30 protein-coding genes and 1 riboswitch are annotated in these 41137 nt (G+C 71.5%); of the genes, 12 read left to right on the top strand and 18 right to left on the bottom strand.

Annotation, left to right across the window (positions count from 1 at the left end):
* Positions 1-739 precede the first annotated feature (739 nt).
* Both AB0H83_RS33340 and AB0H83_RS33335 read left to right on the top strand, forming a co-directional pair.
* Positions 740-955, top strand: coding sequence for an AbrB/MazE/SpoVT family DNA-binding domain-containing protein (locus tag AB0H83_RS33340; protein ID WP_360102011.1), 216 nt, complete (start codon positions 740-742; stop codon positions 953-955).
* Between the two features lie 52 nt (positions 956-1007).
* Positions 1008-1208 (top strand): hypothetical protein, encoded by a 201-nt coding sequence (locus AB0H83_RS33335; protein WP_360102009.1) that lies wholly within the window; start codon positions 1008-1010, stop codon positions 1206-1208.
* Positions 1209-1436: 228 nt separating this feature from the next.
* Here the strand turns inward: AB0H83_RS33335 and AB0H83_RS33330 are convergent, their stop codons facing one another.
* Both AB0H83_RS33330 and AB0H83_RS33325 read right to left on the bottom strand, forming a co-directional pair.
* Positions 1437-2000 (bottom strand): hypothetical protein, encoded by a 564-nt coding sequence (locus AB0H83_RS33330; RefSeq protein ID WP_360102007.1) that lies wholly within the window; start codon positions 1998-2000, stop codon positions 1437-1439.
* Positions 2001-2089: 89 nt separating this feature from the next.
* A complete protein-coding gene (locus AB0H83_RS33325; protein ID WP_360102005.1) occupies positions 2090-2935 on the bottom strand; it encodes an FCD domain-containing protein in 846 nt (281 codons plus the stop codon).
* Between the two features lie 234 nt (positions 2936-3169).
* Between AB0H83_RS33325 and AB0H83_RS33320 the strand changes: the two genes are divergently transcribed.
* Entirely contained in the window at positions 3170-3340 is a 171-nt protein-coding gene (locus tag AB0H83_RS33320; protein WP_360102003.1) for a hypothetical protein, read from the top strand.
* A 46-nt stretch (positions 3341-3386) separates the two neighbouring features.
* Here the strand turns inward: AB0H83_RS33320 and AB0H83_RS33315 are convergent, their stop codons facing one another.
* Positions 3387-4301, bottom strand: a complete 915-nt coding sequence (locus AB0H83_RS33315) for a TIGR03619 family F420-dependent LLM class oxidoreductase (protein WP_360102001.1) — start codon at positions 4299-4301, stop codon at positions 3387-3389.
* Positions 4302-4469: 168 nt separating this feature from the next.
* Here AB0H83_RS33315 and AB0H83_RS33310 point away from each other — a divergent pair, with 168 nt between their 5' ends.
* Entirely contained in the window at positions 4470-4976 is a 507-nt protein-coding gene (locus AB0H83_RS33310) for a nuclear transport factor 2 family protein (protein ID WP_360101999.1), read from the top strand.
* A 709-nt stretch (positions 4977-5685) separates the two neighbouring features.
* On the opposite strand, the gene AB0H83_RS33305 is transcribed toward AB0H83_RS33310, so the two are convergent.
* The 6 genes from AB0H83_RS33305 to AB0H83_RS33280 form a co-directional block, all read right to left on the bottom strand.
* Positions 5686-7707, bottom strand: coding sequence for an amino acid transporter (locus AB0H83_RS33305; protein ID WP_360102027.1), 2022 nt, complete (start codon positions 7705-7707; stop codon positions 5686-5688).
* A 200-nt stretch (positions 7708-7907) separates the two neighbouring features.
* Positions 7908-8294, bottom strand: a complete 387-nt coding sequence (locus AB0H83_RS33300) for a hypothetical protein (protein ID WP_360101997.1) — start codon at positions 8292-8294, stop codon at positions 7908-7910.
* 235 nt (positions 8295-8529) lie between these two features.
* Complete coding sequence (locus AB0H83_RS33295) at positions 8530-9075, bottom strand: hypothetical protein (protein WP_360101995.1); 546 nt, start codon at positions 9073-9075, stop codon at positions 8530-8532.
* Between the two features lie 144 nt (positions 9076-9219).
* Entirely contained in the window at positions 9220-10500 is a 1281-nt protein-coding gene (locus tag AB0H83_RS33290; protein ID WP_360102025.1) for an IS701 family transposase, read from the bottom strand.
* A 183-nt stretch (positions 10501-10683) separates the two neighbouring features.
* Positions 10684-11136, bottom strand: a complete 453-nt coding sequence (locus AB0H83_RS33285; RefSeq protein ID WP_360101993.1) for a hypothetical protein — start codon at positions 11134-11136, stop codon at positions 10684-10686.
* Between the two features lie 10 nt (positions 11137-11146).
* Entirely contained in the window at positions 11147-17479 is a 6333-nt protein-coding gene (locus tag AB0H83_RS33280; protein ID WP_360101991.1) for an RHS repeat-associated core domain-containing protein, read from the bottom strand.
* A 469-nt stretch (positions 17480-17948) separates the two neighbouring features.
* Here AB0H83_RS33280 and AB0H83_RS33275 point away from each other — a divergent pair, with 469 nt between their 5' ends.
* Positions 17949-21560, top strand: a complete 3612-nt coding sequence (locus tag AB0H83_RS33275) for a LamG domain-containing protein (protein WP_360101989.1) — start codon at positions 17949-17951, stop codon at positions 21558-21560.
* 480 nt (positions 21561-22040) lie between these two features.
* On the opposite strand, the gene AB0H83_RS33270 is transcribed toward AB0H83_RS33275, so the two are convergent.
* Positions 22041-22331, bottom strand: coding sequence for a TraR/DksA C4-type zinc finger protein (locus AB0H83_RS33270; RefSeq protein WP_360101987.1), 291 nt, complete (start codon positions 22329-22331; stop codon positions 22041-22043).
* Between the two features lie 328 nt (positions 22332-22659).
* Here AB0H83_RS33270 and AB0H83_RS33265 point away from each other — a divergent pair, with 328 nt between their 5' ends.
* The 7 genes from AB0H83_RS33265 (at position 22660) to AB0H83_RS33235 (ending at position 33432) form a co-directional block, all read left to right on the top strand.
* Entirely contained in the window at positions 22660-23598 is a 939-nt protein-coding gene (locus AB0H83_RS33265) for an ABC transporter ATP-binding protein (protein ID WP_360101985.1), read from the top strand.
* 86 nt (positions 23599-23684) lie between these two features.
* A complete protein-coding gene (locus tag AB0H83_RS33260; RefSeq protein ID WP_360102023.1) occupies positions 23685-24347 on the top strand; it encodes an ABC transporter ATP-binding protein in 663 nt (220 codons plus the stop codon).
* Entirely contained in the window at positions 24347-27502 is a 3156-nt protein-coding gene (locus AB0H83_RS33255) for an FtsX-like permease family protein (protein WP_360101983.1), read from the top strand. The genes AB0H83_RS33260 and AB0H83_RS33255 overlap by 1 nt, the downstream gene beginning before the upstream one ends.
* Entirely contained in the window at positions 27499-30255 is a 2757-nt protein-coding gene (locus AB0H83_RS33250; protein ID WP_360101981.1) for an FtsX-like permease family protein, read from the top strand. The genes AB0H83_RS33255 and AB0H83_RS33250 overlap by 4 nt, the downstream gene beginning before the upstream one ends.
* 94 nt (positions 30256-30349) lie before the next feature.
* Positions 30350-30488: riboswitch (cobalamin riboswitch) on the top strand.
* Between the two features lie 88 nt (positions 30489-30576).
* Complete coding sequence (locus tag AB0H83_RS33245) at positions 30577-31509, top strand: ABC transporter substrate-binding protein (protein WP_360101979.1); 933 nt, start codon at positions 30577-30579, stop codon at positions 31507-31509.
* A 62-nt stretch (positions 31510-31571) separates the two neighbouring features.
* On the top strand, positions 31572-32570 hold the full coding sequence (locus AB0H83_RS33240) for an iron ABC transporter permease (RefSeq protein ID WP_360102021.1): 999 nt from the start codon (positions 31572-31574) through the stop codon (positions 32568-32570).
* An 82-nt stretch (positions 32571-32652) separates the two neighbouring features.
* Complete coding sequence (locus tag AB0H83_RS33235) at positions 32653-33432, top strand: ABC transporter ATP-binding protein (protein WP_360101977.1); 780 nt, start codon at positions 32653-32655, stop codon at positions 33430-33432.
* An 86-nt stretch (positions 33433-33518) separates the two neighbouring features.
* Here the strand turns inward: AB0H83_RS33235 and AB0H83_RS33230 are convergent, their stop codons facing one another.
* The 8 genes from AB0H83_RS33230 to epsC all read right to left on the bottom strand — a co-directional run bounded on the left by AB0H83_RS33230 (position 33519) and on the right by epsC (position 40434).
* Positions 33519-33815, bottom strand: coding sequence for a DUF1540 domain-containing protein (locus tag AB0H83_RS33230; RefSeq protein WP_360101975.1), 297 nt, complete (start codon positions 33813-33815; stop codon positions 33519-33521).
* A gap of 229 nt (positions 33816-34044) precedes the next feature.
* Positions 34045-34458 carry an MscL family protein gene (locus AB0H83_RS33225; protein WP_360101973.1) on the bottom strand — a complete coding sequence of 138 codons (414 nt, stop codon included), beginning with the start codon at positions 34456-34458 and terminating at the stop codon, positions 34045-34047.
* Between the two features lie 131 nt (positions 34459-34589).
* On the bottom strand, positions 34590-34874 hold the full coding sequence (locus AB0H83_RS33220) for a hypothetical protein (protein ID WP_360101971.1): 285 nt from the start codon (positions 34872-34874) through the stop codon (positions 34590-34592).
* Positions 34864-35682, bottom strand: a complete 819-nt coding sequence (locus AB0H83_RS33215; RefSeq protein ID WP_360101969.1) for a slipin family protein — start codon at positions 35680-35682, stop codon at positions 34864-34866. The genes AB0H83_RS33220 and AB0H83_RS33215 overlap by 11 nt, the downstream gene beginning before the upstream one ends.
* On the bottom strand, positions 35679-36332 hold the full coding sequence (locus AB0H83_RS33210) for a hypothetical protein (RefSeq protein WP_360101967.1): 654 nt from the start codon (positions 36330-36332) through the stop codon (positions 35679-35681). Before AB0H83_RS33210 ends, AB0H83_RS33215 begins: the two co-directional genes overlap by 4 nt.
* Positions 36329-38734, bottom strand: coding sequence for a cbb3-type cytochrome c oxidase subunit I (locus tag AB0H83_RS33205; protein WP_360101965.1), 2406 nt, complete (start codon positions 38732-38734; stop codon positions 36329-36331). Before AB0H83_RS33205 ends, AB0H83_RS33210 begins: the two co-directional genes overlap by 4 nt.
* A 198-nt stretch (positions 38735-38932) precedes the next feature.
* Positions 38933-39874, bottom strand: coding sequence for a cysteine synthase A (gene cysK, locus AB0H83_RS33200; protein ID WP_360101963.1), 942 nt, complete (start codon positions 39872-39874; stop codon positions 38933-38935).
* Positions 39871-40434 carry a serine O-acetyltransferase EpsC gene (epsC, locus tag AB0H83_RS33195; RefSeq protein ID WP_360101961.1) on the bottom strand — a complete coding sequence of 188 codons (564 nt, stop codon included), beginning with the start codon at positions 40432-40434 and terminating at the stop codon, positions 39871-39873. Before epsC ends, cysK begins: the two co-directional genes overlap by 4 nt.
* Positions 40435-41137: the final 703 nt, after the last annotated feature.

Genomic DNA, 41137 nt, shown 5'->3' with positions numbered 1-41137 from the left:
TGGAAGGTGCTCATCTCGAAGATGCGCTTGAATCCCGCCACCATCGGCGTGGTCAGGTCCTGCGCTATGCCCCAAGCGGTGAAACAGCCGATCAGGGCAATGAAGAGCAGTCGCATCCCACGGCCGAGCAGCGGCTGCCGCCGTCCTCGCTCGTCTTCATCCGCTAGTGGCAGCGTCATGCTGGCCCTCGGTACTCCTTCCGTGCGCCACGCGTACCGGTGGGTGGTCGGCGACCTGGCGCCGCGGACTATCAGGAGCGGATCGATGGAGCAACTCGTGATCGAATCGGGCGCTGTCGGGAACGTCGTCGCCGACCGCCATCAACTGGGGCGGACCGCGCCACGCCTTGGGCGGATACGGGACAGAAGCAATGCAGCGTTACCGATTACCAGTCATTACTGGCAAGCTTCAATGTCCTGCCGCCGAACGCCCGACCATGACACCCTCCGCCGCAGGTCGTGCCGCCCGCACTACCTTCTGCGGCCAGAACAACCCATCGGTCGCTACCCACCCCGACGTCCCATAAACCGGTCATCACGTGGGTGTCGCGCGGCGCGTCGACGATGCGCCGCTCAGCCGCTGCAGCAACGTGTCCAGCACGTCCGGTGGCTAGGCCAGCCGCGCCGCGAACATGCCGTCAATCCGCCTGCAGGACCACCAACCAGGCCGATGGCAGTTCAACACGTTGGGAAATGGTGCTGCTACCCGGCTGGGCATTCGGGAGCAGGGCGGACTGATCGTGGCCAGCATCAACGATCAGGGCATCTTCCAGCTCGGCTCGACCGGCCACCTGGTGATCCCCGCAGCTGTACGCCGGTGGTGTGAGCTACGGCCGGGGAACCGGATCCTGCTCGCCGGCGACCCGGTCCGGAACGTGATCGTCGTTCACCCGTCGGCGGCGATCGACGCGATGGTCGAGCAATTGCACTCGATCCGTCTCGGGGACTCCTCGTGACCACCGGAGTCGGGGCCGCGGAGTTGGAGGCGGCCGGCTGCTGCTGGCGCGATTGGGCGTCTCCCCCGCCGACCTCCTCGGCACCGGGCGGCCTGCAGCGCCGACGTTCGCCGAGTACATCCCGGTCGTGCGGGAGGCGGTCAGCGACGGCAGTCGCCAGGCGTACGGCACGTACTGGAACCGGGTCCTGGAGCACTGGTCGGAGCGGCGCATCGACCGGCGCCGCCACTGCGGGCAGCGTCGGCAGCCCTGAGGCCAGCAACGTGCAGCATCAACCGCGCCACGGCGTCCTCCCGTATCGGCAACCGTATCCCCGCCCTTCAATGGACGGATGGCAGACGAGTCATGCAGGTAGACACATAACCGAGCAAGGGAATGGCTCCACGCCCGGAAGACTTGCCGAAATTTTGGGAAAGTGCAGAGAAAACGACGGGCGGATATGCGTCATCGCATTCCCGCCCGCCGTGGGGGCAGCAACGAATCAATCACCCATCGAGGAGAGCCACCTGCGGGCTGTCGCCCTTTCATGAGGAGACAGCCTGGGATCTTCGGCCTTCCAGTTCGCAAGCTTTCGCATGCCGTCGAAAACTGCTGAACCTGGGACCAGCACGGCACTGATCGAGTGCGGGTCCGAGGTACAGAAGACAATGATGTCACCGGCGACCGACAGCATCCCGAATTCCGGCCTGCCGAACCCCGTGCCGAGCGCTCCAGCGGCACCCACGCCAGCGATGTCCCAGGCGTCGGCGAGCCGCACCCGCGCCCACCACCAGTCCTGCAACTCGGCATCGATCTCGACGGCGACCAGGAACTCACGATCGTCGCCGAAAAGCCCACCCGCGCGACAGAGGTCGAACCAGCCCCGGTTCGCTCTGTCGACGAGGTCCGGATCTTCATCTGTGCACACGAACCTCGGGTAAATGCCCTCCGCCAGCGGACGGCCGCAGGCGAGCGTCGCAAGTTCCGGCGGAACGAGCGGACGCTCCAGCTCCACCAATCCCAGGAAGATCAGCCCAGCGGCGGCAAGACGGTAAGGATCATCCATGTGTGGCGCCCTTTCTCCGGTGACCGCGGCATGGGCCTTCGTCCGTTGTCGGCGCTGCTGCCAATGGCGCACATCGACTGCACCCAGGGTCAGTAGTCTGGCGGGCGGATCAGCTGGGCGTTGACCACCGCTGACGGTTGGCCGCCGAGGTTGGCCTGGGGTTGGGTGTCCTCCTGGTGGCGGCGGGCCAGGATGGCGGCGCCTGGGCCGTCGCCCTGTTCGATGGCCTGGATCAGCTCAGCGTGGCTGTTGAGACTGCGGCGGGTGGCGGCGTCGCCGGGGATGCCGCCCTCGATGACCGTGCGGGCGGCCCATTCCTCCTCGTGGGCGTACCAGAGCCCTTCCAGCATGCCGGCCAGCAGCTCGAAGGTCTGGTTGCCGCAGTTGCGCACCAGGGCCTCGTGGAACTCCTTCATGCAGGCCACGAACTTGGCGAAGTCGCCGATGCTCTCCTCGGTGCGGTGCTGGATCTCGCGCAGGGCGGGCACGACCGTCTCCATGCGGTCAGGTCTGGTCGCGCACATCTCGGCGCAGACCGGGTCGAGGCGGCGCACGGCCAGGCCGAGGTCCTGCACGCTGACGTCGCGGGACTGCAGGACCAGGCCGAAGACGTAGCCGGCGCGTTCGAGCTGGGGCGGGTGCACCTCGGCGCCGCCGCGGTTGCCGCGGCGGATGGTGATGAGACCCTCGGTCTCCAGGGTGCGCATGGCCTCACGGACCGACGGCATGCTGACCCGGTACTCCTCGAACAGGTCGTCCTGCTTCAGCAGCCCGTTGTCCGTGGTGAGCTCGCCACGCAGGATCCGGTCGCGCAGCTCGTCGGCGAGGCGCTCACCGACCCGGCGCCGCGCGAGCAGCGGGCCCTTCGTGCCGCCTTCACGCTGCTGCACGGCCCGGCCGGGGGCGGAATCCGCCATGATCTTCGCCTTTCTCATCCGTCCACCTGGGAGGGTCGCGCCAGAACCGCCCGGAACCGGGTCACATTGGCGAGTTTGATGGTCTCATATCCGCGGACCAGATCCGGTGCCCGCGCCACCGTCAGGCAACGGTCTAGGTCGTCGGCATCGAGCGCGGCGAGCACCGCAGGCGCGGTCGCCGAGCGCCGCCTTGGCCGCCGGTTCGGGGGGGTACCTCGCCCGCAGTGCGGGACCGCGGCTCGGGCAGCCGTGGTGCCCGACGACCTGGTCTACCCGGTGCCGATGCACACGTTCTTCCGCAAGGACCTGACCCTGCGGGCCGGCACCACCAAGGACCGCGGGCGGGTGCTGCGGCTGGCCCAGCGGTACCTGCGGGAGCACCCGTCGATCCTGGACGCCTACGTCACGACCGGTTGCCGATGACCCGCGTCCAGGACGCCTACGACCGGGCCGCCGCACCCCGGGCCGGTCAGCTCAAGGTGGTCGTCGAGGCGTGAACCGCGACCGCGTCCCGGGCGTCGAGCAGGGGCTGCAGGAACGCCGGCAGCTCCTGCGGTGTCCGCACGAACGCCAGGGGATGCACGATGACGCAGTCGGCACCAGCCTCCCACAGCGCCCGCGCCTCCTGCAGCACCGGCGCGGCACCGGCCTCCTCGGCCGTCCTGCCGTGCGCGACCAGCGTGGTGGCCGCGGTGACCGGGATCGTGGCCGGGTCCCGGCCGACCCGCACGCATTCGGCGCGGATGGCGGCGACCGCGGCCCGGACCTCCTCGACCGGCATCGGCGCCGCCCACCACCCCAGGCCGTGGCGCACCACCCGCTCGATCGCCCGCGGGGTGGGGTGGAAGCCGAACGACAGTCGCAGGTCCGCGCCCTGCACCGGCACCGGCACCGGCATGCTGTACAGGTCGGTGAAGTCCACCCGCTGTCCCGCGTGGGCCGCCGGTCCCCCGGCCCACAGTGCCCGGCAGACGGCGACCTGCTCCTCCAGATAGCCGAAGCGGCGCTCGAACGGCCGCTCGGTGGCCCGGTACTCCTCCTCCTGCCAGCCCGCCCCGAGGCCCACGTCGAGCCGCCCGCCGCAGATGACGTCGAGCGTGGCGAGCTGCTTGGCCAGCAGCACGGCCGGGCGGATCGGCGCGATGAGGACGTTGGTGCCGAGCCGGGCCCGGGCGGTGACCCCGGCGACCGCGGCGAGGGCGGTCAGCGGCTCGAACCAGTTGGTGTCGATGGGGTACGGGAAGCCGACGGCCACCCGGTCGCGGTGGGCCTGTTCGCTGATCGTCACGTGGTCGGGCAGCACCAGCAGGTCCACGCCCATCCGGTCGGCCAGTCCGGCCGCTTCCAGGATGCCGGTGAAGCGGCCGCCGTACAGCTCGTCCACACCCATCAGATTGAAGCCCAGCCGAGCCATCGCATCCCCACTTCCACCCACGGAACCGTTGGCAGCCAACAGGTTCCCGAACCAAGCAAGTGCTTGGTAGCTTACCTGTGCGGCTCGGGAAAACACCAGGCCACGCGGGTCCACAGCAGACAGTTGCGGGAGGTTCCAGTGACGAACGAGGACGCCGACCGGGCAGCCATCCGGGAGCTGGTGTGCCGGTACTGCCGGGGCGTCGACCGCCTCGACATGGACCTGGTCCGGTCGTGCTACCACCCCGGCGCGATCGACCACCACACCGGCTTCGACGGCCCCGTCGAGGAGTACGTCGCCTGGGTCGAGCCGAAGCTGCGCGGCTTCGACGGCACGATGCACCTGGTCGCCAACCACCTGGTCGAGTTCGCCGGAACCCGGGCCCTGTCGGAGACCTACGGCACCGCCGTGCACTGGGGCACCCCGTCGGACTCCGCGCAGCTGAACTTCACCAGCGGCTTCCGCTACATCGACCTGCTCGAGCAGCGCGACGGCGAATGGCGCATCCTGGAACGCTACGCGTCGCGGGAATGGACCCGCTCGGAGGCCAACATGTTCGTCCCGCGCGAAGGCCCCGGCCCGGCCGGCCGCCGCGACCGGGACGACTACGTGTACCGACTCCGCGCCGACCTGCTCGCCCCGTGAGCACGACGGCGGCACGCTGCTCGCCGGGGTAGGCGAGGCCGATCTGGCGACAACGACCCCCGCACCCACAATCCCGACGACGGGTACCCGCCGGATCACCCGTGCCACAACCCGTTCGGCACCTGGCATCTGGGTCCTGAGGGAGGTACGGCGGATCCGCGGGTGAGCTGCGGCCCGTGTTCGTCCCCCCGCTGGTCGCCCTCCTCACCGCCGTCGAGGATCGCGCCGGCCGGCCGCTGCGCCGCGACGAGGTGGAACGCGTCACCAATGGAGGGTGCCTACCGGGCCGTCCAGCAGAAGGTCGGCTTCCGCCCGCCGGGCGGCCGGTAACCGCGCCTCAGCAGGCGTCGTAGGCGCTGCGGATCTCCTTTCAGACGCCATGGCGTAGCTCCCCCGGTACGCGATCCTGGACGCGCGCCTTGAGGGTACGGCGGGCCGGCAAGCCGCCCGGGTCAGGCGGGCTGTGCATCTGCCGGAGCCGGTTTACACCTGGGTCTGAGTTCTTGGGCTTCGACCTGACCGAGGTCACGTTGATCGACTCCGCCGGTGAGGGCGTGTTGGCGGCCGCGTTGCGGGTCGGCGGGCAGGTGGGGTACCGGCTGGTCGTCGCCGCCGTCAGCATGACTCTGCGCACGAGCGCCTGCGGCGCAGCGGCCTGGCCGGCTCCTTGGACGTCGCCGGACAGCACCGTCTGTGAGCCGGGCTTCGCCTATCCGACGTGGACGTGCGGCCGGTGGGCACGGTCGGGCTCCTGCCGGCGTAGCACCTCGCGGGTGACGGGTGCGACCTCGCCCTGACCGAAGATCAGGAAGCGGAGGAAGTTGACGGCCGGGTTGCCCTCGGTCCACTCGAAGTAGATGTGCGGGCGCCGGCCCGTGCGGTCCCGGATGCCGAGCAGCAGCGCCGCGATCGCAGCCGCGACGGCCGGACTCTCCAGGGAGAGGACGCGGTACCGGCCGTGCATGACCTCGCCCCGCACGACGACGGCGGATGCGAAGTCGGAGGCGTCGGTGATGGACACCTCGACGAAGATCACGTCGGCGGTGTCGGGGATGTCGTTGTCGGCCCGGATCTGTTGGAGCTTTTCCCGGTAGTCGGAGGCCGTGCGATGCGCGGGTTCCTTGGCGATCAGCCGGATCGTACGCCGGGCGCAGTCGTGGATGAAGGTGCTGGCGGTTGCGTCGAACTGCAGGTCGGTCACCCGGAGCTCGAAGGACCGGTTGATCCGGGACAGCAGCGACACCAGCACGATGCCGGCGATGAAGCATGCGGCGATCCTCACCCCGTCCGGGCGCTCCACGATGTTGGCGGTCGTGGTGTACACCAGGACGGTGGCGATGACCGCGAACGTCGTGAACTTGCGGTGCTCACGGCGCCGGCGGGCCGACAGCGCGGCGGCGACCGCGGCCGAGGTGATCAGGACGAGAACGCCGGTGGCGTAGGCACCGCCCTGGGCGTTGACGTCGGCGCGGAAGTACAGGGTGATCACGACCGCGATGGCGAGGAACACCAGGACCAGCGGTCGCACCGCCCCGGCCCAGTCGGGTGCCATGCCGTAGCGGGGCAGGTACCGCGGCACCAGGTTCAGCAGGCCGGCCATCGCCGAGGCGCCGGCGAACCAGAGGATGGCGATGGTGGACAGGTCGTACGCGGTGCCGAAGGCCGGCCCGAGGTGCTCGTGCGCCAGGTACGCCAATGCCCGGCCGTCGGCCTTCCCACCCGCCTTGAACTCCGCCGGCGGAATCAGGACCGTGGTGACGACGCTGCTGGTGAGCAGGAACCCGCTCATGAGCAGGGCCGCCACGGTGAGCAGCTTCCTGGTGTCGCGGATCCGCCCGGCCGGTGCTTCCTCGCTGTCGCCCGGATCGCCGCGTACGTGCGGCATCACCGCCACCCCGGTCTCGAACCCGGACAGGCCCAGCGCCAGCTTTGGGAACACGACCAGCGCGATCGCCACGACCAGCAGCGGATTGCCGTGCCGGGCCGTCAACGCCGCCGCCCAGTCCCTGGCCGCCGACGGGCGGGTCACGATCAGCCACAGGCCGTCCACGATGACGACCACGTTCAGCGTCAGGTACAGCCCGACGATCGCGACCGCGATGCCGACCGCTTCGGTGAACCCGATGAGGAACACCCCGCCGAGCAACACCAGCAGCACCAGGGTCACGAGGATCTCGTGGTCGTGCAGCGCCGCCGGCCAGAACGGGTTCTCGTCCAGGTGCGCGGTCGCATCCGCCGCGGACAGCGTCATCGTGATGATGAAGTCGGTGGCGGCGAACCCCAGCAGGACCAGCACGAACAGCTTGCCCTGCCAGAACGGCAGCAACCGCACCAGCATCGCGATGGACCCTTCACCGTGCGGGCTCTCCTGAGCGACCCGCCGGTACACCGGCAACGCGCCGAACAGCGTGACCAGCACCAGCACCACCGTCGCCACCGGCGACAGCAGCCCGGCGGCGAGCGCGGCGATCCCCGGCTGGTACCCCAGGGTGGAGAAGTAGTCCACACCCGTCAGGCACATCACCTTCCACCACGAGTGCCGACGGTCCGCAGCCGGCCTGGCGCCCGGCCCCGCGTGCTGCAACGATCGGTCGTTGATCCCCGACAGCAGCCAGGCGCGGACCCTGTCCATCACCCGGTCGGACCCGCCGGCGTCGCTGACCGTGCCGCCGCCGGCCGGGGCGGTCCGCCATACCCGTCCACCGTGACCGCCTCGCGGAGCGTCGGACATGTCCTGCACGGCGGGCACCTACCCGACAGGCCCGGAAGTAGTAGCCGAGGGTGGATGACTCGTCGGGACGGCGAGACACCAGAACCCCGCCGGGCAGCGCGTCGTGAAAACGTTCCGGCGATGACCGTCCTCATACGCCGCCCGGGCCCCTGACCCCGGTGACCCGTGTGGACGGCGGTGCGCCGCTGAGGCGTCGCGTGTCACCCTCCCGGCAACGTGCCGGGCGGCCGCGGCTCAGGGGCGTCGGTCGGGGCGTACGGACTCCACCCGTCCAGGAACGGCCGGAGGTCCTCCGGCTCCGGGCCTGACGGTGGTTCGGGTGCCGCGGGCATGGGCAGCAGCGGATCGAGGTGGTCGGCGTACAGCTGCATCCAGGCGATCCAGGTCGGCAGGTCGTGCACCAGCGTCGGGTGGCCGTCCGCCGTCGCCAGTAGCTCCGCCGGCGACGCCGTGCCGGGCTGGGCGGCGGCGAGCGCGGCGGCGTAGGCGCGGATCTTGGGGTCGTGCACGAACTGCTCGTACCGCATGAACTCGACCCCGTTCGCGGTGAGCTCGTCAACGGTCCCGGCCTCACCCGGTTCCTTCACCTCCGCAGAGGCCAATCACGCTCCAGAACCACTGGTCAAAGGCTTCCCGTCCGACTACGCAACGGCCCTGCGGGGGTGGGTTGGCGCTGGGCGCCGTTACCTGGCCCGCAGCCCCTCAAGACGGGTATTGTGCTGCGCTACGGCAGGGTGGCGCGGCCGCTCGGTGCCTTCGCCGTCCACCGTCGGGCCCTAACTCGCCCCCGTGCCAGAGCCGCTGCCCGTGCTGCCCTTTCGATTACGGCGTGGCGGCGGCGGACGCCGTGACGGTGGGGCCGGTCGGTGACGGGGTGGCGGTTCCGTAGGCGTTGGAGATCCGCGTGGCGTAGGCCTCCACGTCCCAGGAGGTGACGGTGGGCTCCGCGTCGAAGGACACGGTGTAGGGGCCGAGGTCGCGGGTGCCGTCGTCGACGAAGGGTGGAAACGCTGTCCCGTCGAGCTGCCATTTGCCGGTGCATTGCGCCGCCTTGTACGTGTTGCGGAAGCTCTTCCCGCGCACGCTGAACGACAGTGCGCCGGTGCCGGCGCACCGCGCCCGGAAGCGGAAAGTCCATCCGGCGGACCACGGAACTTCGGGCATCGGGTGCTCCGGCAGGATGCCTTCGAGGTGCAGGGAGTCGGTCATCGTCGAGTGCCACTCGCCGGCCAGCAACTCATAGGATGCGGGTGTCTGATCCGGCACCGGCGGCTGCACCGTCCTGGCGCAGGCCGTCAGCGCGGCGAGTGCGAGAAACATCGCCAGGTTCCCCGACACGACACGTTGCGCGATCCCCCGGACATGCACAACACGAGATCGTACTAGTAGGGCTTTGTTAGGTCTGTCGGTGGTTGTTGCGGTGTAACGGTTTCACGGTTTGGTGGCAGGTGGGGCATGCGCCGGTCCAGGTTGCGAGCAGTAGTTGCAGCTCGTGGATGACCTTGTAGAGGGTCAGGCCGGCGCATCCGCTTTTGGGTCGAGCCGCAGCATGGTGATGAACAGGTGCGCGGCGGTGACGAGGGTGACGTGGCGGTGCCAGCCGGTCCAGGAGCGGCCTTCGAAGTGGTCCAGACCGAGGCCGGTTTTGAGTTCGCGGTAGTCGTGTTCGATCCGCCACCGGATCTTCGCGGTGCGGATCAGGTCGGCCGGGTCGGTGTCGGCGGGCTGGCTGGACAGCCAGTAGGTGATCGGTTCTGGTTCGGTGTCGGGCCATTGGGCGATCAGCCACCGTTCGGGCAGGCTGCCGTCCGGCGCGGGGGTGATGCGGTGCCCGGCCGGCCGGACCCGCAGGAACACGAGCTGGGAGGTGAGGGTGCCTTTGCTGCCTTCGCGCCAGGAGACGCGGACCGTCGCGGCGCGTCCGGCGTTGCGGACGTGCTGGGTCACGCTGATCGCATCGTCGGGGTAGTCCGGGCGGGTCGGTGGGCGGCCGTGCCCGGGCCAGGCGCGTAGCGTGGGTGTCGCGTCGGCGGGGTGAGTGAGGGTTTCGCCCTTGACCTGGACGCTGTAGGCGATGTCGCGTTCGTCGAGGGCGGCTCGGAACGGGCCGCTGTCGCCGTATCCGGAGTCCGCGGCGATCAGCGGTGGTCGTAACCCGTGCCTGGCGAGCCCGTCGAGCATCTCGACCGCCAGCATCCACTTCGGACGGTGACCCTCACCGTCCGGGACCGCGGACTTGCGCCGCCGCTGCCGCGCAGCCTCGGTCACCGCCTCCACATCGACCTCGACAGCAGCGGGTGCAGCCGGCGCGGCGGCCCGCGCAGCGTTGGTCAACGTCTTGCGTTGCTTGGCCTTGGCCGCCTTCACCGCCGCCGGGCCGGCCTTGACGGCGTCCCATAACTCCGGCAGGAACAACCGCCAATCGAGGGGGCACGACGCCGTGTCGGTGACCGCGTGGACACTCACCCCGATCTGACAGTTCGCGACCTTGCCCAGGGTGCCGGAGTACTGCCGGGCCACCCCGGGCGAGCCGGCGCCGTCCTTCGGGAACCCGGTGTCATCGATCGCCCACGCCACCGGCCCGACCACATCGACCGCCCGGACGGCCAGCCGCGCCCGCACCGCCGCCGTGTCCCACGTGGAGGTGGTCACGAACTGCCGCAACCCTTGATGATCCACGCCAAGCCGTTCCGCCATCGGCTGCATCGACTTACGCCGTCCGTCCAGCAGCAGCCCACGCAGATACGTCACGCCCTTCGCCCGCTGATCCGAACGGGCCATGGACACGAACATCTCCGCCGCGAACGCCTCAAGACGTTGCCGCACAACCGAAAGCTCGTCAGGGGTCACCGAAGCATGAAACTACCCGGACAGCCCCAGCAACCCCACGACACGCCGACCTAACAAAGCCCTACTAGGCGGTCGCCAAGTCGCCGCCCAGAAGGCACCTTGCGGTGCCCCTGGGCGGCGACTGACTCATGTCGACGGCGGCGCGGAAGGATCGGTCTCGTACGCCTCCAGATCCCAGGACGTGATGGTGTCCGACCCGCTGACGGCCGCCCGATACGGTCCGGGATCCGGGGGGTCCGCACCGGGGGGAATGCTGCCCTGCAGGAACTGCCATCTTCCGTCGCACACGATCCGGTAGTCGTCCGCGAAGGTCTCCCCGCTCACGCGCACCGCGAAGTCGCCGGAGCCTGCGCATCGCAGCCTCAGGTGGATCCGCCGGCCACCGGGGACGGTGACCTCGGCGTGCCGGGAGCCGGACGTGGCCGAGTTCCAAGCGCCGGTCCGCTGCCAGCCGGGGGCGGCGCTCGGCTCCGGCGCCGGGCTGGTGGGCGGCCCGGGCCGACTCGTCGGGCCGGTGCAAGCGGCCGACCCGACGAGCACGACCAGGACCGTCAGCGCCATCAGCACGGATCTCGTCACGACTGCCTGCCTACGGTTTGTACGGGAAGCGGGCATCGAAGTGGCCCTGAAGGGAGTTCGCGAGGTCTTGCGCGGCGGTTGCCGTGTTCGCCACGGTCGGGACCTTCGCTCCGGGCTTTACGAACTTGACCTTCGTGGCGGTGAGACTCACGTCCATCCGCATATAGCTGCCGACGAAGACGCGGTTGCCCTGCTCGTCGCGCTTGTAGCGACTCACCTGTTCCCATTTCACGGTGACTTCGGGTGCGAGGTAGGCGTGCTCCCCCGGCTGCACGCTTACCTGCCGGGCAAGCATCTGTGTCTCCGTCAACGCGTAGTTCCAGGTGTAGGTGTACTGGACCTCCGCGCCCAACTTTGCATGATCGCCGAGGTCCATGGTCACCGAAGCCTTGGTCGCTATCGCCTTCGACCAGCCCGTCGTGACGGCAGTGGCATCGGTGATCGTCACCGATCCGGACCTGTCGTCAATGCTCGTCGGCAGCGTCAACGCGATGTCCTCGAGGGTGTAGACCTGCACATCGCCGATGGCGACGTCCTCCTCCCAGTTCGTCTCAGTCGTCGTTGGACGGCAATCTGCCCAGCCCTTTCCGGCACTAGCGCAACCACCCGGGTGCTTGGTGTACTGCGGGCCCATCTGCTTCTGCAGCTTGGCTGCCCGAAGGCTGCGCTGCCGGGCGCAGTAGCCGTTGCACTTCGCGGTGGGGTCGTTGACAGCCCGTTCGGCGTCGTTCTTCCCATCCGTCCACCCCGTCATGCAGCCGCTGTCGCCGTCGCAGGCGGGACGCTGCCCGGACGGGTCGGACAGAGTGACGGGCGAGTTGTTCGAGTACGCGTAGCCGTTCATGCTGGCCGGGTCCGTCGGCGCGAAGATCGGATCGACGGAGATGAACCGGCCGGTAGCTGGGTCGTACTCGCGGGCGCCGAGGTGGGTCAGGCCGGTGGCGTCCCGGTCGCCGCTGACGAAGCCCTTGGTGTTCGGCCAGGTGGTCACGGCGCCGCGCGGCGCACCGTAGGGGTTCTGCCGCCGGATCGTGACGGCCTGGGTGCCGGCGGCGACGGCGACGTTCTGGGTGTTCTGGTTGTCGGCGGCGAGCCAGGTGACGGCACCGCCGCTGGTCATCATGGCCACGGACTGTCCACTCCAGATGTAGTAACGGGTGGCGGTGACCGTGCCGGTGCCCTTGGTCCGCTTGAGCTCCATGTTGGGCAGGTACAGGGTCGTGGCGGCCGGGTCGTCCGCGACGAGCCGGACCCCGTCGGCGGTGTAGATGTAGCTGTTGGCGCCGGAGCCGCCCGTCGCGGTGGCGAGGTGGCCCTCGGCGTCCCAGGTCAGCGCCTGGCTACCGGTGCCGCCCGGGCAGGTGTTGGCGCCGCTACCGGCCGGACGGCAGGTGGTGTTGCCAGTGCTGTCGTACTGGTAGTTGAGCGTCGTCGACCCGGTCGTGACCGAGGAGACCGCGTGCGGCCGGGCGCCGCCGGCTGCCGGGTAGTTGTAGGTGCTGGTCGTCGTGGCCGTGGCCGTGTGCACCGTCTCCGTCTTGCGGTCACCGGCGCTGTCGAACGTCCAGGACTGCCAGTACGGTGCTGGGCCGCCGAGCGCGGTCGCGGACCGGGCCTGGTTGCAGTCGCCGCTGGTGGGCGTCCATGCCTCGGTGAGGCGCTGGGCGTAGTCGTAGACGAAGCACTGCTTGTCGGTGCCGGAGGTGATCGCGGTGACGCCGCCGACCTTGTTGTAGTCGTAGTGGGTGGCGTCGACGGCCTGCGGCGCGGTCTGCCGGATGGTGACGGCGTCCTTCAGCTTACGCGTGACGTCGTCGTAGGTGAACGAGCGCTGCACGAAGTTGCCAGCGGTCTGCTTGTACTCCAGGAACGTCATCTCGCCGTACTCGGTGAAGTCGGTATTGGTGACGTACGTGCCCTGGCCGGTATTGGTCTGCAACTGCTCGGGCTGGCCGGTGTTGGCGTCGTAAGTGTAGGTGACAGTCTCGCCGGCCAGGCCGCCTCCGGCCGGGTAGGTGATGGTGGCCGGGGAACCGTCGGCCCGGAACGTACGGCTGACGGTGTAGGTGGTCGCCAGGCCGGTCAGCGACGGCGGGACGATGTAGTCCTCGCCGGTGGACTGGTAGGTCGGCGTGTAGGAGCGAACCTTGACTTTGTACTCCTCGCCGTTGCTGAGCCAGCGGCTGGAGGAGGCGAGCTGCCCCTTGAAGCCGGCCGGGTCGTACGCCCAACTCGCCAGCTTGTTGGCCGGGGCCACCGACCCGGAGTACAGGCCGGTCTTACGGCCGAGCGTGTCGTACTCGTAAGCCATGGCCCCGCGGGCGTCGGTGCTCGTGTCGAGGTCGCCGTAGGCGTTGAACGTGTTGGTGACGTCACCCTTGTCGGGGTCGTGGCTGCTCTTCAGTCGGCCGAGCAGGTCGAAGCCGTAGATCCAGGCGTTGCCGGCGTTGTCCGTGACGGAGTCCTGACGGCCCTTACGGTCGAAGTGGTACTGGGTCAGGTCGTAGAGGCTGCGGGTGTTGGAGCCGACGTCAGCGGCGTTGTGGTACTGCCGCAGCTCCACCGTCCGGCCACGGCCGTCGGTCACGGTGGTGGTGGCGGTGCCGCCGGTCGGCGGGGTGACACTGACCCGGTCGCCACCGTAGATGTTCGTGGTGCGCCACAGCTCCGAACCCTCAGATCGGAACACCGACGCGGTGACCCGGCCGGCCCGGTCGTAGAGGCTGACGGTCTGCGATTTCGGCTGCCAGTCGGCGATGGTGTACAGGGTCGTGCCGGGCTGGACGGCGTCGTCGAAGTGCTTGGACTGGCTGACCGCGCGGCCCTTGTCGTCGTACTTGGTCTCGGTGAACACGGTGCCGGCGCTGCCGGTGGCCATCGACCCGGACTGGGTCTGCCGGGCACGCAGTTGGCCGTCGTACAGCGCGTACGTGGTGGTGTAGTGGGCGTCTGTGGCGGTGCCGGCGTTGAGCGCGGCGGTGGTGACCGCGTTGACGCCGCCGCTGTTACGGACAATGTACGTGAAGGCGGTGCTGGGCGTGGTCGGGTATGCGGACTTCAGCCGGTTGGCCGCCCACACCTGCTTCGTCCGGCCGAGCGCGTCGAACGTCGCCTCGGCCCGTTTGCCGTTCGGGTCCACGACCGCGGTCTGCGTCCCCCACGACGGCTCCATGGTGGACGTCGTGGTGCCGAGCGGTGACGTGGTCGCGATCGCGGTGACCGGCCCGCCGGTGGTAGGCGTGAACACGGTCGTGGTGTGGTTGCCGCGGATGTCGGTAGCATCCTTGGTCCGGCCGTAGTCGTCGAACAGCGACGTCGACTGGACCTGCCAGACCGAGCCGCCGGGCGCGACCCAGTCGTTGGCAGCCTCGGTGGTAGTGGCGTCGCCCTTGGTGGGCGTGGCCCCGTAGGCGAGCCCGTCGAAACTGGTCCGGCTGTCGGAGAGGACGTCGGCGGCGCCGGCGGGGTTCGCCGAGCAGCGCAGCGCGTAGGTCTCGGTCCGGCCGACCAGGTTCAGCAGGTTGATCCCGGTGTTGCGGTTGTAGGTGGTCTTCACGCACACCTCGTCGCCGGTGACCGCGATGTCGCCCTGGTCGTCGCTCTGAGTCGTCATGCCGTAGGCGTCGAGGGTGGTGTCGGTCCGGGTGACCCGCCAGCCGCCCGCGGCCAGCTTGGTGCCCGCCCAGGTCGTCTTCTCCCCCGTGTGGCGGGCGTAGGCGACGGTCTCGCCCATGTTGCGGGAGGCGGTCGCCGCCGACTGCCAAGGCTCGCTGAAGGTCCGCGACAGCGGCGCCGTCTCGACGCCGTCGAACGTGGCGGTCTGGCGCGGCTGGCCGGAGTACGCGTCCTCGTCGGTGACGGCCGGGGCGTCGGCGGTATCGGCCGTATCGCCGTCGCCGTTGCCGTCGATCGCCGGGAGGGTGACGCTGCGGGTGCCGCCCGCGCCGTTGAGATCGCCGTGCATGCCACGGAAGTACATCGCCTCGCTCAGCGTCTGCGAGCCGGATCCCGGGTCGCCGACGCGGGTGTTGACCTGCGCGTAGCCGCGGTAGTCCGACCAGGTGCGCAGGTTGTCCTTGGTGAGGCCGTCGTCGTCGGTGTGCCGCCACGCCGGGTCTCCGACGTACTCGTAGGAGGTGACGACGTCCGGGCCGCCGCCGGTCCAGTCGGCCGCCGTGACGCTGCTGACGAGGTACTTGTGGAAGTACTCGGTCTTGATGGACTTGTTGGCCTGCTGTTCCAGGACCGGATAGCAGCGCAGCGTGTTGGTCTGCGGCGAGGCGGGCATGCGGCTGCCGGCGGCGCAGTCCGGACCGGTGTAGTCGACGCTGATCTTTCCGCCGGTGTCGGTCCAGATGGTCGACATCCGCATCCAGTTCATGGGGAACTTGCCATCGGTGACGCTGTCGACGCGGTTGGGCATCTGCACCCAGTCGAAGTTTGTCTCGGGCATCACCACCGCCGGTCCGGTGACGGCGGGCCCGGTCGCCTTGCCGGTGTGCACGATGGACTCCAGCCACAGCCCGGCCCGGGTCCCATCGCCGGGGTCGGGAAAGTTGTGAGTGAGCGTCCACACGTCGACGTCCTTGTAGGCGGTCGCGTTCCACACCTGCGTCGTCACCGACGCCAGCCGCTTGGTCGTCCAGAACGTCGGTGAGAGCTTGTCCGTGCACGGCGCCGCGGCGCAGCTCTGATCCCACGGCGTGTCAGGCCAGTGCGCGGCGTCGTGGGTCCCGCACGCCGACAGGCATCGGTCCTGGGCGTTGAACGTGACCCGCATCGGGGCGGCCGTCGAGGTGTTCTCCGTATCGGTCCCCGAGCGTAGATCCGTGCCGTAGTCGACGTGGTCCAGCCACCCACCGCGCACATAGGACTGGGCGTCGGAGGCGGTGTTGTTACGGCCGTAGAGGTTGGTCTCGGTGCCGTAGAACAGCGACATCGTGTTGCCGTGCACGTCCACGACGTAGTCGAGGTTCCAGCGCCAGGCCTGGTTGCAGAACGAGCCGGTGAACGTGGCGGCGTGGCAGGCCTCGTTGGTGTTGTTGCCGGCCACCGGCATCGTCCACGTCGAGTTGGTGGTCTTGTTCGCCGGTGCGGTTCCCGTGTACCCCGGCAGCCGGTTGCGGCCGAAGAAGTACTGCGTGCCGTTGGCGGTGGTGACCTTCCAGTACTCGTTGTCGTTGTCGCCGTTGACGGTGTCCGTCAGCCGCTGCACCGTCGTGTTGTCGTCGTCCTTCAGCCGCCACACGCCCGTGGCGTCGTCCTTGATGAGCTCCCCGCCCTTGCCGTTGAGCGAGAAGGTCGCGTTGTCCGTGCCGTAGCACATGTCGCCAGTGTCGGTCGTGTTGTTGGCCCCGTTGCCCTTGTCGTCTGCGCACGGCTTGTATCGCCGCTCGACGTACCCGGGCCACCAGTCGAAGCCCTCACCCACCCACGACGGCTGGTTGTTCGTGACCTCGCTGCGCCCGTCGACCGCCGCCGACGAGTAGGACAGCGCCACCTGCGGCACCGGGCCGCCCAACGACGGCGGGACCGCCAGCGGGTAGTTCCACGAGAACCCGCCCGAGTTGCCGCCCGCGGTCCACGTCGAGGATGCCTGCAGCGACGTCGCCTTGAAGTCGCCCGCGTTGCCCGACGCCCCGGCCGTCAGCGCCATCAGCGTCGACGCGCCGTGTACGGTCACGTCGGCGGTGACCTGCTGCTGCGCCAGGTCGTTGTGCGAGGCGACCGGGACCGCGCGGCAGGCAGCCTCGCCGGGCGTGGTCAGCGCGCACGCCGGCAGCTCGACCAGGCGCAGGCGCGACGCCCAGTCACCGCCGTACGCCGTTGCGAACCCGCCGTAGTCCACGGTGATGGCGGCGTCGCCGGCCGCCGACTCGCCGTCGGCCCGGGCCACGTCGAAGACGACGCCGTCGCGCAGGGCCGCCGGCACCGCGGCGCGGTCGCGCACCGACACCCGCACCCGCGACGCGCGGCCGGCCTTGCCGCCGGACTTGGCGGCCGGCGCGCCGACCCACACCGGCAGCGCGCCGGCCCGGGTCCGCGTGGCCGTCTTCGACGTCTGCGCATCGAGGCTCGAGGCGGACACCGGCACCGAGGCCTCGCCCGTCCCCGACGGCCACACCACCGAGCCGGGCTTCGCCGTCCCGGCGCCCTGGGTGAGGTCCTTCGGCCGGGCCTGCGGCGTCACCCGCATCCCGTGGATCGGGGTCACCCGTTGACCCGACAGCGTCTCCGGCTTGACCGGCGCCGCCGACGCGGCCCCCACGACCTGGAGACCGGCTATCACGAACAAGGCCGCGGCCAGGGCCATCGCCCTCACCCGACCACGCAGACCAGACATGTGCACTCCCCGTAAAAGTGGTCATCAATGACCACATGTGCCTGTCGCGTCCCATGGACATGCGATTCGTACGGGAAGTGACACAACGCCGTGACCCCCATCAATGAATCGACACGCCGCCAAACGGTAAGGCCGATTCAGCCGCAACGCAACAGCGTCGCAGAAATCCCCGAGCCCCGATTCGCCAGCATTTCTTTGTCACGAAACAAGCAGTTGGAGCCGTGATAGCCGGCGAGTAGTCAACGAAGAGGCCGCTGGTCTACAAGGTGCCGGCCGCGCTTCTGCCGCAATTGACCCGGAAGCTGCCGCGATACGCTCATATCCGCCGTCGTGGTTGGTTAATGGTCCGGGTATTGCCGCCCGACAATCATCTGCCCTACGCTCAGCGGCATTTGACTTCTGCGAACGGGGGTTCACCGTGGCCGCGTCCCTATTTGGGCGTCATGCCCGCGTGCACATAATTGCCGTATTGACGCTTCTGGCGAGCCTGCTGGTTGCGGCCGGTTCGCCGCCGGCCCCGGCGTCGGCGGCGCCGGTGCCGTGCGTGGCCGAGCGGCCCGACGAGCGGGCCGCCGCGGCGGCGGCGAAGGCCTGCGGCGGCCGGGTGGAGGTGATGGCCGGGCGCAGCGAGTACACGCAGGTCTTCGCCAACCCCGACGGCTCGTCCACGTTCACGTCGTCGGCGGTGCCGGCCCGCGTGCACCGCGCGGACGGGTCGTGGGCGCCGATCGACACGAGCCTGCGCGCCCGGGCGGACGGCTCGCTGGCGCCCCTCGCGGCGGTGGCCGACGTGGTGTTCTCAGCCGGCGGCAAGGGCCCGTTCGTCACCTATCGCGGAGGCGGGTCGTCGCTGCAGCTGTCGCTGCCGGTCGTGCTGCCGAAACCGGTGATCGACGGGTCGTCGGCGGTCTACCGCAACGTCCTGCCCGACATCGACCTGCGCGCGACAGCCACGGCGACCGGGTTCACGCACGTCCTCGTCGTGAAGACCGCGGCGGCCGCGGCGAACCCGGCCCTCGCAGCCATCCGGTACGACGTCGGCGGCGACACGGTGGCCCGGCCGGCCGCCGGCGGGCGGGTGGCGTTCCGGGACAAGACGGGCCGGACGATCGCGGTCACGTCGGAGGCGACCATGTGGGACTCCACGGTGAACCCGGGCGCGGGCGGTGAGGCCCAGGCCAGCGCAGCGGAGCTCACGGCGCTGCGGCAGACGCCGACGGCCGAACTGCGGTCGACGGAACACCGGCCGGGCGTGACGGCCCGCACCGCGCCCATCGCGGTCACCGCCGACGCGGACGGTCACGGCATGCTCCTGCGGCCCGACGCCGCCCTGCTGCGCAGCTCCACCGCCGCGTTCCCGCTCTTCATCGACCCGCAGATCGGGCCGGCGGACACCAGGTGGGCGTACTCGCGGTCCCTCGACGCCGACTACGGCCCGAACGACAAGGCGCGGGTGGGGTACAACCCCCCGGCATACGGCGGTGACGGCAAGCTGTACCGCGGCTTCTTCGAGTTCCCCACCACCTACGGCGGACAGACCTACAAGGGCAAGCACGTCCTGGCGGCCTCGTTCTCCATCGAGCTCTACCACTCGTACTCGTGCACCGACACGCCCACGAGCCTGTTCCGCTCCGGCGGCATCAGCGTCAGCAACGGCGGCCGGATGAACTGGGCAACGCGGCCGCTCGGGTCCGGCGTTCCCTACCTCGGCACGGCGTGGGGCCACGCGAACAAGGCCGGCGGCTGCAGCACCAGCCAGCCGGACATGCTCATGACCTTCGGCGGCAACGAGACCATGCGCGCCGACGTGCAGGGCGCCGCCAACGGCAACTGGGACACCTACACGGTGGGACTGTGCGCCTGCGACAGCAACGGCGCCAACGAGTCCGCCGGCGACCGGTGGAAGAAGTTCTACGTCGACTACCGCACAACCATGAGCGTCACCTACAACACGGTGCCGGGCACGCCCGCGAACCTCTCACCGCACCAGGGCCAGATCGCCTGCGGCGGCATCGTCGGCACCAACTCGCCGACCCTGCAGGCCCAGTACGTCGACGCCGACGGCGCCGACACCCTGTCCTCGACGTTCCAGTGGCAGCAGCTGCCGTCCGGCACCGTGACGACCCTGTCCGGGCCGGCCAAGCCGGCCAACAACAACGGTGCCGTGACCGTCAGCCTCGGCAGCGCCGCCGAGGGCAAGCAGTACCAGTTCCGGGTGCAGACCAACGACGGCCATGACACGTCGCCCTGGTCGCCGTGGTGCACCTTCACCGTCGACACCACGGCGCCACCGGCGCCGCTGGTGTCCCCGATGTCCGTGGGATCGTCGCCTGTGTACACCGGCTGCGACCCGGGCAACATCAACGCATGTACGCCACGGGGCGGGCCGGGCATCAGCGGTGGCTTCAAGTTCAGCGAGCCCGCAGGGCCCGCGGGGCAGGACGTCGTCAAGTACGTCTACGGCTGGGACGCACCGTCGACCAACGTGACCGTGCCGGCGGGCACCGCCTCGCCGATCATTCAGCTGACCCCGCCGCGCTACGGCATCAACAAGCTGACCGTCTACAGCGTCGACGGCACCGGGCGCTCCAGCCCGACCACCGTCCACAACATCCTGGTCGCCGCCCCGTCGGCGGCGGTGGCGCACTGGCCCCTGGACAGCATCAACGGCCACGGCTTCACCGACAGCGTCTCCGGATCGTCGCTGACCACGACCGGCGTCACCTGGACGCCCGACGCGCGGTACATCGGCGCGGACGCTGCGACGTTCGCCGGCACGGGTGAGGCGAGTCAGCTGGTGCCCGCGGTGGACACCAGCAAGTCGTTCAGCGTCGCGGCGTGGGTACGACCGACGTCGACGATGTGTGCGACCCCCGGCAACTACAGCGTCATGTCGATGGAACCGAGCGCCACGTCCACCTCCTCCGCCAGCGCATTCTCACTCAACCTCATCTGCGAAAGCATGCTGTGGACCTTCACGGTCACGGGCTCTCCGAACGGCACCACACCGCTCTACAGCAACGCGGTGACGCCCCTCGGAAGCGTTGTGCCGGGCCAGTGGACGCTGCTGGTCGGCTCGTACGACGAGGCGCAGAACACGATCAGGATCTGGCTGAACGGCAAGCTGGCCGGCACCACAATCCCGTCGACGACCTGGGTGTCGGCACACGCCGCCGACCCGCGCGCAACCGGTCCCATCGTCCTGGGCCGCTACCGCAAGAACGCAGCAGCCGTCGGGCGCTTCAAAGGCGAGATCGCGGACGCCCGCGTCTGGAACCGGGCGCTGGTCACCGACGACATCACCGGCACCAACGCCGACGCCGCAGCCGGTGTCCCGGCCCAGCACGGCCTCACCCGGCCCCTCGAAGTCGGCTCATGGCAGTTCCCCGACGGCGAGTGCTACTGCGGCGACACACCGGACGGCTCCGTGTTCAACCGCAAAGCGACCCTGGTGCCGAACTGGACCCTCGACCCCACCTGGAGCGGTGACCCGGCAACGACGCCGGCGTGGCTCACCAACGACTCCCACGACGGCAACGGCGGCGTCCAGCTCGACGGCGTCTCCGGCTACGTCTCCACCCGCGACGACAAGGGCACCCAGACCACAGCCGACGACGTCGAGCGGCCCGTCCTGCGCACCGACCAGTCGATGACGTTCACCGCCTGGGCCAAGCTCGACACGATCACCAACGTCGACCAGATGGTGGTCAACCAGAGCCCGTTCCGCCTGTTCTTCCGCGGCTGGGACCACAGGTGGGGCGTCACGGTTCGCCAACCCGACGGCTCCGGCGGGTACGTCAACATCGAGTCGAACTCCAACGTCGTCGCCACGACCGGCGAATGGGTACACCTCGCGGGCGTGTTCGACGCCGCAACGGGCGACGTGCAGCTCTACGTCAACGGCGTGCGGCAGAACTCGACCGGGCACGGCGCGATCGGCGAGGCGTCGGCGACCAGCCTCAACATCGGCGGCCGGCCGAACTCGAGCCCCTTCCTCTTCGGCGGCGCCATCGACGACGTCCACGTGTACCAGGGCGTGCTCAGCAACCGGGAGATCGCGGCCAGCTACGCCGGCAACTGACCGTCCACGTCATCCAGCGCGGGCCCGCCACTACCAACGGCGGGCCCGCGCTGCGGCTCTCCGCGCTTCAGGCAGAAGCGGTGCTCGACGTTCTGCGCTGGCTGGCTACACGAACATCGCACCGGCGCCCAACACGATGACGATGGTCGTCGCATGGCGAGCCACAGCGACAGGATCAAACGCGACGAGCAGCTATTGCAGATCTGAGGCATACCCTCGTCGATCCCCAATCTGCAGTAACTGACCGTGACGTTGCCACACTAGGCACGTCCAAATACGACACTTCACCCTGCAGGGCTCGTAAATCGGGTTTTGGCTAGGCGGCCTGCGTGTTCGTTGATCAGCCCGCCCAGGATCGGGCGTCATGGAACACGGTGGGAGGGCCGGCGCGGCGACGCCGGCCAGGACGTCGCTACCCGGACCTGGCCGTCGTCGCACGTGGGGCCTGGCAGCTGCGGGGCAGCTGCAGGGCAGCTGCGACTACCGGCACTGCGCGCAACGGCGGGCGTGCGGCACCGCTTCCAGCCGTTGCCAGGCGATGGTCGACCCGCACGTTTCGCAGCGGCCGTAGGTGCCCTCCGACATGCGGCGCAACGCCAGTGCGGTGTCGGCGATGCCACGCCGCGCCCCTTCGACCCTGGCCTCGAACGTGGTGGGATCCGCCATGCTGCCCCGCGCCAGGAGTTCGTTCAGGCGGTTGGTATGAATGGCGAACGCGTGCTCCAGTCTGTCCCGGAGCAGTTCGACCGGTTGCTGCATCGTGCTCGTCACGACAGTCCTCCTGCCTCCAGCTGTGCCGCGGGCCGGAATCGCACGTCCTCCGCGCGGTTCCGACTCCCGTGCACATCAAGCCTGCCCGCCGGTACCCGGGATGCCACCGGCAGCCGTCGGCGAAGTTGACCGCCGTGGGTTGCCGGTCGTCGGCAACTCGCAGGCGGTGCTGCACACCGGCGGCGGTCGCGTGCCGGCCGTGCCACCGTGCCGGTGAGGCCACAGCGGCCGGCGGCGTTCAACCCCTTCCCGGGAACGTTTCGAAAAACGTGGGAAATGTAGGTTGGTGTGGCATTCTCAGACACCCACGGTACCGCCGAGGAGGGGCATGTCGAGCACGCCGCTGTCGTTGTCACTGCCGCAGGCGCCGGCGCGGGCGCCCGAGTTCGGCCGCGACGCGCTGATCGTCTGCGAGAGCCTCGTGCGCATTTACCAGACCGGTTCGGTCGAGGTGCAGGCGCTGCAAGGACTCGACCTGGCCGTGGACAGCGGGGAGATGGTCGCCGTCGTGGGCGCGTCCGGCTCGGGCAAGTCGACGCTGCTGTCCATCCTCGCCGGGATCGACGCCCCGACCGCCGGACGGGCGCGGGTCGACCGGTGGAACCTGCTGTCCATGTCCCGCGCCGACCGGGTCCGCTACCGGCGGCACACCGTGGGGTTCGTGCGCCAGCAGACGGCCAGCAACCTGGTGCCGTACCTCACCGCCCGGCAGATGGTGGACCTGCCGATGACGGCGGCCCGCACCCCGGTCAAGGCCCGCCGGGACCGCGCCGCCGAGCTGCTGGCCGCCCTCGGCGTCGCCGACTGCGCCGACCGGCGCCCCTCCCAGTTGTCCGGCGGTCAGCAGATGCGCGTCGCCATCGCCGTGGCGCTGGCGAACCAGCCACGGGTCCTGCTGGCCGACGAGCCCACCGGCGAGCTGGACACCGCGACGTCGGCCGAGGTGTTCGGGGCGTTGCGGGACGTCAACCGGCGCTTCGGCGTCACCGTGGTGGTGGTGACCCACGACCCGGCGGTGAGCGGCCAGGTCGAGCGGACGGTGGCCATCCGCGACGGCCGGACCAGCAGCGAGGTGTTGCGCCGCGCCACCACCAACGCCGAGGGCGACACCCACGTGATCGCCGAGGAGTACGCCGTGATGGACCGCGCCGGCCGGGTGCAGGTGCCCCGCGACTTCCGTGAGGCCCTCGCCCTGACCCGGCGGGTCCGCCTGGCGCTGGAGCCGGACCACGTCACGATCCGCCCGGACACGGCGGACACGGCGTGACCGCCGTGCCCACCGGCGACGCGACTACCGGCGACGCGACTACCGGCGCGACTACCGGCGCGACTACCGGCGCGACTGGCGGGCCGCTGCTGTCGGTACGCGACATCCACCGCCGCTTCGGTGCCGGACCGGCCGCGGTCCACGCGCTCAGAGGCGTGTCGTTCGACGTGCGACCCGGCACGATGGTCGCCCTCGTCGGCCGGTCCGGCTCCGGCAAGACGACGCTGCTCAACGTCATCGGCGGGTTGGACCGCCCGGACAGCGGCACCGTGCACATCGACGGCACCGACGTCACCGCCCTCGACGAGGACGGGCTGTCCCGGCTGCGGCGGGAGAAGGTCTCCTACGTGTTCCAGACCTTCGGACTGATCCCGGTGCTGTCCGCCGCGGAGAACGTCGGCGCTCCGCTGCGGCTGGCCCGCGTCGCACCGGCCGAGCGCGAACACCGCGTCGAACTGCTGCTCGGACTCGTCGGGCTCACCGAACACGCCGAGCAGCGCCCCACCGAGCTGTCCGGCGGTCAGCAGCAGCGCGTCGCGATCGCCCGGGCACTGGCCGGCTCGCCCCGGCTGCTCATCGCCGACGAACCCACCGGCCAGCTCGACGCCGAAACGGGCCTGGCGGTGATGGCGCTGATCCGCGGGGTCGTCGAGTCCGAGGGTGTCACCGCGCTCGTCTCCACCCACGACCCGGTGATGATGGCCCTCGCCGACCGCGTCATCACCATCCACGACGGGCAGCTCGACTGATGCTGAGCCTGCTCGCCCGCCGCGCCGGCGCGCAATGGCCGCTGCTCGCCGCGCTACTCGGCGTCGTCACCGTCGGGGCCACCCTGCTGGGCACCTGCGCACTGCTCACCACCCGCACCGCCGAGCGGGCCTACGAGGTCGCCGCCGCCCGCGCCAGCGCCGACGACGTCGACGTCACCGCGTACACCGGCACCGTCGAAGGCCCGGACGCCAGCGCCGTCGCCGCCGACGCCCGGGCCGTCATCACCGGTGCCCTCGCCCCGTTCCCGACGACCACGCACACCCGCGCGTCGAGCATCCTGCGGGCCCTGCCCCCGACCGCCGCCGCCGGCACCACCGTCGCCCCCCAGACCTACCTGTCCGCCATGGACGACCTGCCGGCCCGCGCCCAGCTCACCGCGGGCCGCTGGCCGCAGGCCGCGAAGACGCCGTTGGAAGCGGTACTGCTGGAGCAGACCGCGCAACTGCTCGGCGTCGGCCCCGGCAGCCGGCTGCACCTCGGTGCCGAGCTCGCCCACGCCGCCGTCCCCCCGATCGACGTCACCGTCGTCGGTGTCGTCCGCCCGCTGCCCGGCGCCGGCTGGGACCGCGACCCGCTCGCCGGGACCGGCTCCGCCCTGGGCTACCTCGACGGCCGCTTCGGTCAACCCGTCAACGTGTACGGCCCGCTCATCGTCGACCTCACCGACCTGCTCACCACCGGCGCCACCATCGACCGGCTGCAGGTCACCGCGCACCCGGACCTGTCGCGTCCCACCCGCCGCGACCTCGACGACGCCGCCGCCGCGGTCGGTGACGCGGACCGGCGCCTCGCCCGTACCCTCGGCGACCGCGTCGGGCTGGAACGGGTCTCCTCCGCGCTGCCGCTGGCCCTGCGCGCCGCCGACGACCAGCGCCGGGTCACGGCCGCCGTCGTGCTCGCCGTCGCCGTCCTCGGCGGCATCCTCGCCGCCACCGCCCTGGCCCTCGCCGCCCGGCTCACCGCCGGCGTCCGCGCCGGCGAGACCGCCCTCCTCGTCGCCCTCGGCACCAGCCCCCGCCAGCTGGCCGCCGCCGCGACCGTGGAGGCCGGCACGCTCGCCGCCCTCGCCGCCGCGCTGGCCGTCCCCGCCTCCTCGGCCCTGCACGCCACCCTCACCCACCTGCCACCGCTGGACGGCGCCGGGCTCAGCACCCACCCGGTCGTAACCGGCCCCCAGACACTCACCGTCGCGGCCGGCGCACTCGCGCTGGCCGCGGTCCTCGTCGTCCTCGCCGTGCGGCCCGGACCCGCGCCCGGCGAGCGCCGGCCGCGCCGCGAGCTGCTCGCCCGGTCCGGCGCCGACCTGCTGCTCGTCGCGTTCGCCGGGGCCGGCTGGTGGCAGCTGTCCGCGCAACCCGCCGCCGCCACCACCCGCGCCGACGCCGTCCGCGTCCTCGCGCCGGCGCTGCTGCTCACCGCCGGTGCCGCGCTGGCGCTGCGCCTGGTGCTGCCGGCCCTGCACGGCGCCGACCGGCTGGCCCGCCGCGCCCGCGGGCTCGTCCTGCCGCTGGCCGCGTTCGAGGCCGCCCGCCGCCCGCAGGCGGTCGCTGCCGGCCTGCTCATCGGCCTGGCCTGCGCCGCCGGCACGTTCGGCGTCGCCTTCGACGCCACCTGGCACCGCGCGCAGCGCGACCAGGCCGACGTGTCCGTCGGCACCGACCTCGCGCTGACCCTCACCACCCCGCCCGACGCCGGGCAGGGCAGCACCGTGGCCGCCGCCACCGGCGGCACGGTGAGCCCCGCCGTCAACCGTGGCATCGCCGTGGGACAGTGGCTCGGCAGCGCCGGTGACCCGCCGCGTCTCGTCGCCGTGCACACCGCCCGCGCCGGCGCCCTGCTGCGCGGCCGGCTCGACGGCGACCGGAGCTGGGCCGAGGTCGGCACCGCCCTCGCCCCGGCGGCCCCTGCCGGCGGCATCACGGTCCCGGCCGGCGCCGCGCTCACCCTCACCGGCACCGCCACCGGCGCCGCCGCGCTCGTCGTGACCCCCCGCCTGCTCCTGCAGGACGCCACTGGCCTGCGTACCCCCTGCACCGCACCCACCGTGCCGCTGGACGCCACCCCGCACCGGCTGCCGCCCTGCGCGACCACCGGCGGGCTGCAGCTCGTCGCGGTGTCCCTGAAGGTCGAGGTGTCCGGACCGGAGTACGCGGGCGGCATCAGCAAGGTCGCTGTCACCCTCACCGTGCCGGGCGGCACACCACCCACCGGCCCGTGGACCGCGACCTCCGCCCCGCCGGTCCCCACGCGGGTGACCGACCCGGCCGTCGCCGTCACCGCCGCGGGCCTGGACGTGACCGGGACCGTCCAGCTCGACGGCGCGCCGGACGCCGCCCGTACCCTCGTCGCCACCGCGTTCGCAGACCCCGGACCTGTCCCGGTCGCCGCGTCCGCCCGCTTCGCCGACGAGATCCGGGCGAAACGGGGGACCCCGCTGAGCATCACCGTCGGCACCACGGCCGTGCCGATCGTCGTCGCCGAGGTGCTGCCGGCGATCCCCGCCGCCCCCGGCGCGGCCGCGGTCCTCGCCGACCTCGACATGCTCTCCCGCGCCCTCGCCGTCACCGGCGACCTCACGTTCCCGGTCGACGCCTGGTGGGTCGGCCACCCCACCGGCGACGCCGCCGACCGGGCCGCGGCGCTGCGGCTCGGCACCGTCACCACCCGCGCCGAGGAAACCACCCGCCTCAGCGGCGGCCCGCTGCGCGCCGGCCTGCCCGCCGCGCTGCGGCTGCTCGTCCCGGCCGCCGCCCTGCTGCTGCTCGCCGGTGTCATCCTGCACGTGACCTGCGACCTGCAGGTCCGCGCCCTCGAGGTGGCGCGGCTGCGCGGCATCGGCATGGCCCGGCGCGACATCCGGGCGGTCCTGCTCGGCCAGCACGCCGCGGTGCTGGTCCCCCTGCTCATCGCCGGCGCCGCGGTCGGCGGGCTCGCCACCCGGCTGGTGGCACCGCTGCTGGTGCGCTCCGACACCGGCGCCGCGCCGGTACCGCCGGCGCAACCGCTGTGGCCATGGGCGGCCGAGGCGACCCTGTTGCTCCTGCTCCTGGCCGGCTGCACCGTCGCGGTCGCCGCCGTCGTCTCCGTCCAGGTCCGCCGGGCCGACGCCGCCCACCTGCGGGTGGCGTCGTGAACCGGCCGCGCCTTCGCCCACCGGCCCTGCACTGGCCCAGCATCCGCGGCCGGGCCCGCGCGGACGCCGGACCGCTGCTGCTCGCCGCCGCCGTCGTGGCGGCGGTCGCCTTCCTCGCCGGCGCGGTGCCACCGCTGTTGCGCGCCACCGCCGACGACGCCGTCCGGGACACCGTCCGCCGTGCCGGCGACGACGCCGACGTCCGCGTGCACAACCGGTTCGAGCGCGACGACGGGCCGAGCGGCGGACGGCTCCGCGCGCCGCTGCTCGCCGACGACGTCGAGGACTTCCGGGACCGGGCGTCGGCCGAACTCGGCCCCGATCTGCACGCCGTCCTGCAACCACCGGTCGCCGCCGTCACCAGCCCGGTCCTTAACGTCACCGACGGCAGTGTCCTGCGCACCTTCCAGCTCGCCTACCTCGCCACCGACGGCGGCGGCCCCGCCGTCACCTGGATCGCCGGCACCGCACCGGGACCCGCCGCCGCTGCTGCCGGGACCGACCGGTTGGTGGTGGCGCCGTACGTCGGCCCGCCCTGGCCGGTCCAGGTCGGCCTGTCCGAAGCGGACGCCGCGGCGCTGCGCCTGTCCCCCGGCGACACCGTCCCCCTCAAGGACACCCACAACCAGGTCAAGGACGTCCGGGTGAGCGGCATCTTCCGGCCCGTCGACGACACCGACCCCGCCTGGCGGCTCGCACCGTCGGTGCTGCACCCGGTGGCCGGCGCCGACGGCGTCGGCACCACCCACCTCGGCGGGCTGCTCTCCCGCGACTCCCTGCCCGACGCCCGCCTCGCCTTCGAACAGGACCAGCTGCAGCGCACCGTCCGGTTCGCCGCCCGACCGGACGCCCTCACCTGGTCCACCGCGTCCACGCTCGCCACGACCGTCGTGCAGCTCAAGGCCACGTCCGGCGCCTCCAGCGGCCCCGACGCGTCGCTGCGCTGGGAGTCGCAGCTCGACGCGGTGCTGCGCGACGCGCGGACCCAGGTCAACGCCGCGTCCGCCCAGGCGTCGGTGCTGCTCACCGGGATCGTGTCGGCGACGGTACTGGTGCTGCTGGTCGCCGCCGGCCTGCTGGTGCACCGCCGCGTCCCGCCCCTCACCACCGCCCGGCACCGCGGGGCGGCACTGCCCGACCTCGGCGCGGAACTGTTCATCGAGTCAGCCGCGGCGGCGCTGGCGGCCACCGCGATCGGTCTCGCCCTCGCCCGCGCCGTCGCGCCCGGCGTCGCCGTGCTGTCGGCGCTGCCGCTGGCCGCGGCCGCCGCCACCGCCGCACCGGCGTTCGGCGTGCTCGCCGCCGCCCGCGCCACCAACGACCGGCGTACCCCGGCGAACAGCAGCGCCCGCCGCTGGACCCGGCGCACCCGGCAACTGCGCCGCGCCGCGCTGGACGTCGCGATCGTCATCGCCGCGGCCGGCGCCCTCACCGCGCTGCACCAACGCGGCATCACCCCGACCGGCACGGCCTCCACCCCCGACGGCAGTGGGGGCCTGCCCACCAGCGCACCGGCGCTCGGCGCGCTCGCCGCGGCGCTGCTGCTGCTGCGGCTGCTGCCCGCCGGCACCCGCCTCGCGCTCCGCCAGGCCCTGCGCTCCCGCCGCCCCCTCGCCGTGTTCGGCGCCGCCCGGGCCGCCGCCACCGCCACCCGGATCCTCCCGCCGCTGGCGCTGGTGACTGCCACCGCACTCGCGTCGTTCGCCCTCACCGTCGACGCCACCGCCGGTCAGGGTCTCACCGACGGCTCGTGGCGCACCGTCGGCGCCGACGCCCGCGTCGACGTCGCCCCGGCCGCGGCGACCTCGACGCCCGCCCTCGCCGCGCGCATCGCCGCCGCACCCGGGATCGACCACGTCGTCGTCGCACAGGTCACCGACCGGGCCAGGGTCATCGCCGACGCCGCGATCACCGCCCCCCGCCTGGTGATCGTCGACGCCGCCGCGTTCCAGCGGCTGCTCGCCGCCACCCCGCTGCCGGACGCACCGGCGCTCGCCCGGCTCGCGAACCCCGCCCCCGGCGACGTCCCCGCGCTGGTGCTCTCCGGCGACGGCAGCCTCCAGCCCGGCATGCACCTGCAACTGCCCCAGCCGGACGGCGCCCCGGCGATCCGGCTCACCGCCGTCGGCACCGCGCCCGCCATCGGCGGCGCCACCGACCTCGTCGTCGTGGACACCGCCGGCCTCGCTGCCGCCGGCCTGACCACCGTGCCCAACACCGTCTGGGTGACCGGTCCCGGCACCGCCGCCGCCGTCGCCTCGGGTGACTCCGCCGCCAACGTCGTGCTCCGCGCCGACGTGGAACGCGCGCGCCGCGCTGCGCCGCTGACCGCGGGTCTGCTGCGGCTGGCCCGCACCGCCGCCGCGACGCTGCTGGTGCTGGGACTGCTCGGGCTCGCCCTCGGCGCCGCCGCCGGCGCACCGCAACGCTGGCAGACCCTCACCCGCCTGCGCACCCTCGGCCTGCGGCCACGTGACGCCCGCTGGATCGCGGCCGGCGAGCTGCTGCCTGCGGTGCTGCTCGCCGCCGTGGGCGGCCCGCTGCTCGGCGCGGTGCTGGCCCGGCTCACGCTCGGCCCGCTCGAACTGCGGCTGCTCACCCGCCAGACCGTTGACCCTTCCCTGGTACTGCCGTGGGGGTGGCTCGCGCTGCTGGGCGGGGTGCTGCTGGCGGCGGTCGCCGTCGTGGTGCCGGTCGAGGCGGCGCTGCGCCGCCGCCGGCAGCTGGGCGAGGTGCTCCGCGCGGGCGAGTGACCCGGCGCAGTGTCCGCGGGGCGCACCAGGCTGCGGTCGAACCGGTGCTGTCCCTGCACGTCGAACTCGGTCGCGTGGTCCTGGCCGACCCCGACCGGCGTCGATGTACTACGGTTCAGGCGACCACCCGCAGCGAAACCGGTGCGACACCGGTGCTGTCCCGCAACTGTGATGCCCCGATCCGTACGGTCCGGGGACTAGCCAGGTCGCCTGCCGGGGACGGTCGCGAACCGCGCTCTCGAGGAAGGGCGCCTTGCGGGCGGGGCATGTTCGTCACCCCCTGTCGGCGAAGCACCGACTCCTCGACCGACAGGAGGACTGATGAGCAGACGCACCCCGGTAACGTTCGGTGCCGCCCTGGTCGCCATCGCGCTCACGCTCGGCGCTTGCGCCGGCGGCGCGGACGGCACCCCGCAGCCCGGCTCCGCCGACGCCGCCGCGTATCCGGTGACGGTGGGCAAGGTCACGCTGGAGCAACGCCCCACGAAGATCGTGTCGCTGTCGCCGAGCACCACCGAGATGCTCTTCGCGATCGGTGCGGGCGCGCAGGTGACGGCGGTCGACGACCAATCCGACTATCCGGCCGAGGTACCGACGTCGCAGTTGTCCGGGTTCCAGCCGAACGCCGAGGCGATCGTGGCCAAGAACCCCGACCTGGTCGTCCTGACCACCGACGCCAACAAGGTCGTCGAGCAGCTCGCCAAGTTCAAGATCCCGGTCTACCTCGCACCGGCGGCCGTCACGCTCGACGACACGTACCGGCAGATCGACGAGCTGGGCCGGCTCACGGGCCACGGCTCCGAGGCCACGGACCTGGTCGGACGCATGCGCCACGACGTCGACAAGCTGATCAAGGGCCTGCCGCCGCGCTCGAGCAAGCTGACGTACTACTACGAGCTCGACCCGACGCTGTACACGGTCACCGGCAGCACGTTCGTCGGCTCGCTGTTCACCATGGCAGGCCTGCAGAACGTGGCCGATCCCGCGGACCCCGGCGGCGCGAAGGGCGGCTATCCCCAGCTCTCCGTCGAGGTGCTGGTCCAGGCCGACCCGGATCTGGTGTTCCTCGCCGACGCGAAGTGCTGCAAGCAGTCGGCCGAGACGGTCGCCGCCCGCCCCGGCTGGTCCGGCATCACCGCGGTGAAGACCGGGCGGATCGTCGCGCTGGACGACGCCGTGGCGTCCCGCTGGGGCCCGCGCGCGGTCGATCTGCTCCGGGCCATCGTCGAGGCAGTGGCCAAGGTGCCCGCGTGAGACCCAGCCGCCGGTCCACCGACCGGCTCCGCCCGAGCTGGGTCGTGGCCGGCGTGCTGGCGATGCTCGTGGCGCTGGTGGGCGGCGTCGCCCTGGGCCCGGTGAGCCTGCCGCCCGGCAGCGTCGCCGCCGAACTGCTGAACCTGCTGCCCGGCGTGCACCTGGACAGCGGCCTCAATGAGCGCGAGATCGCCATCGTCGCCGAGATCCGGCTGCCCCGGGTCGTCCTCAGCCTGCTGGTCGGCGCGATGCTGGCCCTCGCCGGCGGCTGCTTCCAGGGCGTGTTCCGTAATCCTCTGGCCGATCCGAGCCTGCTGGGCGTGGCGGCCGGCGCGGGCCTGGCGGTCACCGTCCTCATCGCGTACCGTGGCGGCGCGCAGGGCACGCTGCTCGGCGGGGTCCCACTGACTACACCGGTCGTCGCGTTCGCCGGCGCGATGGGCGCGGTGCTGCTGGCCTACCTGCTCAGCGCCGGCGCCGGGCGGGAACGCTCGCCGACCACGCTGATCCTGGCCGGCGTGGCGGTCTCGGCCTTCCTGGCCGCCGCCCAGACGTACGTGATGCAGCGCAACATCGACACGATCCGCGAGGTGTACTCCTGGCTGCTCGGGCGCCTGTCCACCGCCGGCTGGTCCGACGTGCGGGTCGTCCTACCCTATGCGGGCGTGACCGCCGCGGTGATCCTGCTCCTGCGCAGGGAGCTGGACGTGCTCTCGGTCGGTGACGAGGAGGCCGCGAGCCTCGGGCTGAACCCGCAGCGGTCGCGCTACGTGCTGCTCGCCGCGGCCAGCCTGGCCACCGCCGCCGCGGTGTCGGTGTCCGGTCTCATCGGATTCGTCGGCATCATCGTCCCGCACACCGTCCGGCTGCTCGTCGGCGCCAGCTACCGGGCGATCCTTCCGCTGTCGATGCTCTTCGGCGGTGCGTTCCTGACCGTCGCGGACCTGGTGGCCCGCACCGCGGGCAACCCCGCCGAGATCCCGATCGGGGTGGTCACCGCGTTCTTCGGCGCGCCGTTCTTCGTGCTCGTCCTGCGCTCCTCCGGGCGGGTGGCACTGTGACCGGTTCCGCGGCGAGGCGCAGGAGGCCCGGCACCATGGGCTCGGTCCGCGAGGCGCGCGGCCGCAGCGGAGCGCAGGACGCATGACCGCCGTCGAGGTACGGGATCTGCGGGTCACGCTGGACGGCGCGACCATCCTGGCCGGCGTCGACCTGACCGTCGAGGCCGGCGAATGGGTCACGATCATCGGGCCGAACGGCGCCGGCAAGTCGACCCTCCTGCGCGCCGTCGGCGGTCTCGTGCCCAGCACCGGGTCGATCGCCCTGTTCGGCGCGCCGGTGGCCCGCCTGCCCCGCCGCCAGCGGGCCCGGACCGTCGCGGCCGTCATGCAGTCGCCGGTCGTCCCGCCCGGCATGGCCGTGTTCGACTACGTCCTGCTCGGCCGCACGCCATACGTCGCGCCGCTGGGTCGGGAGTCCGCCGCTGACCTGGTCGCGGTGCGCGAGGTGCTGGGCCGGCTCGACCTGGACCGCTTCGCCGGGCGGCTGCTCGGCACCCTCTCCGGCGGTGAACGGCAGCGGGTGTTCCTGGCCCGGGCACTCGTCCAGGGCGCCAGCCTGCTGCTGCTGGACGAGCCGGGCACCGCGCTGGACATCGGGCACCAGCAGGAGGTGCTGGAGCTGGTGGATCAGCTGCGCCGGGAAAGCGGGCTGACGGTCCTGGCGACGATGCACGACCTCGCGATCGCCGGCCAATACGCAGACCGGATGGTACTGCTCGCCGGCGGCGCGGTCGTCGCCTCGGGCGCCCCGGCCGACGTGCTGACCGAGGAACTGCTCGCCACCCACTACCGGGCCCGCGTGCGTGTGGTGCACAGCGAGCACGGCCGCCTGGTGGTGCCGGTCCGCAGTACTCCCCACTGACGCTCGACCACCTCGGCTGCCGGTCGCGGTGTTCGCGGTCCTCGGCCTGGCGGTGTCCTGCCGCGCCGGCCGGGTCACGTGGTAGGTCAGGCTGGCTGGTAGGTCAGGCAGTCGCTGGCCGTGACACCCGGTCCGACCGTCACGGACGGCGCCGTGCAGGCCAGGCTGGTGTTGTGGGCGCAGTCCGTGCGGGCGCACGAGCCGACGCTGCCGGTGACATCCGCGATGCCCCCGTGCACCGGCGACTCGACGAACGTCGCACAGGACGCCGTCGCACCGGGCGCCGCCACGGTCACGGCCGGGGCATGACAGCCACCGTCGTTGAAACTGCACGAGACGGCGGCGCATGTGCGCACAGCAGGCATCTGCAACAGAGTCTTCATGACTTCTCCGCTCACTGTTTCTGCATCTGATCGACAATGCCCGGTCGACGGCATCGCGATTAAGCCAAACAATAGTCGGGAATTCGTCTGCCGGTGCGTTTCCCTGCGATGGCACAGGATGGTTGGCAGGGGTATCACCGCAGCTCAGCAGGGTGATACGAAAAGCCCGGGAATTCCTTGCGTTTGCTGGATCCTGCGGGCGGATCCGCACCGGGGCGGTGCCGCCTTTTCAGACGGCGGCAAGGTCGCTGGTGCAGTGCGGGCAGCGGACCGCACTCGTCGGTACGTCGTCCATCTTGCAGTTCGGGCAGGTCTTGGTCGGTGGCGGGTCACCGAACACCGTCTTGCCGCGCTTGCGCATGTAGGCGCGGTAGGGCACCACGATCAGGAAGTAGATGACGGCCATGAAGATGACGAAGTAGATCAGCGCGCCGATGAACGCGCCGAGGTCGATGCGCTGGCCATTCACCGTCCAGCCGAGGCCTTTCCCGGTCGACCCGCCGCCGGCCATGGCGTTGACCAGCGGCGTGATGACGCTGTCAGTGAATGCCTTGATCAAGGTACTGAAGGCCAGGGCCACAACCAGCCCGACCGCCACCACGATCAGATCACCCTGCATCAGGAAGTTCTTGAAGCCCTTCAACATCCGCACTCCCCCCGTCGCTGCGCCCTGTCTACCGAGCCGGCGCCGGATTAAACCGCCCGGCGGGACGAGGCGTCCGGTCGCCGGGTGCCGGGGCCGGCCGTTCGCGATCCCCCGGTGCGGTGCGAAACTCAGGCCGCGGTCGCTGACCGGTTGCGGAGGATGCGGCGCAGGCCGAGCAACGCGACGGCGATCCCGGCACCGGCGACGAAGAACCCGAGGAAGAGGAACAGGAAGATCGGGCTCATCCCGAGCGTCTCACGTTCGGTACCGAGGATCGTGCCGATCAGGAATCCGAAGAGCGGCCCCAGGACCGTCACCGCGCCGCCGAGGATGAGCGGCCAGACACCGGGCGCGACGGGGGTCAGTTCGATCGGGCGCCCCGGCTGAGGGCTGGGATCGGGATCAGTGGGCATCATGCGTCCGTTGGGTCACGGGTGAGGTGCCGTTGACGCCGGGCGGGACCGGGCCGGCGGTCCGGCCGCGGAACGCGTCGAGGAACGGGCCGATGATGTCGATCGGCAACGGGAAGACGACGGTGGAGTTGTGGTCGGCCCCGAGCTCGAGCAGGGTCTGCAGGTAGCGCAGTTGCAGGCTCGCCGGACTTTCACTGAGCGTCCTGGCGGCATCGCGGAGCTCCGCCGACGCCTGGAGCTCACCACGGGCGTTGATCACTTTTGCCCGCCGCTCACGCTCGGCCTCAGCCTCGCGCGCCATGGCCCGCTGCATCGCCTCCGGGATCTCGACGTCCTTGATCTCCACCACCTCGACCTTGATACCCCACGGCTCGGTCATCGAGGCGATCGACTTCGCGAGGTCCTCGTTGAGGTCGGCCCGGTGGGCGAGCAGCGTGTCGAGGTCCGCCCGGCCGACGACCGACCGGAGCGTGGTCTGGGCGATCTGGGAGGTGGCGACGGCGTGGTTCTCCACCGACATCACCGAGCGGACCGGGTCGACCACCCGGAAGAGCACGACAGCGTTCACCCGAGCCGGCACATTGTCCCGAGTGATCACGTCCTGCGGCGGGATGGTCAGCGTGACCACCCGCAGGTCCACCTTGATCAGCTTGTCCAGGCCGGGGAGGAGCAGGCGGACGCCCGGGCCCAGCGGCTCCCGCAGCCGCCCCAGCCGGAACGCGACGCCCCGCTCGTACTCCTTCAGCACCCGCAGCGACAGCCCGGCCAGGACCAGCGGCACCAGCGCGACGACGGCGGCGATGATCATGTGGTCTCCTTCCCGCGCCGGTCGGACCGGTAGCTCGCGCGGCCCCGGGCCACCGCGGCGGCGGCCGCCTCGCGCTCGGCGAGCGCCTCGTCGAGCGTGCGGTAGACCATGCCCTCTGGGATGAACACCGGGTTGCGCCGCAGGTGGGACCACAGCGGCAGGCTGAGCAGCAGCGCCGCGGCCACGGCAGCGGCGAGGACCAGCAGCCCGTCGCGTCCCGGCCCGGTGAGCGCGGTGCCCAGCGGCCACAACAGCCCGAGCAGCACCACGGCACAGGCGATGCCGCGGTGGAAGCGGGCGGCCTCGGACGCCGGCCAGGAGTCGACCGCGCGCTGGACCTCCCGCCCGGAGGAGGACGTCGTACAGGTGTGCTTGACCGGGCAGGCGTTGCAGATCGACGGGCTCGCGCGGTACCGCATGACGCGGTGCTCCGAGTCGAAGGACTGCGGCCACAGCCACTGGTCCTGCGGGCACCGCCACGCGTCGTGGTCGCGGTGGTAGCGGAAGCCGCCGCCCGCGCCGCCCTCGGAGATCGCCGCTGCCCGGCGGGCCAGCGCGTCGATGACGTGCGCCAGCCCTACCACGGCCAGGCAGTAGCCGGCCGCCAGCCAGACCTCCGGGCCGGCCGCGGCGGCCGAGAAGCCGCTCACGGCTCCTCCGGTTCGTTGCGCCGGTCGGATGCGTACCGGCGCCGCGAGGCGGGCGGCTCACCCGTGCCGACCGCGACCGGCAGGCCGGTGCGGTCCTGCGCGGCGTGGTCGGTCTCCTCGACGTAGAGGGTCTCCGGCTGCAGCTGGGTGGCCGCCGGTGTGATCCCGTGCCGGATGCCGAGGTACGTGATCCACAGGAAGGGCAGCGCGCCGCCGACGATCATGATGACGTCGCCGGGCATCCGCAGCCATTCGAGCACGGCGTTGCCGGGTTCGGTGAGGTAGCCGAGCGTGCGCGCCTCGAAGTACCCGTCGTTCACGGAGTGCCACAGCTGCAGGATGCCCAGCGGCAGCAGGGTGACGAACATCATCCAGGCCAGGCCGATGTTGAGCGACCAGAACGAGAGCTTGGCCAGCCGGTCGGGCCACCTCGCGGCGGGGATGATGTACCGCAGTGCGAACAGGGACAGGCCGACGGCGAGCATGCCGTAGACGCCCATCATCGCGCCGTGCCCATGGTTCGCGGTCAGCGCCGTGCCGATCTGGTAGTACGACACGATCGGCAGGTTGATCAGGAATCCGAACACCCCGGCGCCGACGAAGTTCCAGAACCCCACGGCGACCAGGAACATCACCGCCCACCGGTGCGGGAACGGCGCGTTGCCGCGGTTCTGCTGCCGGGATCCCAGTTGCAGGAAGGTCCAGGCTTCGACGGTCAGGAAGGTCAGCGGGATCACCTCCAGCGCGGAGAAGAACGCGCCCAGCGCCATGTGCTCCACCGGCGTGCCGGAGAAGTACAGGTGGTGCATCGTGCCGATCACGCCGCCGGCGGAGTAAAGGATGACGTCGAGGAAGATGATCTGGATGGCGATCTGGCGCCGGACGACGCCGAGCATCACGAAGATGTAGGCGACCATGACCGTGGTGAACAGCTCCAGGAAGTCCTCGACCCACAGGTGCACGACCCAGAACCGCCAGAACTCCGCGACGGTCAGGTGGCTCTGCGCCGAGGCCAGCATGCCGACGGCGTAGAACGCCGGGATCGCCAGGCCCGCGTAGAGGAACAGCCAGGGCATGTTGAGCCGGTGCTCGGTCTTCAGCCGCGACCGGATGCCCCGGTAGACGATCGCGATCCACAGGAAGAGCCCGATCACCAGCAGTGCCTGCCAGAACCGCGGCAGGTCGAGGTACTCCCACTGCTGGTCGAAGAAGATCGACCCCTTCGCCCAGTCGGCGCCGAAGATGCTGACCGCCTCGCCCGTGAGGGAGCCGACGACCACGATCACGAGCGCGCCGAGCAGGCCCCAGGCGAGCCAGTGCTGCCGGCGCGGTTCTCGACCGGCGATGATCGGGGTGAGGTAGACGCCGGCCGCGAGGAACGCCGCCGCCGTCCAGAACAGGGCCAGCTGGACATGCCACGTGCGGGCCAGGTTGAACGGCAGCACCCGGGCGAGGTCGATGCCGAAGAACGTGCTCAGGTCGGCGCGGTAATGCTCGATCGCGCCGCCGAGCAGCGTCTGCCCGAGGAACAGCGCGGCCACGACGAAGAAGAACCACGCCGTCACCTTCTGCGCCTTGGTGATCTGCACCTCGCCGGGCTGCCGGAAGGCCAGCGCCGGCTGCTCCGCGGCGTGCCAGCCGATGGTGCGGCTCCACCGCCCGTACAGCGCGAACAGCGCACCGAGGCCGACCAGCAGGGCGGTCAGCGACAGGCCCGACCAGACCACGATGTCGGCCGTCGGGGTGTTGTCGACCCGCGGCTCCGGCGGCCAGTTGTTGGTGTAGGAGTAGCTGTGGCCGGGCCGCTCCGCGGCGCTCGCCCACGCCGTCCAGGAGAAGAAGGCGGTCAGCTCGTGGATCTCCCGCGGGTCGGTGATCACCTCGGGCAGGAGGCCGTACCTGGTGCTGTCGGTGCCGAAGAAGTCGGCGTAGTGCTTTTTGGCGTCTTCGAACGCCGAGACCTGTTCGGCGGTGAACGCCAGTTCGCCGCTCGCCTTGTCGTACCGGTTCTCGCGCAGCATCCGCTTGGTGGCCTCGATCGGCTCCTGCTGCCCCGACGCGGCGAGCCGGCCTTTGATGTGCTCGGCCGAGATGCGCAGGTACTCCGCGGTGTAGTCCGGGCCGAGGTACGCACCGTGCCCCATCACCGAGCCGTACTGCTGCAACCCCCGACGCAGGAACGTCTGCTGCCCTGCGGTCACTTCGGCGCGGGTGTAGACGACGTCACCACCCGGGCCGGTCACCCGCTCCGGTAGCGGCATCGAGTCGGTGTAGGTCCGCAGGGCCAGCATGCCCATCACGAAGAACCCGAAGACCATGACCAGGGCGACGCCCTGGACCCACCCCTTGGACAGGCGCAGCCGCGCACGGTCGGAGCCGTTGACCTGCGCTTGACCGGGCACGTGTCGACCTTCCGTCAGCAGCGATGCACCGACCGTATCGAGAAGTGCGGTGTCACGGAGCCCAAAGCGCCCACCTACTACCTGGATCGCGGAGGACGGGCACGCACGCCGTCAACGGTCGCCATCCGCATCCCGCGTCGTCGCGCGCCGGGGTCTCCGGACGGTCCAGCGGATCGGTCGACGGGTGGATGACCCGCATCAAGCCGGCTCCCCGGCTTCTGCGGTCGCGGTGAACAGCGGCGTGCTGAGATACCGTTCACCGGTGTCCGGCAGGACGACCACCACGGTCTGCCCCGCGTGCTGCGCCCGCCGGGCAACGGTCGCCGCGGCGTGCAGCGCCGCGCCGCTGGAGACCCCGGCCAGGATGCCCTCGGTGCGGGCCAGCCGCCGCGCCGCTGCCCGGGCCTGTTCCACATCGACGCGCATCACGTCGTCGTACACGGCCGGGTCGAGGACCCCGGGGACGAAGCCGGCGCCGATGCCCTGAATGCCGTGCGGGCCGGCGGCCCCGCCGGAGAGCACCGGCGACTCGGCTGGCTCGACAGCCACAACCCGTACCGCCGGGTTCTTCTCCTTGAGCGTCCGGCCGACGCCGGTGATGGTGCCGCCGGTGCCGACGCCGGCGACGAGCACGTCGACGTCGCCGCCGGTGTCGTTCCAGATCTCGTGCGCGGTGGTCCGCCGGTGCACCTGCGGGTTGGCCGGGTTGTCGAACTGGCTGGGCAGGAAGGCCCGCTGCTCGTCGGCGATCTGGCGGGCCCGGCGGACCGCGCCCGGCATCCCTTCGCCGGCCGGGGTCAGCACCAGTTCGGCGCCGTAGGCGGCCAGCAGCGCACGCCGCTCGGCACTCGTGCTCTCCGGCATCGTCAACGTCAGCCGGTAGCCGCGGGCAGCGGCGACGACGGCCAGGCCGATGCCGGTGTTGCCGCTGGTCGCCTCCACGATCTGCCCGCCGGCGGTGAGCTGGCCGCCGGTCTCGGCGGCGTGGATCATCGCAACAGCGATACGGTCCTTGACGCTGCCGCCGGGATTGGCCGACTCGAGCTTGGCCAGCAGCCGGGCGGGAGCGCCGGGGGCGAAGCGGGACAGCCGCACCATCGGCGTGCGGCCGATCAGCTCGGTGACGTCGTTGTAGATCATGTCATCGCTCCTCGGCGATCCGGGTCGGGCAGCGCGGTGTGGACGCGATCTGGGACGGGGACGGCTGCCGGCGCGCGCAGCCGGGCTCCGGCGGCGACGTCGGTCAGTACGAGGCAGTGGGCGCCGATCTCGGCGTCGTCGCCGATGTGCACCGGCCCGAGGACGGTGGCGCCGACACCGAGTACCACGCGGTCACCGACACTGGGATGGCGCCGGCTGCCCTTGCCGTCACGCCGCCAGCCACGCCCACCGAGGGTGACCCGGTGGTACATCGTCACGTCATCGCCGATGCGGGCGGTCTCCCCGATGACGACGCCGGCGCCGTGGTCGATGAACAGTCGCCGCCCGATGGTGGCGCCGGGATGGATCTCGATACCGGTCAGCAGTCTGGCCACCTGGGACAGGGCACGCGGCAGCAACGGCAGCCGCCAGCGGTGCAGGGCGTGGGCCAGCCGGTGGGCCCACACCGCCCACACTCCGGGATAGAGCAGCACTTCCACTCGCCGGCTGCCGTACAGCGCAGGGTCACGCCGGCACGCGGCCCGCAGGTCCTCCAACACGTCCCGCTCCTCCAAAACACCACGCACCAGCGCCGAACCGCACCGGTGGTTGCCGGCGACGCCGAATGGGCGTGTCACCGGTGGGCATACAGGGTGATCAGTGGAGGAGACACCACTCGTCGAAGACGCGGCGTACGTGCCGGCCGGTCATCGGCACGGTGAACCGGTGGCCGGCCAGCCGGCTCGGTCGACGCGATTCACCCATACCGTGCACCGTACGCAGGCGCAACCGCCGGCGGACAGGGTCCAACGGCCCTCTCCGGACGGGGGCCGAAGGGCCCTGGCCGCCGCCGGCACGTCATCGCCGATCAGGTACCCGCCGGCTCCGACCTGCGCAGCAACGGCCCCGCGGCGCCGCGAACCAGCCCTGCCCGTCCTGTGAGCGGCAGGACCGCACGGCACCCCGATCATGGGCATCCGGCACGGGTGCTGCGGCTCCTGCGGAGGGAGGGTGGAAGCGGGCCTCCAGGTTTGCACGACGCTCGCGGTACCCGGTCGGCGGCACGGTGGAGAAGCTGCTGGAACTGTCGCACCGGGTGGGGTTGCTCGTCGTCGGCGGCCACGACGGCACCGATGCGTTGCACCGGTGCGTCCCCGCACGGGTCGCCGCCAACGCCGCCTGCCCTGTGGCCGTCGTGCGCCCGATGCCGGGGCATGGCGGCGGCCCGTTCGCCGGTCACGTCGTCGTCGGTGTCGACGGCTC

The sequence above is a fragment of the Dactylosporangium sp. NPDC050688 genome, from assembly GCF_040654515.1.
In the GTDB taxonomy this organism is placed as follows: Bacteria; Actinomycetota; Actinomycetes; order Mycobacteriales; family Micromonosporaceae; genus Dactylosporangium.
The sequence above is the reverse complement of the archived record's forward strand: the minus strand, read 5'-3'. Positions and strand labels throughout refer to the sequence as shown.

Excerpts from the sequence above, each read along its gene's own strand:
- AB0H83_RS33330 (WP_360102007.1), bottom strand. The coding sequence starts at position 2,000 with ATGGATGATCCTTACCGTCTTGCCGCCGCTGGGCTGATCTTCCTGGGA.
- AB0H83_RS33325 (WP_360102005.1), bottom strand. The coding sequence starts at position 2,935 with ATGAGAAAGGCGAAGATCATGGCGGATTCCGCCCCCGGCCGGGCCGTG.
- AB0H83_RS33305 (WP_360102027.1), bottom strand. The coding sequence starts at position 7,707 with ATGTCCGACGCTCCGCGAGGCGGTCACGGTGGACGGGTATGGCGGACC.
- AB0H83_RS33290 (WP_360102025.1), bottom strand. The coding sequence starts at position 10,500 with ATGTTCGTGTCCATGGCCCGTTCGGATCAGCGGGCGAAGGGCGTGACG.
- AB0H83_RS33280 (WP_360101991.1), bottom strand. The coding sequence starts at position 17,479 with ATGTCTGGTCTGCGTGGTCGGGTGAGGGCGATGGCCCTGGCCGCGGCC.
- AB0H83_RS33265 (WP_360101985.1), top strand. The coding sequence starts at position 22,660 with ATGTCGAGCACGCCGCTGTCGTTGTCACTGCCGCAGGCGCCGGCGCGG.
- AB0H83_RS33255 (WP_360101983.1), top strand. The coding sequence starts at position 24,347 with ATGCTGAGCCTGCTCGCCCGCCGCGCCGGCGCGCAATGGCCGCTGCTC.
- AB0H83_RS33245 (WP_360101979.1), top strand. The coding sequence starts at position 30,577 with ATGAGCAGACGCACCCCGGTAACGTTCGGTGCCGCCCTGGTCGCCATC.
- AB0H83_RS33240 (WP_360102021.1), top strand. The coding sequence starts at position 31,572 with ATGCTCGTGGCGCTGGTGGGCGGCGTCGCCCTGGGCCCGGTGAGCCTG.
- AB0H83_RS33235 (WP_360101977.1), top strand. The coding sequence starts at position 32,653 with ATGACCGCCGTCGAGGTACGGGATCTGCGGGTCACGCTGGACGGCGCG.
- AB0H83_RS33230 (WP_360101975.1), bottom strand. The coding sequence starts at position 33,815 with ATGAAGACTCTGTTGCAGATGCCTGCTGTGCGCACATGCGCCGCCGTC.
- AB0H83_RS33220 (WP_360101971.1), bottom strand. The coding sequence starts at position 34,874 with ATGCCCACTGATCCCGATCCCAGCCCTCAGCCGGGGCGCCCGATCGAA.
- AB0H83_RS33215 (WP_360101969.1), bottom strand. The coding sequence starts at position 35,682 with ATGATCATCGCCGCCGTCGTCGCGCTGGTGCCGCTGGTCCTGGCCGGG.
- cysK (WP_360101963.1), bottom strand. The coding sequence starts at position 39,874 with ATGATCTACAACGACGTCACCGAGCTGATCGGCCGCACGCCGATGGTG.